The sequence below is a fragment of the Streptomyces sp. NPDC091292 genome (assembly GCF_044757265.1).
In the GTDB taxonomy this organism is placed as follows: domain Bacteria; phylum Actinomycetota; class Actinomycetes; order Streptomycetales; family Streptomycetaceae; genus Streptomyces.
Genome location: NZ_JBIVUQ010000001.1, coordinates 251,777 through 308,033, shown reverse-complemented (window position 1 = coordinate 308,033; position 56,257 = coordinate 251,777). Strand labels below are relative to the sequence as shown.

General features: G+C 70.6%; 46 protein-coding genes, 1 tRNA gene and 4 CRISPR repeat arrays (1 of these 51 only partly in view). Of the genes, 27 read left to right on the top strand and 20 right to left on the bottom strand.

All coding sequences use genetic code 11. The features are described from left to right. Window positions 1-320: direct repeats of the CRISPR family, unit length 28 nt; unit sequence GGACCATCCCCGCGCGGGCGGGGAGCAC (it extends 258 nt beyond the left edge of the window). A gap of 562 nt (window positions 321-882) precedes the next feature. Then, a CRISPR array of direct repeats spans window positions 883-1,340; the repeat unit is 29 nt; unit sequence GGGACCATCCCCGCACGCGCGGGGAGCAC. A 258-nt stretch (window positions 1,341-1,598) separates the two neighbouring features. The 4 genes from ACIQNU_RS01325 to ACIQNU_RS01310 form a co-directional block, all read right to left on the bottom strand. Next, window positions 1,599-3,992 carry an ATP-binding protein gene (locus ACIQNU_RS01325; protein ID WP_401359510.1) on the bottom strand — a complete coding sequence of 798 codons (2,394 nt, stop codon included), beginning with the start codon at window positions 3,990-3,992 and terminating at the stop codon, window positions 1,599-1,601. 86 nt (window positions 3,993-4,078) lie between these two features. Then, a CRISPR array of direct repeats spans window positions 4,079-4,474; the repeat unit is 29 nt; unit sequence GGGACCATCCCCGCACGCGCGGGGAGCAC. Between the two features lie 237 nt (window positions 4,475-4,711). After that, the gene (locus tag ACIQNU_RS01320) at window positions 4,712-6,415 is read right to left on the bottom strand and encodes a thiamine pyrophosphate-binding protein (RefSeq protein ID WP_401359508.1); all 1,704 of its coding nucleotides are present in this window, start codon (window positions 6,413-6,415) and stop codon (window positions 4,712-4,714) included. Continuing rightward, window positions 6,412-7,395 carry an agmatinase gene (gene speB, locus ACIQNU_RS01315; RefSeq protein WP_401359506.1) on the bottom strand — a complete coding sequence of 328 codons (984 nt, stop codon included), beginning with the start codon at window positions 7,393-7,395 and terminating at the stop codon, window positions 6,412-6,414. Before speB ends, ACIQNU_RS01320 begins: the two co-directional genes overlap by 4 nt. A gap of 71 nt (window positions 7,396-7,466) precedes the next feature. Next, window positions 7,467-8,954: a sodium:solute symporter gene (locus ACIQNU_RS01310; protein ID WP_401359503.1), complete on the bottom strand. Its 1,488-nt coding sequence runs from the start codon at window positions 8,952-8,954 to the stop codon at window positions 7,467-7,469. A gap of 166 nt (window positions 8,955-9,120) precedes the next feature. Here ACIQNU_RS01310 and ACIQNU_RS01305 point away from each other — a divergent pair, with 166 nt between their 5' ends. Next, window positions 9,121-10,632, top strand: coding sequence for a PucR family transcriptional regulator (locus tag ACIQNU_RS01305; protein WP_401359501.1), 1,512 nt, complete (start codon window positions 9,121-9,123; stop codon window positions 10,630-10,632). 154 nt (window positions 10,633-10,786) lie between these two features. Continuing rightward, a complete protein-coding gene (locus tag ACIQNU_RS01300) occupies window positions 10,787-11,770 on the top strand; it encodes a cation diffusion facilitator family transporter (RefSeq protein WP_401359499.1) in 984 nt (327 codons plus the stop codon). Here the strand turns inward: ACIQNU_RS01300 and ACIQNU_RS01295 are convergent. Further along, a complete protein-coding gene (locus ACIQNU_RS01295; protein WP_401359496.1) occupies window positions 11,754-12,590 on the bottom strand; it encodes a phosphatase in 837 nt (278 codons plus the stop codon). The two genes, ACIQNU_RS01300 and ACIQNU_RS01295, sit on opposite strands and share 17 nt — an antisense overlap. A 198-nt stretch (window positions 12,591-12,788) precedes the next feature. Here ACIQNU_RS01295 and ACIQNU_RS01290 point away from each other — a divergent pair, with 198 nt between their 5' ends. After that, window positions 12,789-12,983 carry a hypothetical protein gene (locus ACIQNU_RS01290; RefSeq protein WP_401362348.1) on the top strand — a complete coding sequence of 65 codons (195 nt, stop codon included), beginning with the start codon at window positions 12,789-12,791 and terminating at the stop codon, window positions 12,981-12,983. Between the two features lie 7 nt (window positions 12,984-12,990). On the opposite strand, the gene ACIQNU_RS01285 is transcribed toward ACIQNU_RS01290, so the two are convergent. Further along, a complete protein-coding gene (locus tag ACIQNU_RS01285) occupies window positions 12,991-14,148 on the bottom strand; it encodes an acyl-CoA dehydrogenase family protein (RefSeq protein WP_401359493.1) in 1,158 nt (385 codons plus the stop codon). A gap of 141 nt (window positions 14,149-14,289) precedes the next feature. Beyond that, the gene (locus ACIQNU_RS01280; protein WP_401359491.1) at window positions 14,290-14,880 is read right to left on the bottom strand and encodes a TetR/AcrR family transcriptional regulator; all 591 of its coding nucleotides are present in this window, start codon (window positions 14,878-14,880) and stop codon (window positions 14,290-14,292) included. 88 nt (window positions 14,881-14,968) lie between these two features. On the opposite strand from ACIQNU_RS01280, the gene ACIQNU_RS01275 reads away from it, so the two are divergent. The 9 genes from ACIQNU_RS01275 to ACIQNU_RS01235 all read left to right on the top strand — a co-directional run bounded on the left by ACIQNU_RS01275 (window position 14,969) and on the right by ACIQNU_RS01235 (window position 27,174). Beyond that, window positions 14,969-16,591 carry a carboxyl transferase domain-containing protein gene (locus ACIQNU_RS01275; protein ID WP_401362346.1) on the top strand — a complete coding sequence of 541 codons (1,623 nt, stop codon included), beginning with the start codon at window positions 14,969-14,971 and terminating at the stop codon, window positions 16,589-16,591. 25 nt (window positions 16,592-16,616) lie between these two features. Further along, window positions 16,617-18,656, top strand: a complete 2,040-nt coding sequence (locus ACIQNU_RS01270) for an acetyl/propionyl/methylcrotonyl-CoA carboxylase subunit alpha (protein WP_401359489.1) — start codon at window positions 16,617-16,619, stop codon at window positions 18,654-18,656. Next, window positions 18,653-19,645: a hydroxymethylglutaryl-CoA lyase gene (locus ACIQNU_RS01265; protein ID WP_401359487.1), complete on the top strand. Its 993-nt coding sequence runs from the start codon at window positions 18,653-18,655 to the stop codon at window positions 19,643-19,645. Before ACIQNU_RS01270 ends, ACIQNU_RS01265 begins: the two co-directional genes overlap by 4 nt. 8 nt (window positions 19,646-19,653) lie before the next feature. After that, window positions 19,654-20,814, top strand: a complete 1,161-nt coding sequence (locus ACIQNU_RS01260) for an acyl-CoA dehydrogenase family protein (protein WP_401362343.1) — start codon at window positions 19,654-19,656, stop codon at window positions 20,812-20,814. A 147-nt stretch (window positions 20,815-20,961) separates the two neighbouring features. Continuing rightward, window positions 20,962-21,855 carry a siderophore-interacting protein gene (locus ACIQNU_RS01255; protein ID WP_401359485.1) on the top strand — a complete coding sequence of 298 codons (894 nt, stop codon included), beginning with the start codon at window positions 20,962-20,964 and terminating at the stop codon, window positions 21,853-21,855. A 217-nt stretch (window positions 21,856-22,072) separates the two neighbouring features. Further along, window positions 22,073-23,518 (top strand): lysine decarboxylase DesA, encoded by a 1,446-nt coding sequence (desA, locus tag ACIQNU_RS01250; RefSeq protein WP_401359483.1) that lies wholly within the window; start codon window positions 22,073-22,075, stop codon window positions 23,516-23,518. Further along, window positions 23,502-24,788, top strand: a complete 1,287-nt coding sequence (locus ACIQNU_RS01245) for a lysine N(6)-hydroxylase/L-ornithine N(5)-oxygenase family protein (RefSeq protein WP_401359481.1) — start codon at window positions 23,502-23,504, stop codon at window positions 24,786-24,788. The genes desA and ACIQNU_RS01245 overlap by 17 nt, the downstream gene beginning before the upstream one ends. Next, entirely contained in the window at window positions 24,785-25,366 is a 582-nt protein-coding gene (locus tag ACIQNU_RS01240; protein WP_401359478.1) for a GNAT family N-acetyltransferase, read from the top strand. The genes ACIQNU_RS01245 and ACIQNU_RS01240 overlap by 4 nt, the downstream gene beginning before the upstream one ends. Beyond that, window positions 25,363-27,174: an IucA/IucC family protein gene (locus ACIQNU_RS01235; RefSeq protein ID WP_401359476.1), complete on the top strand. Its 1,812-nt coding sequence runs from the start codon at window positions 25,363-25,365 to the stop codon at window positions 27,172-27,174. Before ACIQNU_RS01240 ends, ACIQNU_RS01235 begins: the two co-directional genes overlap by 4 nt. A 70-nt stretch (window positions 27,175-27,244) precedes the next feature. Here ACIQNU_RS01235 and ACIQNU_RS01230 read toward each other — a convergent pair whose 3' ends face one another. Further along, a complete protein-coding gene (locus ACIQNU_RS01230) occupies window positions 27,245-28,870 on the bottom strand; it encodes a beta-N-acetylhexosaminidase (protein ID WP_401359474.1) in 1,626 nt (541 codons plus the stop codon). A 76-nt stretch (window positions 28,871-28,946) separates the two neighbouring features. On the opposite strand from ACIQNU_RS01230, the gene ACIQNU_RS01225 reads away from it, so the two are divergent. From ACIQNU_RS01225 to glmS, 3 genes are all read left to right on the top strand, one after another. Next, on the top strand, window positions 28,947-29,840 hold the full coding sequence (locus tag ACIQNU_RS01225; RefSeq protein ID WP_401359471.1) for a DUF4429 domain-containing protein: 894 nt from the start codon (window positions 28,947-28,949) through the stop codon (window positions 29,838-29,840). Window positions 29,841-29,958: 118 nt separating this feature from the next. Further along, window positions 29,959-30,216 carry a hypothetical protein gene (locus tag ACIQNU_RS01220; RefSeq protein ID WP_401359469.1) on the top strand — a complete coding sequence of 86 codons (258 nt, stop codon included), beginning with the start codon at window positions 29,959-29,961 and terminating at the stop codon, window positions 30,214-30,216. A gap of 29 nt (window positions 30,217-30,245) precedes the next feature. Next, entirely contained in the window at window positions 30,246-32,063 is a 1,818-nt protein-coding gene (gene glmS, locus ACIQNU_RS01215; RefSeq protein WP_401359466.1) for a glutamine--fructose-6-phosphate transaminase (isomerizing), read from the top strand. Between the two features lie 117 nt (window positions 32,064-32,180). Here glmS and ACIQNU_RS01210 read toward each other — a convergent pair whose 3' ends face one another. Beyond that, window positions 32,181-32,750 carry a GPR1/FUN34/YaaH family transporter gene (locus tag ACIQNU_RS01210; RefSeq protein WP_401359464.1) on the bottom strand — a complete coding sequence of 190 codons (570 nt, stop codon included), beginning with the start codon at window positions 32,748-32,750 and terminating at the stop codon, window positions 32,181-32,183. A 200-nt stretch (window positions 32,751-32,950) separates the two neighbouring features. After that, on the bottom strand, window positions 32,951-33,475 hold the full coding sequence (locus ACIQNU_RS01205; protein WP_401359462.1) for a universal stress protein: 525 nt from the start codon (window positions 33,473-33,475) through the stop codon (window positions 32,951-32,953). Window positions 33,476-34,218: 743 nt separating this feature from the next. Here ACIQNU_RS01205 and ACIQNU_RS01200 point away from each other — a divergent pair. The 3 genes from ACIQNU_RS01200 to ACIQNU_RS01190 all read left to right on the top strand — a co-directional run bounded on the left by ACIQNU_RS01200 (window position 34,219) and on the right by ACIQNU_RS01190 (window position 36,226). Further along, window positions 34,219-35,436 (top strand): helix-turn-helix domain-containing protein, encoded by a 1,218-nt coding sequence (locus ACIQNU_RS01200; protein WP_401359461.1) that lies wholly within the window; start codon window positions 34,219-34,221, stop codon window positions 35,434-35,436. 10 nt (window positions 35,437-35,446) lie between these two features. Next, complete coding sequence (gene orn / locus ACIQNU_RS01195) at window positions 35,447-36,049, top strand: oligoribonuclease (protein WP_401359458.1); 603 nt, start codon at window positions 35,447-35,449, stop codon at window positions 36,047-36,049. Between the two features lie 104 nt (window positions 36,050-36,153). Next, window positions 36,154-36,226: transfer RNA gene (locus ACIQNU_RS01190), tRNA-His, on the top strand. Between the two features lie 57 nt (window positions 36,227-36,283). Here the strand turns inward: ACIQNU_RS01190 and ACIQNU_RS01185 are convergent. From ACIQNU_RS01185 to ACIQNU_RS01175, 3 genes are read right to left on the bottom strand one after another with little or no spacing between them, the layout of a single operon-like run. Further along, on the bottom strand, window positions 36,284-37,384 hold the full coding sequence (locus ACIQNU_RS01185; RefSeq protein ID WP_401359455.1) for a methyltransferase domain-containing protein: 1,101 nt from the start codon (window positions 37,382-37,384) through the stop codon (window positions 36,284-36,286). Next, window positions 37,381-38,385: an MvdC/MvdD family ATP grasp protein gene (locus tag ACIQNU_RS01180; RefSeq protein ID WP_401359453.1), complete on the bottom strand. Its 1,005-nt coding sequence runs from the start codon at window positions 38,383-38,385 to the stop codon at window positions 37,381-37,383. Before ACIQNU_RS01180 ends, ACIQNU_RS01185 begins: the two co-directional genes overlap by 4 nt. Continuing rightward, window positions 38,385-38,675 (bottom strand): hypothetical protein, encoded by a 291-nt coding sequence (locus ACIQNU_RS01175; protein ID WP_401359450.1) that lies wholly within the window; start codon window positions 38,673-38,675, stop codon window positions 38,385-38,387. Before ACIQNU_RS01175 ends, ACIQNU_RS01180 begins: the two co-directional genes overlap by 1 nt. A gap of 142 nt (window positions 38,676-38,817) precedes the next feature. On the opposite strand from ACIQNU_RS01175, the gene ACIQNU_RS01170 reads away from it, so the two are divergent. Then, window positions 38,818-40,107 (top strand): helix-turn-helix domain-containing protein, encoded by a 1,290-nt coding sequence (locus ACIQNU_RS01170; RefSeq protein WP_401359448.1) that lies wholly within the window; start codon window positions 38,818-38,820, stop codon window positions 40,105-40,107. Here ACIQNU_RS01170 and ACIQNU_RS01165 read toward each other — a convergent pair. Next, window positions 40,093-40,725, bottom strand: coding sequence for an HAD-IA family hydrolase (locus ACIQNU_RS01165; RefSeq protein ID WP_401359446.1), 633 nt, complete (start codon window positions 40,723-40,725; stop codon window positions 40,093-40,095). The two genes, ACIQNU_RS01170 and ACIQNU_RS01165, sit on opposite strands and share 15 nt — an antisense overlap. 216 nt (window positions 40,726-40,941) lie before the next feature. Here ACIQNU_RS01165 and ACIQNU_RS01160 point away from each other — a divergent pair, with 216 nt between their 5' ends. Next, a complete protein-coding gene (locus tag ACIQNU_RS01160; RefSeq protein ID WP_401359444.1) occupies window positions 40,942-41,241 on the top strand; it encodes a hypothetical protein in 300 nt (99 codons plus the stop codon). 68 nt (window positions 41,242-41,309) lie between these two features. Here ACIQNU_RS01160 and ACIQNU_RS01155 read toward each other — a convergent pair whose 3' ends face one another. Then, a complete protein-coding gene (locus ACIQNU_RS01155; protein WP_401359442.1) occupies window positions 41,310-42,212 on the bottom strand; it encodes a LysR family transcriptional regulator in 903 nt (300 codons plus the stop codon). Window positions 42,213-42,526: 314 nt separating this feature from the next. Beyond that, window positions 42,527-42,860: a CRISPR direct-repeat array (repeat unit 25 nt; unit sequence TCCCCGCGCACGCGGGGGTGGTCCC). Window positions 42,861-43,067: 207 nt separating this feature from the next. On the opposite strand from ACIQNU_RS01155, the gene ACIQNU_RS01150 reads away from it, so the two are divergent. After that, window positions 43,068-43,346: a hypothetical protein gene (locus tag ACIQNU_RS01150; RefSeq protein ID WP_401359439.1), complete on the top strand. Its 279-nt coding sequence runs from the start codon at window positions 43,068-43,070 to the stop codon at window positions 43,344-43,346. Window position 43,347: 1 nt separating this feature from the next. On the opposite strand, the gene ACIQNU_RS01145 is transcribed toward ACIQNU_RS01150, so the two are convergent. Next, on the bottom strand, window positions 43,348-44,400 hold the full coding sequence (locus tag ACIQNU_RS01145) for a LacI family DNA-binding transcriptional regulator (protein WP_401359436.1): 1,053 nt from the start codon (window positions 44,398-44,400) through the stop codon (window positions 43,348-43,350). A 337-nt stretch (window positions 44,401-44,737) separates the two neighbouring features. On the opposite strand from ACIQNU_RS01145, the gene ACIQNU_RS01140 reads away from it, so the two are divergent. The 4 genes from ACIQNU_RS01140 (at window position 44,738) to ACIQNU_RS01125 (ending at window position 49,612) form a co-directional block, all read left to right on the top strand. Next, window positions 44,738-46,069, top strand: coding sequence for an ABC transporter substrate-binding protein (locus ACIQNU_RS01140; RefSeq protein ID WP_401359433.1), 1,332 nt, complete (start codon window positions 44,738-44,740; stop codon window positions 46,067-46,069). 5 nt (window positions 46,070-46,074) lie between these two features. Then, on the top strand, window positions 46,075-47,079 hold the full coding sequence (locus tag ACIQNU_RS01135) for a carbohydrate ABC transporter permease (protein WP_401359431.1): 1,005 nt from the start codon (window positions 46,075-46,077) through the stop codon (window positions 47,077-47,079). Next, window positions 47,076-48,047: a carbohydrate ABC transporter permease gene (locus ACIQNU_RS01130; RefSeq protein WP_401359428.1), complete on the top strand. Its 972-nt coding sequence runs from the start codon at window positions 47,076-47,078 to the stop codon at window positions 48,045-48,047. Before ACIQNU_RS01135 ends, ACIQNU_RS01130 begins: the two co-directional genes overlap by 4 nt. Before the next feature lie 74 nt (window positions 48,048-48,121). Further along, window positions 48,122-49,612, top strand: coding sequence for a glycoside hydrolase family 1 protein (locus ACIQNU_RS01125; protein WP_401359425.1), 1,491 nt, complete (start codon window positions 48,122-48,124; stop codon window positions 49,610-49,612). Window positions 49,613-49,778: 166 nt separating this feature from the next. Here the strand turns inward: ACIQNU_RS01125 and ACIQNU_RS01120 are convergent, their stop codons facing one another. Further along, a complete protein-coding gene (locus tag ACIQNU_RS01120; RefSeq protein WP_401359423.1) occupies window positions 49,779-51,182 on the bottom strand; it encodes a sensor histidine kinase in 1,404 nt (467 codons plus the stop codon). A gap of 25 nt (window positions 51,183-51,207) precedes the next feature. Then, entirely contained in the window at window positions 51,208-51,897 is a 690-nt protein-coding gene (locus ACIQNU_RS01115; RefSeq protein WP_401359420.1) for a response regulator transcription factor, read from the bottom strand. Window positions 51,898-51,959: 62 nt separating this feature from the next. On the opposite strand from ACIQNU_RS01115, the gene ACIQNU_RS01110 reads away from it, so the two are divergent. Next, the gene (locus ACIQNU_RS01110; RefSeq protein WP_401359418.1) at window positions 51,960-52,511 is read left to right on the top strand and encodes a hypothetical protein; all 552 of its coding nucleotides are present in this window, start codon (window positions 51,960-51,962) and stop codon (window positions 52,509-52,511) included. 32 nt (window positions 52,512-52,543) lie between these two features. Here the strand turns inward: ACIQNU_RS01110 and ACIQNU_RS01105 are convergent, their stop codons facing one another. Both ACIQNU_RS01105 and ACIQNU_RS01100 read right to left on the bottom strand, forming a co-directional pair. Further along, window positions 52,544-53,401, bottom strand: a complete 858-nt coding sequence (locus tag ACIQNU_RS01105) for a spermidine synthase (RefSeq protein WP_401359416.1) — start codon at window positions 53,399-53,401, stop codon at window positions 52,544-52,546. A gap of 226 nt (window positions 53,402-53,627) precedes the next feature. After that, entirely contained in the window at window positions 53,628-54,080 is a 453-nt protein-coding gene (locus ACIQNU_RS01100) for a hypothetical protein (RefSeq protein WP_401359413.1), read from the bottom strand. 329 nt (window positions 54,081-54,409) lie between these two features. Here ACIQNU_RS01100 and ACIQNU_RS01095 point away from each other — a divergent pair, with 329 nt between their 5' ends. Further along, complete coding sequence (locus ACIQNU_RS01095; RefSeq protein ID WP_401359411.1) at window positions 54,410-55,945, top strand: hypothetical protein; 1,536 nt, start codon at window positions 54,410-54,412, stop codon at window positions 55,943-55,945. Window positions 55,946-56,257: the final 312 nt, after the last annotated feature.

Sequence of the window (56,257 nt, the reverse complement as noted above, 5' to 3'; positions counted from 1 at the left end):
CGGGCGGGGAGCACCGCCTCCCAGTCGGCGTGATGACGACGAAGCCGGGACCATCCCCGCGCGGGCGGGGAGCACTATGGTTCGCGGTTTCAGATTCACAACGCGCCGGGACCATCCCCGCGCGGGCGGGGAGCACGATGTGGACGAAGCCAGCGTGTGCCACACGCCGGGACCATCCCCGCGCGGGCGGGGAGCACGCACTGGGTCCTGCACAAGCTGACCATCTCCGCGGGACCATCCCCGCGCGGGCGGGGAGCACGCGCTGGACTTGACCTTTGCGATCACCTTGCTGGGACCATCCCCGCGCGGGCGGGGAGCACAGGCCGTGAGCTGGGAGTTTGTCTCGGCGGGGGCCTGTTTTTACTTACTTTCACGGAATCCGACATAGGGGGCATCTGGTCCTCTTCGGTGAAGCGCTGCATCGAGGCTACAACTCCGGCTACTGCGGCACGGGTTACTCGCGCGCGGACGTACGCCGTGGCCTACAACGGCAAGAGAGGGCCAAGCGCGTCGAGGTCACCGCCAACCTCGCCACCGCACCGTGCCGCCCCCATCCGTGACTCAAAGAACCCAATCGGCCCGGACCTGAAAGCCCGATCGAGGCGTTCGCGCCGGAAGTCAAGACGAGAGCGTTCAACCCCAAGTGCCACCAAGCCCGCATCACCGCAGAGCACGTCAGGACACGAAGGGCCAGACGTACCAGCCGCGAATCTCGCCCACCGCCCCCGCAACCCTTCCTACGGTTCTGGCCAGATACCCCACACCCACAACCATCTGGCCACTCCCCGAGAGAGAGTCCCCCACCCCCAGCCTCAACCTCCGCAGCAAGACCGCCTCGTGTACGCGAAATCACCGGGCCGGCCAGCCCAGCACCTCACAGTCAAACCCAACCCCGCATTAGCGGGGAGCACACTGCGTCGATGACGGCTCGCTGGAGCTGGTCGAGACCATCCCCCGCACGCGCGGGGAGCACCTCCCCGGGGTGGTTGTCGGCCTGGCCGGCCTCGGGACCATCCCCGCACGCGCGAGGAGCACCGTGAGCCGCATCTGGACTGTTGCCGGCTGGCGGGACCATCCCCGCACGCGCGGGGAGCACCTGTAGAGGTGCGAGTCCTCGTAGGGCGCGAGGGGACCATCCCCGCACGCGCGGGGAGCACCGGCTGTCGGTGACCTTCAAGACCAGCCCGACGGGACCATCCCCGCACGCGCGGGGAGCACGAGTCTGCGGGTGGTGCGGGAGGAGGGAGGGTGGGACCATCCCCGCACGCGCGGGGAGCACCCGTAGACGGCGTCTTGTCCACCCTTCGTGCAGGGACCATCCCCGCACGCGCGGGGAGCACAGGGCGTGAGCTGGGGGTTTGTCTTGGTGGGGGGCTGCTTTTACTTACTTTCGTGGAATCCGGCATAGGGGGCATCTGGTCCTCTTCGGTGAAGCGCTCCAGCGAGGCTACAACTCCGGCTGCTGCGGCATCGGTTGCGGCCTGCGGCGACAGCGGCCCAGTACGGTCGCGGTCTTCGCCAGACTCACCACCGAGGCTCAAGACCCCAACCGACCCGGTCCTGAACTGGGTTGTTGCGACAACCACTGGAACCCACGGTCAGCTCGGTGACTCGGTCAGCGCCGTCTCGATGGACCTTCTCAGCGTGACCGTCTCGGGGTCATCGAACTCGGCCAGCAGCGGCAGAGCTTCCCGCCACGACGCGCGCGCCTGCTCGTCAGCGCCGGTTTCGCGCAGTGCAGTCGCGAGATGGTCCAGGGCCACCGCCGTTCTCCAGCGGTCCCCCAGGTCGCGGTGGGTGGCTGCGGCCTGGCGGTGAAAGGCCACGGCTTCCTCTCCCCGCCGCAGTACCTGATACGCGACCCCGGTGCCGTCCAGCGCCTCGGCCTCGCGACCACGGTCACCGATACGACGGTGGATGGTTGCTGAACGGTGGTAGGAGACCAGAGCTTCATCGACCTCACCGCGAGCGAGCTGAACTCTGCCGAGGCGGTTCAGAGCCACCCCTTCCATCAGCCGATTGTCGAGTTCAAGAGCGATGGCCAGCGACTCTTCGACCAGCGAGGCGGCCGGATCCAACTGCCCCAGTTCAAGGTGCACATCACACAGGCTGCCGAGAACGTTCGCTTCGCCGTTCCGATCACCTACGTCCTGGTACGCCGACCGCGCCCAACGGCCCAGCTCAATAGCCTCACTCAACTGGCCAAGCTGACGGCTCACTACGCAAAGGTTCGCTGTCGGAGCAATCAGTTCACCAGGTCCGATGTCGCGGCACAGATCCGCGCTCTGGTTGAAATGCGCGTACGCCTCATTGACCTGATGGCCGTCGAGAAACACGGTGCCCAGCAGATTCAATACCCACGCCTCACTCCGACGGTCACTGGCCTGCCGACGGATCTGCAAAGCGGCCTGGTAGTGGTCGGCGGCCTCGGTCGGCCGGTGGGACTGGCGGCAGAACATGCCCAGGACTTCGAGGAGCACCGCCTGCCCTTCCTGGTCTTCACAGCGGCGGGCGGCCTCAAGCCCCAGGCTGCCGGTGGTGAGCCAGTCCTCGAAGAAGTTGTAGCTCGCGTAGACGGAGCGCAGAACGGCCGGAAGTTGCCAGGCCATCCGGTCCAAACCCGCAGTGACCATGGCCCTTTGGGCAGCGAGCAAATTGTTCTGCTCGGCCCTGAACCAGTCCATCGCCTCAAGGAAGGTGGCGAATTCCTGCGGTCGCACACCATCCGCTGGAGAGCCGAGGACGATACGTGAATATCCATGTCGACGTTCGGCTGCGACGACCGCGTCGGCGGTGTGCAGATACCAGCTCAAGACCCGCCGCAACGTCGTACGTCGCTCGTCCGGTGGGTCCAGACGCTGGGCCTGGTCGATGGCGTAGGCGCGGAGGAGGTCGTGGAACTGGTAGCGGTCGGGGCCGATCTGTTCCAGCAGGTGGACGCCGACCAGGACATCCAGTTGGCGCCGGGCCTGGCCCACGGGAATCGCGGCGATCACGGCGGCGGCGTGCGTGGAGAAGTCCGGGCCCGGGTGCAGGCCCAGGAGCCGGAACAGGCGGGCGGCGTCGGCGGGCAGAGCCCGATACGACCAGGCGAACACCGTACGTACCGCGTCGGCTTCGTCATCGTCGTCGGAAGACAGGGCGTCCCACAAGGACGACTCGTCACGGAGGTCTTCGATCAGCATGCCCAGCGGTACGCGGGGGCGGGCAGCGGCGCGTTCTGCGGCCACGCGTAACGCCAACGGCAATCGGGCGCACAGACGGGCCAGTTCCGCTACCTCCTGGTCGTCGTCGGTCCGGTAGCCCCCGGTCGTCTCGTGCAGCAGGCGGACGGCCGCCGACTCCTCGAACACCTCCAGCGTCACCCGCCGCGCCCCATCCCGCGCGACAAGGCCGGACAGACGGCTACGGCTGGTGATCAACGTCAGACACCGCCCGGTACCAGGCAGCAACGGCCGCACCTGCCCGACACTCGCCGCATTGTCGAGTACGACGAGCATGTTCCGGTCGGCGAGGAGGGTGCGGTACAGGGCCGCGCGGGCTTCCACGTCCGTGGGGATCGCGGCGGCCGGCACGCCCAGGGCTACCAGGAAACGTTCCAGGGCCAGGGCGGCGGTGAGCGGTGCGCCGGGATCGTAGCCGCGCAGATTCACGTACAACTGCCCGTCCGGGAAGTGCTCCTTCGCGCGGTGGGCCCAGTGCACGGCGAGCGAGGTCTTGCCGACGCCCGCTGTCCCGGCGATCACCAGGACCGGCACCCGCCCCGCAACGTCCTCGCCCAGCGCCGCGTCAAGATGCTCAAGATCCACGGTCCGATTCACGAACCCCCGTACATTCCCCGGGAGTTGCTGCGGCACGGGCACCGGCGCCTGTCCGGTGTGAAAATGCACGCCTCCGCTGAAGTCCCGCCCCTGCACCACGGCATGCGCCGCCCCACCCGAAAACGACGACGCCGTCCCCTGCCCCGACCCGTCCCCCGCGCCACTACCCATCCCCGCCCGCTCCCCACTGTCAACGCTGAGTAACCAACCGTTGACAGTACCCAACCCAACCCCAACAAGGAACCACGCCCCAAGACGCCCCCTCCCACGCGTGCGCGGGGAGCACCGCTACTGGCAACGCCCCACCGTGGCAGTCCTGGGACCATCCCGGCACGCGCGGGGAGCACTCCGGACCGCAGGCTGAGATGCACCTCGCGACGGGACCATCCCCGCACGCGCGGGGAGCACTGCAACGTGACCGAGGACGACATCCAGGACTGGGGGACCATCCCCGCACGCGCGGGGAGCACGATGAGGCCGGGACTGGGGGTCCGGCTGCCCGAGGACCATCCCCGCACGCGCGGGGAGCACCTGACAGCGGGCGCAGATCACAGCGCGCTCTCGGGACCATCCCCGCACGCGCGGGGAGCACACCGGCGTGCAACGTGAAGAGTAGGTGCGGCAGGGACCATCCCCGCAGGCGCGGGGAGCACAGTTCGCGAGCTGGGGGTTTGTGTTGCCAGGAGGCTGTTTTTACTTGCTTGATTAGATTCCGGCATAGGCGACATCTGGACTTCGCCGAGGTGGCGTTCCGTTGAGGCTACAACTCCGGCTCGTACGACGGGTCTTGGACTGCGGCCCACGAGGTACCCCTCTCCGCACTTCTGGCCAGATCCCCCACACCCACACCCCATCTGGCCATTTCCCAAAACAGAGTCCCCCGGCCGCTCCTACAAGTGCGTCGCGCCGAACATTCGTACCGTCACCGGCAGCACCACCACCGACGGGCCCCGCTCCCCCAGCGCCTTGGCCAGGTCCTCGCCCAGGGTCTCCGGGGACGTCCGCACCGACGGGACGCCGAACGACTCCGCCAGGGCGACGAAATCGGGACGCGCCAACTCCGTGGCCGTCGCGGAGCCGAAAGCGTCCGTCATGTACTCGCGCAGGATGCCGTAACCGCCGTCGTCCACGATCAGCCACGTCACATCGAGGTCGTACTGCCGGGCCGTCGCCAGTTCCGCCAGGGAGTACATCGCGCCGCCGTCGCCGGAGACCGCGAGTACCGGGCGGGACGGGTCCGCGACCGCCGCGCCGAGTGCGGCCGGGAAGCCGTAACCCAGGCCGCCGGCGCCCTGCGCGGAGTGCATCGTGTTGGGGTGCCGGGGGTCGAAGGCCGACCACGCCCAGTACGCCAGGATCGTCATGTCCCAGAAGGACGGGGAACGGGCGGGCAGCGCCTCTCGGATCGTGGACAACAGCCCCCGTTCCAGCGTCAGGTCCTGGCTCTCGATCCGCGCCGCCACCTTCGCCAGCAGTTCACCCACCCGCACCGGAGCCGACTCGTCCGGCCGCTCCCGTACCGTCTCCACCAGCGCCGACAGACCCAGCCGGGCGTCCGCGTGAATGCCGAGAGCCGGGTGGTTGGACTCCAGTTTTCCGAGGTCTGCCTCGATCTGGATCAACCGGCCGCGCGGCGCGAACGTGTGGTAATTCGAGGAGAGTTCGCCCAGGCCCGAGCCGACCACCAGCAGTACATCCGCGTCCTCCAGGAAGTCCGTCGTATGACGGTCCTCCAACCAGGACTGGAGCGAGAGCGGGTGCGTCCACGGGAACGCTCCCTTGCCGCCGAACGTTGTCACCACAGGTGCGTTCAGCTTCTCCGCGAGCGCGCGCAGCTTGCCGGTCGCGTCAGCCCGTACCACTCCCCCACCCGCGATGATCGCCGGCCGCGCCGCCGTGCTCAGCAACTCGGCCGCCAGAGCAGTCAGTTCGGGGCGCGGATACACCTCGTGCGGCGTCGCGTCCAGCGAGGTCACCACCGGTAGCGACACCTCCGCCAGCAGGACATCCTGCGGGATCTCCACCCACACCGGCCCGTGCGGCGCGGTCAGCGCCGACTGCCACGCCGCCGCCACCGCCGACGGAATCTGCGACGCGGCACGCACCGTGTGCACCGACTTCACCACGTCGCGGAACGACGCCTGCTGGTCGCGGAGTTCGTGGAGATAGCCGTGGCGTCCGCCGCCGAGCCCGGCCGTCGGGATCTGGCTGGAGATCGCCAGCACGGGCGCCGAGGCCGCCGCCGCCTCCTGGAGCGCGGCGAGCGAGGTCAGCGCGCCCGGCCCGGTCGACAGGAGCAGCGGGGCCGCCTCGCCCGTGATACGTCCGTACGCGTCGGCCGCGAAACCCGCGTTGTTCTCCACGCGCAGACCCACGTACCGCAGGTCCGAGCGGCGCAGCGCGTCGAACATGCCGAGCGCGTGCTGCCCGGGGAGCCCGAACACCGTGGTGGCGCCGAGGCTCTGGAGGGTTTCGACCACGAGGTCGCCGCCCGTGCGGCCGGGGGGCGGGTTCAGGGCGGCGGCCGTCTGCGCGGGCGTCGGCAGCAGCTCGGGCCCATGCCCATGTCCATGCCCGTGGTGGTCGTGCGTCACTTCGCCGTCCCCTCGCCCTTCCGCCCCGCCGCGATCTGCCGCGCCATGATCGTGGTCAGCTCGTACGCCGTGTGCGACGCCGCTACCGCCGTGATCTCGGCATGGTCGTACGCGGGCGCCACCTCGACCACATCCGCCGACACCAGGTGGCAGCCCGCCAAACCCCGCAGAATCTCCAGGAGTTCGCGGGACGTCATGCCGCCCGCCTCGGGCGTCCCGGTGCCGGGGGCGTGCGCCGGGTCGAGGCAGTCGATGTCGATCGAGATGTACAGCGGCCGGTCGCCGATGCGCTGCCGGAGCTGGTCGGCGATCTCGTCGGCGCCCCGGCGGTACACGTCCGCCGACGTGACGATCCCGAAGCCCATCTTCTCGTCGTCGCTGAGGTCCTGCTTGCCGTACAGCGGACCGCGCGTACCGACGTGCGACAGCGCCGACGTGTCGAGAATGCCCTCCTCGACCGCGCGCCGGAACGGCGTCCCGTGCGTGTACTCGGCGCCGAAGTACGTGTCCCAGGTGTCGAGATGGGCGTCGAAGTGGAGCAGCGCCACCGGGCCGTGCTTCTTCGCGACCGAGCGGAGCAGCGGCAGCGCGATCGTGTGGTCGCCGCCCAGTGTCATCAGCCGCGCCCCGGTGCCGAGCAGATCGTCCGCCGCCGCCTCGATCGTGTCGACGGCCTCGTTGATGTTGAACGGGTTCGCCGCGATGTCCCCGGCGTCCGCGACCTGCGCCAGCGCGAACGGGGACGCGTCCTGCGCCGGGTTGTAGGGGCGCAGCAGCCGGGACGCCTCGCGGATCGCGTTGCCGCCGAAGCGGGCGCCCGGCCGGTACGAGACGCCGGTGTCGAACGGCACGCCCACCACGGCGACATCGGTGGTACCGACCTCGTCGAGGCGGGGCAGCCGGGCGAACGTGGCGGGCCCGGCGTACCGGGGTACGCGCGAGGAATCGACGGGCCCGCGCGGCGTCTCGTTGCTGCTCATCTGATGTGCCTTCTTTCCTGCGCTTCTTCGCGCTACTTCGCGCTTTTCGACTGTATCCAGGGGTTACGCCCTCACCGGGGGGCGGGTACGGCCTCGGGTTCCGCGCTTTCCGGGGCGCCTCGTCCCGCGAGCCGTTCCCGCCAGGCGGCGAGTACCGCCGCGTCGGTGGGCGGGGTCGCCAACGAGACGACGACATAGACGGCGAGCGAGGACAGGAGACCGTAGTAGACGGGCTCGTTGGCGAGGATGCCGTAGTGCCACATCAGGCCGATGACGGCGAGGCCGCCGACGACGACCGACGCGAGCGCGCCGGGCGCGGTACCCCGCTTCCACAGCAGGCCGCCGAGGATCGGTACGAGGAGTCCGCCGACGAGCAGGTTGTACGCGACGGTCAGCGCCTCGACCACGTTGTTGAGGGCGATGGAGATGGCGATGGCGCCCACGCCCATGATCAGGATGAAGACGCGGTTGCCCTTCACCTCGTCGTGCGGCTCGTCGGACGTCCCGGCACCGCCGCGCCCGCCACCGACCAGGCCGCGCAGCCGCGACCAGATGTCGTTGTTGGCGACGGTCGCACAGGCGATCAGCGCGCCGGACGACGTGGACATCACGGCCGCGAGCGCCGCCGCGAGCACCAACCCCCGTACGCCGACGGGGAGTTCGTCCTTGACGATGGTCGCGAAGGCGTCATCGGCATTGGCGAGGTTGGGGTAGAGCACCTTGGCGGCCGTACCGATGACGGCGCCGGCCAGCGCGTACACCAGGCAGTAGGTGCCCGCGACCGTGCCGCCCCAGCGGGCCGTCTTGTCGCTGCGCGCGGTGAACACGCGCTGCCAGATGTCCTGACCGATGAGCATGCCGAACGTATAGATCAGGACATACGTGAAGATCGTCTCGCCGCCGATGCCCAGCGGGTCGAAGTACTCGGTGGGCAGCTTCGCCTTCATCTCGCTGAAGCCGCCCGCCTTGACGACGGCGATGGGCAGCAGGAGCAGCAGCACACCGATCGTCTTGACGACGAACTGCACCATGTCGGTCAGCGTGATCGACCACATGCCGCCGAGCGTCGAGTAGGCCACGACGATGGAGCCGCCGAGGATGATCGCCAGGGTGCGGTTCATGTCGAAGAGGACGTCGAAGATCGTGGCGTACGCGATGGTCGAGGTGACGGCGAGCATCAGCGTGTACGCCCACATCACCAGCCCGGAGATCACACCGGCCCGGCCGCCGTAGCGCAGGTCGAGCATCTCGGAGACCGTGTACACCTTCAGGCGCGCGATGCGGGCCGAGAAGAACACGGACAGGGCGAGCAGGCCGAGGCCGATGGTGAAGACCATCCAGGCGCCGGAGAGGCCGTACTTGTAGCCGAGGCCGACGCCGCCGATGGTGGACGCGCCGCCGAGGACGATGGCGGCCATGGTGCCGGAGTACATGGCAGGGCCGAGCCTACGGCCTGCGACCAGGAACTCGCTCTTGGACTTGGCGCGGCGCATGCCCCACCAGCCCATCGCCAGCATGCCGGCCAGATAGATGACGATCACTGTGTAATCGACGGCCATGGGGCCCTCCTTCGCGCACCTCGGTGGCGTGTCGTGTGGGGGAGGTCGGGGACGATCGGGGGCTTCACGGGGACATCCGCCCGTACCCGTGGCACCGCCGGGGACGACGATAGGTGGCCGGAAAGCGACGCTGAAGTGTACGTTTCATCCATTCGTACCGAACGGAATGGAGGGATCGTCCACCGTGTCAGACCCCACCGCCCCGCCGCCCACACCCCCGGTTCCCCCGCCCACACCGCCGGTGCCGCTGGCCGCGCTGCTGGCCCGGGACGATCTCGGGCTGCGCCAGATCGCGGGGCCGCCGGCCGGGACGGTGACGATCCTGTGGGCGCACACCTCGGAGATGTCCGACCCGTACCCGTACCTCCTCGGCGGTGAGCTGCTGCTGACGGCCGGGGTGCACGCCTCGGAGGCGGCGGGCACCGGGCCCTACTACGACGACTACGTGGCCCGGGTCGTCGAGGCGGGCGGCGCCGCACTCGGCTTCGGGGTCGCGCCCGTGCACGACACGGTCCCGAGGGCGCTGGTCGCGGCGTGCGAGCGGTACGGGCTGCCGCTGGTCGAGGTGCCGCCGCGCACCACGTTCAGCGCGGTGACGCGGGCCGTGTGGGCGATCATGGCGCAGATCCGGCACGCGGAGCTGCGCCGCACCACGGAGGCCCAGCAGGGTCTGGCGTCGGCCGCCGCCCGGCCCGACCCGGTCCCGGCCGTCCTGCGGCAGCTCGCGCAGCGCGTCGGCGGCTGGACGGCCCTGCTCGGCCCGGACGGCACGGCGGTGCGGTCGGCGGGCGTGGAGCCGGGTACGGCGGTACGGGGCGCGGTCGCCGATCTCGTACGGGTGGTGACCCGGGCCGGGTCCGGGGCGCCCACATCGGCGACGGACACCGTCGGGGGCGCGCCGGTCGCGGTGTACGCGCTCGGGGGCGGGCAGGGGTTCGCGCTCGGGGTGGCGGGCGGGCGCCGGGAGCCCGGGGACCACACGGTCACGGGCGTCGCGGTGGTTCTTCTCTCTCTCCTCACCGGGGAGCACCAGGGCGCGGCGCAGGCCGGCCGCTCGGCGGCGCTCCTTCGACTCCTCCTGGGGGCCGAGCCGCACCAGGTGGTGCCGCTGCTCGGCGCGGACACGTGGACGGTCGTGCACGGGCACCGGGGTGCGGGGCCCGCCGACGCGGTGGCCGCCACGGCCCTGGGCGCCGCGCTCGGCTCCTCGCTGGTGGACGCGGGGCCCGACGCGGTACGGGTCCTGGTACCCGCCGACCGCGACCTCACCGCCCAGCCCGGCTGGACCCTCGGCGCGAGCGCGCCCGCGGCGGCGCCGGATCTCGCGACCGCCGACGCGCAGGCCGCGCGGGCCCTGGTCCGGGCCCTCGCCACCCGCGAACCACTGACCCGGCACCACCCCGCCGACGAGGGCCTGGCGTCCCTGATCCCACCGGCGGAGGCAGAGGCACACGCGAGAGCCCTCCTGTCCCCCCTGACGAACAACCCGGCCCTGCTTTCAACTCTCCACACCTGGCTCTCGCTCCACGGCAGTTGGGACCGCACGGCCGTCGCCCTGGGCATCCACCGCAACACGGTCCGACAGCGCATCGCCCGCTGCGCCACCCTCCTGACCCAGAACCTGGACGACCCGGACACCAGAATGGAACTCTGGTTCGCCCTCCGCCGAACCTTGTAGGAACCCCACCCCCACCCCATACCCCCGCATATTTCTTCCCGCCGCAACGGTGATCCGCCACCACGGCGAGGGTCCGGCGGCATCTACGACCACCCCCAGGGTCCGGCGGCATCCACAACCCCACCCGCCCCCATATCCGGCATACTCCGCGAACATGGACATTTCCGCTGAGCCGACATCCCCGCCGACCCCCGGAGGGGAAAGCGTGGGGACCGTCGTCGTCGCCGCTGTCGCCAATCTCGGGATCGCCGTCGCCAAGGCCGTCGCCGGGGTCATCAGCGGGTCCAGCGCGATGCTCTCCGAGGCCGCGCACTCGGTCGCCGACACGGTCACCGAACTGCTCCTGCTCACCGCCCTGAAGCGCAGCGCGAAACCCGCCGACGAGGAACACCCCCTCGGCTACGGCCCGGAGCGCTACATCTGGGCGATGCTCGCCGCCGTCGCCACCTTCGTCGGCGGCGCCGTGTTCTCCCTCTACGACGGCGTCCACACCCTCGCCACCGGCGAGAAACTGGGCGACCCGCTCGTCTCGTACATCGTGCTGGCCGTCGCGTTCGTCCTGGAGGGCTACTCCCTGCGCACCGGCACCAGACAGGTCCGCGGCGAGGCGGCCCGCTTCGGCGCGAACTTCCGTACCTATCTGCGGCACACCCCGGACACGGCCGTGAAGGCGGTCGTCCTGGAGGACTCGGCGGCCCTGATCGGGCTGCTGCTCGCGGCGGGCGGCCTGCTCGGCGGACAGCTCACCGGTTCGGGCGTATGGGACGGCGTCGCGTCCCTCTGCATCGGCGTCCTGCTGCTGTGCGTGGCGTGGGTCCTCGGCCGGTCCAACGCCCAACTGCTCATCGGCCGCCCCCTGCCGCGCCAGATCCGCCAGGAGATCCGCGCCGAACTCCTCGACGTACCGCACATCGAGGCCGTACTGGAGCTGACCACGCTGCTCCAGGGTCCGACGGAAGCCCTGGTGGCGGCCAAGGTCGACTTCCGGGACGTGTCGACGGCCGCGCAGATCGAGTGGGCGTGCGAACAGGCCGAGCGCCGGCTCAGGGAACGCTTCCCGGCGATCAGCCGCGTCTACCTCGACCCCACACCGGGCTTCGCGCAGCGCAGGGCGGAGGGACTCAACCCGTGGCCGTGACCGACCCTTCCACACTCATGGTCTCGCCGTCGCCCAACAGGCCCGCCGCGTCCAGCAGATACGCCGTCATCGGGTCGTAGTACCGAGGGCTCGTGACATGGTCGTCCAGCGGAACCGTCACCTGAAGGGTCCCCTCCGCCTCGCCGAGGAACAGCGCCGGGTCGTTGCAGTCCGCGTACCCGACGGAGTCGATCCCGCGCTGCCCGGCGCACCCGGCCCAGCCGTGGTCCGCGACGACCAGGTCCGGCAGCGGACGCCCCTCACGCGCGAGGCCGTCGAGGATCGCGGCCATCGGCGCCGGAGAGTGCGTGTGCCACAGCGTGGCGCCGCGCTCCAGCATGGCGACATCGGCGAACTGGAAGACGACGCCCTCGTCGGCGAGCAGACCGTCCGGGATCACCACGATCTCGCAGCCCGCCGCCCGCAGCGCCGCCGCCGTCGCGCGGTGCACATCGAGGAGACCGCCCGGGTGCCCGGTCGCGAAGAGAACCCGCTCCCGCCCGGCCGCCGCCTTCCGCAGCCGCCCCGCCATCCGCTCCAGCCCGTCGACCGTCAGCTCGGGGTCGATGGTGTCCTGCCCGAAGCGGTACTCCGGGTCGTCGTTGACACCACAGCGCTCGGCCATCACGGCGAGCACGTCCTGCTCGTCGTTCCATCTGTCGCCGAGTTCCAGACCGAGCCAGTAGTGACGGTCGCCGTTCGCGAGTTTGCGGTAGTGGGAGAGGTTGTTCTCGCGAGGAGTGGCCACATCCCCCGCGATACGCGTACGGACGAGATGGTCGACAAGGGCGGCGCGGCTGGGTGTCCCGGATATCGGCATGGGTCCCATTGTGCCGTCGGCCCCCGGCCACGGAGGCTCCGTCCCGAACGCTGGGACGCGCGTCACGCCCCCGCCACCCACCGCCCGCCCTCACCGCGAGTGGAGACTTCTTCACCCACCATGCTGCGCCCACCTGCGCATATCCCGTGCTCGGTACGGAAAAGTCCCCAAAGGTACTTCAATGAAACGATGGAAGCCATGAAGTTCCTACTCGAAGTAGATCTGAACGACATGGTCCCCGAGGAGCGCGCCCGCGAGCTGGGGCGCGCCCTGAGGTACTGGGCCGGGAATCTGCACCACTACGACCTGAAGCCCGGCGACGGCTCCCCGGTCTACGACTCGGCGTACCGCGAGATCGGCCGCTGGAGCGTCGGCGGCGCCGACCCGGCGTGACGGCGGGCTACAGCCCCATGTCCTTGGCGATGATCATCTTCATGACCTCGCTGGTCCCGCCGTAGATCCGGTTGACGCGGTTGTCGGCGTAGAGGCGGGCGATCGGGTACTCGTTCATATAGCCGTAGCCGCCGTGCAACTGGAGGCACTTGTCGATGACGCGGTGGGCGACCTCGGTGCAGAACAGCTTGGCGCTCGCGGCCTCGGCGGCGGTCAGCTCGCCCCGGTCGTGGGCTTCGAGGGCGCGGTCGGCGACCGCTTCGGCGGCGTCGACCTCGGCCTTGCAGGCGGCCAGTTCGAACTTGGTGTTCTGGAAGGACGCGACGGTCTTGCCGAAGACGGTGCGCTCCTCGACGTACTGCTGCGCGAAGCGGACGGCGGCGGCTGCCTGCGCGTAGGCGCCGACGGCGATGCCGAGGCGCTCCTGCGGGAGGTTCTGGCCGAGGTAGGAGAAGCCCTTGTTCTCCTCGCCGAGCAGGTCGTCCACGGGGACCTTGACGTCCGTGAACGCCAGCTCCGCGGTGTCGGAGGTCTTCAGGCCCAGTTTGTCGAGCTTGCGGCCGACCGCGTACCCCTCGGACTTGGTGTCGACCACGAAGAGGGAGATGCCGTGGCGGCGGTCCTCGGGCGTGGGCGGGGCGGTGCGGGCGCAGACGATGACACGGTCGGCGTGGACGCCGCCGGTGATGAAGGTCTTGGCGCCGTTGAGTACGTAGTGCGTGCCGTCGTCGGAGAGCTTGGCGGTGGTCTTCATGCCGGCGAGGTCGGAGCCGGTGCCGGGCTCGGTCATCGCGATGGCGTACATGGAGCGGCCGGTGACGAAGTCGGGCAGCCAGCGCTTTTTCTGCTCGTCGGTGGCGTACGCCTTGAGGTACGGCAGGCAGAGGGCGACATGGACGCCGGAGCCGCCGAAGGACACGCCCGCGCGGGCGGTCTCCTCGGAGATGACGGCCTGGAACTTGAAGGACTCCTCGCCCGCGCCGCCGTACTCCTCGGGCACCTCTATGCCGAAGATGCCCAGCTCGCCGAGCTGGTAGTAGAAGTCGCGGGGCGCCTGTCCCGCCGCGTACCACTCGTCGTAGACGGGGACGACCTCGGCCTCGATGAAGGCCCGGATGGTCTCCCGGAACGCCTCGTGGTCCTCGTTGTAAACAGTTCGGCGCACGGGGTTCTCCTTCTGCGACGCGACGGCAGGGACTAAGCGCTTGCTCAGCGTCAGGTTACCCGTGAGTCACCGTAACCGTCCAGGGAGAGGTGCGTCACTGGATGAACGCCTGGACCGGCCCTTTCGTGCCCGCCGCGTCCCTCAGGCTCCGGCCGCGTCGAAGGCCCCTCGGGCCAGCCGGTGCAGCAGCTCGGCCATCGCCGTGCGGCCGGGCAGGGAGCCGGGGCGGCTGAGGTGCGGGGTCGAGTTCAGCAGCCCGAATACGGCGTGCACGGTGGCGCGGGCCTCCGGTTCGGAGAGGTGGCCGTACTGCTCGCGGACGGCGACCACCCACAGTTCGACGTACTGGCGCTGTAGCTGGCGCACGAGTTTGCGGTCACTGTCCCGGAGGCGGTCCAGCTCGCGGTCGTGCAGGGTGATGAGGGGCCGGTCGTCCAGCGCGAAGTCGATATGGCCCTCGATGAGCGAGTCGAGCAGTGCGTCAGGGCGCCCGTCGGACTCCTGGACGCGCCGCTTGCCCCCGGTGAGGAGCTGCCCGCTGATCCCGACGAGCAGTTCGGCGAGCATCGCGTCCTTGCCGGCGAAGTGCCGGTACAGGCCGGGTCCGCTGATGCCGACCGCGGCCCCTATCTCGTCCACGCCCACACCGTGGAAGCCCCGCTCGGCGAAGAGCCGCGCGGCCTCCTTGAGGATCTGCTCGCGGCGGGTCGTCGCATCGGTTCTCGTGACCATGGCAGCAATTCTAGACAGGGCGGTTAGCGGTCGTTAACCTGGAGGACATACGTTAACGCTCATTAACCATGGGGGCTCGATGCGAGAGGTGCAAGAGGCACCGGTGCTGGGGACGGCGGCCGATCCCGCGTCCGAGGCGTTTCGGGCCAACGAGGCGGGGCACCGCGCCCTGGGCGAAGAGCTGCGGGCGCGCCTCGCGCGCGTGCGGCTCGGCGGTGGGGAGCGGGCCCGCGCCCGGCACACCGCGCGCGGGAAGCTGCTGCCGCGCGACCGCGTGGACACCCTCCTGGACCCGGGCTCCCCCTTCCTCGAACTGGCACCGCTGGCCGCCGAGGGGCTGTACGGCGGGGACGCCCCGGCGGCCGGGGTGATCGCCGGGATCGGCCGGGTCTCGGGGCGCGAGTGCGTGGTGGTGGCGAACGACGCGACGGTCAAGGGCGGCACGTACTACCCGATGACCGTGAAGAAGCACCTGCGCGCGCAGGAGGTTGCCCTGGAGAACCGGCTGCCTTGCGTGTATCTCGTCGACTCGGGCGGCGCCTTCCTTCCGATGCAGGACGAGGTGTTCCCGGACCGGGACCACTTCGGGCGGATCTTCTACAACCAGGCCCGGATGTCCGGCGCCGGCATCCCGCAGATCGCGGCCGTCCTCGGGTCGTGCACGGCGGGTGGCGCGTATGTCCCGGCGATGAGCGACGAGGCGGTGATCGTGCGCGGCCAGGGCACGATCTTCCTCGGCGGCCCGCCCCTGGTGAAGGCGGCGACCGGCGAGGTCGTCACGGCCGAGGAGCTGGGCGGCGGCGAGGTCCACTCCCGGGTCTCCGGGGTCACGGACCACCTCGCGGAGGACGACGCGCACGCGCTGCGGATCGTCCGCACCATCGTGTCGACCCTCCCCGCGCGCGGTGAGCTGCCCTGGGCGGTCCGCGCGGTTCAGGAGCCGAAGGCGGATCCGTACGGGCTGTACGGGGTGGTGCCGGTCGACTCGCGGACGCCCTATGACGTGCGGGAGGTCATCGCGCGCGTGGTGGACGGTTCCCGGTTCGCCGAGTTCAAGGCCGAGTTCGGGCAGACGCTGGTCACCGGCTTCGCGTGGATCCACGGGCATCCGGTGGGGATCGTCGCGAACAACGGCATCCTGTTCTCCGAGTCGGCCCAGAAGGGCGCCCACTTCATCGAGCTGTGCGACCAGCGCGGTATCCCGCTGGTGTTCCTCCAGAACATCTCGGGCTTCATGGTCGGCAGGGACTACGAGGCGGGGGGCATCGCCAAGCACGGCGCCAAGATGGTGACGGCGGTCGCCTGCGCGCGCGTGCCGAAGCTGACGGTGGTGGTCGGCGGGTCGTACGGCGCGGGGAACTACTCCATGTGCGGCCGGGCGTACTCACCGCGCTTCCTGTGGATGTGGCCGAACGCCAAGATCTCCGTGATGGGCGGCGAGCAGGCCGCGTCCGTCCTCGCGACCGTCAAGCGCGACCAGGCGGACGCCCGGGGCGAGGACTGGCCCGCCGAGGACGAGGAAGCCTTCAAGGCCCCGATCCGCGCGCAGTACGAGACCCAGGGCAACGCCTACTACGCGACGGCGCGGCTGTGGGACGACGGCGTGATCGACCCCCTGGAGACCCGCCAGGTCCTCGGCCTGGCCCTGACCGCATGTGCCAACGCCCCGCTGCCGGCCCGCGGCGACGGCTTCGGCGTCTTCCGGATGTGAGGGTGACGTGAGCGTGAGGGTGGGAATGGACGACACACAGCGGCAGGACGGGACGGCCGTCGCGGGCGCGGGCGCGGGCGGGGGTGCGCTCTTCGACACGGTCCTCGTGGCCAACCGGGGCGAGATCGCCGTACGGGTCATGCGGACGCTGCGCGCGCTGGGCATCCGGTCGGTGGCCGTCTTCAGCGACGCCGACGCGGACGCGCGCCATGTGCGCGAGGCGGACACGGCGGTGCGGATCGGGCCCGCGCCCGCAGCCGAGAGCTATCTGTCGATGGACCGGCTGCTGGCGGCGGCCCGCGCCACGGGCGCGCAGGCGACCCACCCGGGGTACGGATTCCTCGCGGAGAACGCCGCCTTCGCGCGCGCGTGCGCCGACGCCGGGCTCGTCTTCATCGGCCCGACCGCCGACGCGATCTCCCTGATGGGCGACAAGATCCGCGCCAAGGAGACGGTCCGCGCCGCCGGTGTCCCGGTGGTGCCCGGCTCGTCGGGCAGCGGCCTGACGGACGGCCAACTGGTCGACGCGGCGCGCGAGATCGGTATGCCGGTCCTGCTGAAGCCGTCGGCGGGCGGCGGCGGCAAGGGCATGCGGCTGGTCCGGGACGAGGCGCTGCTCGGCGACGAGATCGCGGCGGCCCGGCGCGAGGCCCGCGCCTCCTTCGGCGACGACACCCTGCTCGTGGAGCGATGGATCGACCGCCCCCGGCACATCGAGATCCAGGTACTCGCGGACACCCACGGGCAGGTGATCCACCTCGGGGAGCGCGAGTGCTCCCTCCAGCGGCGCCACCAGAAGGTGATCGAGGAGGCGCCCAGCGTCCTGCTCGACGCGGCCACGCGCGCGGCGATGGGCGAGGCGGCCGTCCAGGCGGCCCGCTCCTGCGGGTACGTGGGCGCGGGCACCGTCGAGTTCATCGTGCCGGGCGGCGACCCGTCCGCGTACTACTTCATGGAGATGAACACCCGGCTCCAGGTGGAGCACCCGGTGACCGAGCTGGTGACCGGACTCGACCTGGTCGAGTGGCAGTTGCGGGTGGCCGCGGGCGAGCGGCTGCCGTACGCGCAGGAGGACGTCCGGCTCACCGGGCACGCGGTGGAGGCCCGTATCTGCGCCGAAACCGTGTCCTTCCGCGAGGGCGCGCGCGGGTTCCTGCCGTCCGGCGGCACCGTCCTCGCGCTGGACGAGCCGCAGGGCGACGGGGTGCGCACGGACTCGGGGCTGAGCGTGGGCACCGAGGTAGGCAGCCTGTACGACCCGATGCTGTCGAAGGTCGTCGCGTACGGCCCGGACCGGGCCACCGCCCTGCGCAGGCTGCGCGCCGCGCTCGCCCGGACGGTCACCCTGGGCGTCCCGACCAACGCGGGCTTCCTGCGCCGCCTGCTCGCCCACCCGGACGTCGTCGCGGGCGCGCTGGACACCGGCCTCGTCGAGCGGGAGGCCGAGGGGCTGGTCCCGGACACGGTCCCCGACGAGGTGTACGAGGCGGCGGCGGCCGTACGCCTCGCGGGGCTGCGACCCGCGCGCGGAGACGGCGCCTGGACGGACCCCTTCGACGTGCCGAGCGGATGGCGGCTCGGCGGGACGCCCGCACCGCTCGCGTTCCCGCTGCGGATCCCGGGCCACGACCCGGTCACGTACCGCGCGCGCGGCGAGGCCACCGTCACCGCCGACTCCGTCTCGGTCACCCTCGACGGCGTCCGGCACACCTTCCGCCGCGCGGGCGACTGGCTGGGCCGCGACGGCGACGCGTGGCAGGTGCGGGACCACGACCCGGTGGCCGCGTCACTGACGGGCGCCGCGCACGCGGGCGCCGACTCGCTGACGGCACCGATGCCGGGGACGGTGACAGTGGTGAAGGTCGCGGTGGGCGACCAGGTCACGGCGGGTCAGAGCCTTCTCGTGGTCGAGGCGATGAAGATGGAGCACGTCGTGTCGGCGCCGCACGCGGGGACGGTCACGGAGCTGGACGTGAGCCCCGGGGCGACGGTCGCCATGGACCAGGTACTCGCGGTGGTCGAACCCGCCGAGACGCCCGTGCCCGAGGAGGCGACGACGGCATGACTGCTGACCTGCCCCCCGGCCTGCCCATGGAGGTCCCCACCCAGGACCTCCCCCCGCGCGTCCGCATCCACGAGGTGGGCGCGCGGGACGGGCTGCAGAACGAGAAGGCGACCGTCCCGACCGAGGTGAAGGCGGAGTTCATCCACCGCCTCGCGGACGCGGGCCTCACCACCATCGAGGCGACCAGCTTCGTCCGCCCGGAGTGGGTGCCCCAACTCGCCGACGCGGAAGCCCTCTTCCCGCTGGTCCGCGATCTGCGCGACGAGCGGGACGTGGCGCTGCCCGTCCTCGTGCCCAACGCGCGCGGGCTGGAGCGCGCCCTCGCCCTGGGCGCCCGCCGGGTCGCCGTCTTCGCGAGCGCCACGGAGTCCTTCGCCAAGGCCAACCTCAACCGCACGGTGGACGAGTCCCTGGCGATGTTCGAGCCGGTGGTCGCGCGCGCGAAGAGCGGCGACGCGGGCAAGGTGCACGTCCGGGGCTATCTGTCGATGTGCTTCGGCGACCCCTGGGAGGGCCCGGTCCCCATCGCGCGCGTAGTCCATGTCTGCAAGGCGCTGATCGACATGGGCTGCGACGAACTGAGCCTGGGCGACACGATCGGCGTCGCCACACCGGGCCATGTCCAGGCGCTGCTGTCGGAGCTGAACGAGGAGGGCGTCCACACCGACCGGATCGGCGTCCACTTCCACGACACGTACGGGCAGGCACTCGCCAACACCCTGGCCGCCCTGCAACACGGCGTGACCACGGTCGACGCCTCCGCCGGCGGCCTCGGCGGCTGCCCCTTCGCCAAGTCCGCGACCGGAAACCTCGCCACCGAAGACCTCGTGTGGATGCTGAACGGCCTCGGTATCGAGACCGGCGTCGACCTCGGCCGGCTCACCGCCACCAGCGTGTGGATGGCCACCCATCTGGGACGGCCCAGCCCGTCCCGCACCGTCCGGGCCCTCACCGGGGCGACCACGGACCCGTCCCCCAAGGAGTCCTGACCATGTCGATCGACCACCGGCTCTCCCCGGAGCACGAAGAACTGCGGCGCACCGTCGAGGAGTTCGCGCACGACGTCGTCGCGCCGAAGATCGGCGACTTCTACGAGCGGCACGAGTTCCCGTACGAGATCGTGCGGGAGATGGGCCGCATGGGGCTGTTCGGGCTGCCGTTCCCGGAGGAGTACGGCGGGATGGGCGGCGACTATCTGGCGCTCGGTATCGCCCTGGAGGAGCTGGCGCGCGTCGACTCGTCCGTGGCGATCACCCTGGAGGCCGGGGTTTCGCTGGGCGCGATGCCGATCCACCTCTACGGAACCGATGAGCAGAAGCGGGAGTGGCTGCCCCGGCTGTGCGCGGGCGAGATCCTGGGCGCGTTCGGCCTGACGGAACCGGACGGCGGCTCCGACGCGGGCGCCACCCGGACGACGGCCCGCTTGGACGAGGCGACGGGCGAGTGGGTGATCAACGGCACCAAGTGCTTCATCACCAACTCCGGTACGGACATCACCGGGCTGGTGACGGTGACGGCTGTGACGGGCCGCAAGGACGACGGGCGCCCCCGGATCTCCTCGATCATCGTCCCGTCCGGCACTCCGGGGTTCACGGTGGCGGCGCCGTACTCGAAGGTCGGGTGGAACGCGTCGGACACCCGCGAGCTGTCCTTCGCGGACGTGCGCGTACCGGCGGCGAACCTGCTCGGCGACGAGGGGCGCGGGTACGCGCAGTTCCTCCGCATCCTGGACGAGGGCCGCATCGCGATCTCGGCGCTGGCGACCGGGCTCGCGCAGGGCTGCGTGGACGAATCCGTGAAGTACGCGCGCGAACGGCACGCATTCGGCCGGAACATCGGGTCGTACCAGGCGATCCAGTTCAAGATCGCGGACATGGAGATGAAGGCGCACACGGCCCGGCTCGCGTGGCGTGACGCGGCGTCCCGGCTGGTGACGGGCGAGCCGTTCAAGAAGGAGGCGGCGCTCGCGAAGCTGTACTCGTCGACGGTGGCGGTGGACAACGCGCGCGAGGCCACGCAGATCCACGGCGGCTACGGCTTCATGAACGAGTATCCGGTGGCCCGGATGTGGCGGGACTCGAAGATCCTGGAGATCGGCGAGGGCACGAGCGAGGTCCAGCGGATGCTGATCGCCCGCGAATTGGGGTTGGTGGGCTGACGGTCGTGGGCTGATGGAGCCGTGGGCTACGGGGGTTCCTCGATCCGGCGAGTGAGGTTAGGCTAACCTTCCTTTGTCGCGTTTCGGCTGTCGCGTTCCGACGGGACCCCCAGGCCGAGCCCCCCACGACTCTCCAGGAGTCCGCCCATGACGACCACCACCGCCGTCGCCGCCCCGTTCCGCTTCTTCTCCCTCCAGGTCGTACGGGTGAGGCGGCTCGGCCCTTCGATGGTCCGGGTCACCTTCGGGGGACGGGAGTTGGACGGCTTCGACTCCGGCGGGCGCGACCAGAGCGTCTCGCTCTTCCTGCCGCACCCGGGCCAGGACGAGCCGGTCGTCCCCCTCGAAGCGGGCGACGGCTGGTGGCACGCCTGGCGTGAACTCCCCGCCGAGGTAAGGGCGGTGATGCGGTCGTACACCGTCCGCGAGCAGCGCCGGGGCGCCGGGGGCGGAGTTGGGAGCGCGGGCGAGATCGACATCGACTTCGCGCTCCACGGCGTGGACTCGGCCACCGCCCCCGCGGGCCCCGCCTCCCGCTGGGCCGCCACCGCCGAGCCCGGCGCCCGCGTCCTCGTCCTCGGCCCCGCCATCGCCGACAACACCGCCGTACGGTTCCGCCCGCCGGTCGACGACCCCGATCTCGTCGTCCTGTGGGCGGACGAGACGGCGCTGCCCGCCGCCGCGGCGATCCTGGAGTGGCTGCCGGCGGGCACCCGCGCCCGCGTCTGGCTGGAGGTCGCGCACTCCGGCGACCGCCAGAACCTGGCGACCCGCGCCGACGCCGAGATCACCTGGCTGGTACGGGACGAGGGCGCCCCCAGCGGTACGGAGGCGGTACGGGCCGCCCGACTCCCGGCCGCCGAACGGCCGTACGCCTGGATCGCCGGGGAGTCCGGGTGCGTGAAGGAGTTGCGCCGGCATCTCGTACGGGAGCGCGGATTCGACCGGCGACACGTGACGTTCGTCGGGTACTGGCGGCGCGGACTCTCGGAGGAGCAGGTGCGGGCGGCGGCCGAGTCGGAGACACCCGCCGAGGACTGAAGGGACCCCGGCCACCGTTTCCCCCGCCCCAAACCCCACCCCCACCCCCGCCCAAGTGGCATGGCACACAGTGACCGCATGCCACCTCAGACGTAACTTAGGTTAGGCTAACCTAAGTCAAGTCGATCAGGGCTTGGCGAAGCCGCGTCCCCTTCCTTCACCGCACCCCCGCGCCTTCCCGGCACCCCCTTTCCTTCCCCCGCACGGAGGACCCCCCATGCGCTCGCACCTGCTCAATGACACGACCGCGGACCGGTATCGCCGGTCCGTGACCGAAGGAATCGAGCGGGTGGCGGCCCAACTCGCCACCACCACAAGGCCGTTCACCGGCGTCACGGTCGACGACCTGACCCCGCGCCTGGCCGCCGTAGACCTGGACAGCCCCCTCCTCGACACGACCGCCGCCCTGGACGAACTCGAAGAGGTCTACCTCCGCGACGCCGTCTACTTCCACCACCCCCGCTACCTCGCCCACCTCAACTGCCCGGTCGTCATCCCGGCCGTGCTCGGCGAAGCCGTACTCTCCGCCGTCAACTCCTCCCTCGACACCTGGGACCAGTCGGCGGGCGGCACCCTCATCGAGCGCAAGCTCGTCGACTGGACCACCGAGCGCATCGGCCTGGGACCCGTCGCCGACGGCGTGTTCACCAGCGGCGGCACCCAGTCCAACCTTCAGGCGCTGCTCCTGGCCCGCGAGGAGGCCAAGGTCGACAGCCTCGCGAAACTGCGGATCTTCGCCTCCGATGCCAGCCACTTCAGCGTCAAGAAGTCGGCGAAACTGCTCGGCCTGAACCCCGACGCCGTGGTTTCCATACCCTGCGACCACGACAAGCGGATGCAAACCCTCGCCCTGGCACGCGAGTTGGCGCGCTGCGCCCGGGACGGTCTGGTCCCGATGGCCGTCGTCGCCACCGCCGGCACCACCGACTTCGGCTCCATCGACCCGCTCCCCGAGATCGCCGAACTCTGCGCCCAGTACGGCACGTGGCTGCACGTGGACGCCGCGTACGGCTGCGGGCTGCTGGTGTCCCGCAAGAACCGGCACCTGCTCGACGGCATCGAGCGCGCCGACTCGGTCACCGTCGACTACCACAAGTCCTTCTTCCAGCCGGTGAGTTCGAGTGCACTCCTGGTACGCGACGCCTCGACGCTGCGGCACGCGACCTACCACGCCGAGTACCTCAACCCGCGCCGCATGGTGCAGGAGCGCATCCCCAACCAGGTCGACAAGTCCCTCCAGACCACCCGCCGTTTCGACGCGCTCAAGCTGTGGATGACGCTGCGCGTGATGGGCGCCGACGGCATCGGGGAACTCTTCGACGAGGTCTGCGACCTGGCCGCCGACGGCTGGAAGCTGCTGGCCGCCGACCCGCGCTACGACGTCGTGGTCGAGCCGACCCTCTCCACGCTCGTCTTCCGCTACATCCCGGCCGCCGTCACCGACCCGGCCGACATCGACCGCGCCAACCTCTACGCCCGCAAGGCCCTGTTCGCCTCCGGTGACGCGGTCGTCGCGGGCACCAAGGTGGGCGCCCGGCACTTCCTGAAGTTCACCCTCCTCAACCCCGGGACGACCACCGCCGACATCGCGGCCGTCCTCGATCTGATCGCCGGCCACGCCGAGCAGTACCTGGGAGAAGAAGACCTTGACCGCGCCAGCTGACCCCACATCCCCCGTGGACGCCGACTTCATAGGCATCGGCCTCGGCCCCTTCAACCTCGGCCTCGCCTGCCTCACCGAACCGATCACCGAGCTGAACGGTGTCTTCCTGGAGTCCAAGCCGGACTTCGCATGGCACGCGGGCATGTTCCTGGAGGGCGCCCACCTCCAGACCCCGTTCCTCTCCGACCTGGTCACCCTCGCCGACCCGACCTCCCCGTACTCCTTCCTCGCGTACCTCAAGGAGTCCGGACGGCTGTACTCGTTCTACATCCGCGAGAACTTCTATCCGCTGCGCACCGAGTACAACGACTACTGCCGCTGGGCCGCGTCGAAACTCTCCAGCATCCGCTTCCGCACCACGGTCACGGAGGTGGTGTACGACGCGTCCGACGGCCGGTACTCCGTGCGCACCGAAGGCGGGACCACGTACCGCTCGGAGCGGCTGGTCCTCGGGACCGGTACGCCGCCGTACGTGCCCGAGGCGTGCGAGGGTCTGGGCGGGGACTTCGTGCACAACTCCCGCTATGTGCAGGCCAAGCCGGACCTCCAGCGCAAGGAGTCGATCACGCTGGTCGGCAGCGGCCAGTCCGCCGCCGAGATCTACTACGACCTGCTGAGCGAGATCGACGTCCACGGCTACCGGCTCAACTGGGTCACCCGCTCCCCGCGCTTCTTCCCGCTGGAGTACACCAAACTCACGCTGGAGATGACCTCGCCGGAGTACATCGACTACTTCCACACGCTCCCCGAGGAGACCCGCTACCGCCTGGAGTCCCAGCAGAAGGGCCTCTTCAAGGGCATCGACGGCGACCTGATCAACGCCATCTTCGACCTGCTCTACCAGAAGAACCTCAGCGGCCCGATGCCGACCCGCCTCCTCACCAACTCGGCCCTGCGGACGGCGACTTACGAGGACGGTGCCTACACCCTCGGGCTGCGCCAGGAGGAACAGGGCAAGGACTTCGAGATCCGCACCGAGGGCCTGATCCTCGCCACCGGCTACCGCTACCGCACCCCGGACTTCCTCGCCCCGGTCCACGACCGCATCCGCCGGGACGCCCAGGGCCGGTTCGACGTCAACCGCACCTACGCCATCGACACGACGGGCCGCGGCATCTACCTCCAGAACGCGGGCACCCACACCCACTCGATCACCTCGCCCGACCTGGGCATGGGCGCGTACCGCAACAGCGTCCTGATCCGAGAGCTGCTGGGCACCGAGTACTACCCGATCGAAAAGACCATCGCGTTCCAGGAGTTCGCCGTATGAGCACCATCCCCACACCCCCTGGCGTGACCGCGGACAGCTTCGCCATCCGCCCCCTCGACCCCGTGACCGACGCCTCGCTGCTGCACACCTGGGTCACCCACCCCAAGTCCGCGTTCTGGATGATGCAGGACGCGCGGCTCCAGGATGTCGAGCGGGCCTACATGGCGCTCGCCGCCGACGCCTACCAGGAGGCGTTCATCGGTCTGTACGGGGGTGAGCCGGCGTTCCTGGTCGAGCGGTACGACCCCGCGTACCGCGAGCTGGTGGGGCTGTACGAGCCGGCGCCCGGCGATGTCGGGATGCACTTCCTGGTCGCGCCGACGGACACGCCTCTGCACGGGTTCACGCGGGCCGTGATCACGGCGGTGATGGCGTTCCTGTTCGAGGACCCGGCGGTCCGGCGGGTGGTCGTGGAGCCCGACGTCCGCAACACGGCCGTGCACGCGCTGAACGCCGCCGTCGGCTTCGTACCGGAGCGGGAGGTGGAGAAGCCGGAGAAGCGGGCGCTGCTGAGCTTCTGCACCCGGGAGCAGTTCGAGACGGCCGTGCCCAAGGCGGCCCGGGGGGTGACGGTATGACCACGTCACCAGCCGAATCCGTGGCCCATCTCACCCCCGACCGCTGGGCGGCGGCCACCCGGCACCTGCTCGCCAAAGCGCTCTCCGAATTCGCGCACGAGCGGCTCATCACGCCGGCCCGTACGGGGGCCGACGGCCGCTACCGGGTGACCGGCGACGACGGCTCGGTCACGTACCGGTTCGCCGCGCGGCGCCTCGCCCTCGACCACTGGCACGTCGACCCGGCGTCGATCACCCGTCACCGAACCGGGGACAATACGGCCGAGGACGACGAACTGCCCCTCTCCGCCCTCGACTTCTTCATCGAGCTGCGCGGCGCGCTCGGGCTGAGCGACGAGATCCTGCCGGTCTATCTGGAGGAGATCTCGTCCACCCTCTCCGGCACCTGCTTCAAACTCGGCAAGCCGGACGTGTCCGCAGCCGACCTCGCGGGCGCGGACTTCCAGGCCGTCGAGACGGGCATGACCGAGGGCCACCCCTGTTTCGTCGCCAACAACGGGCGGCTCGGCTTCGGCGTGCACGAGTTCCTGGCGTACGCGCCGGAGGCCGCGCGGCCGGTGCGGCTGCTGTGGCTCGCCGCGCGCCGCGACCGGGCGGCGTTCACGGCGGGCGCGGGGATCGAGTACGGGTCGTTCCTGCGGGCGGAGCTGGGTGAGGAGACGCTGTCCCGGTTCGACGGGCTGCTGCGCGAACGGGACCTGGATCCGGCGGACTTCCTGCTGATGCCGGTCCACCCCTGGCAGTGGTGGAACAAGCTCTCCGTCACCTTCGCGGCCGAGGTCGCCCAGGACCGGCTCGTGGTGCTCGGCGAAGGCGAGGACGACTATCTGGCCCAGCAGTCGATCCGTACCTTCTTCAACACGAGCGACCCGGCCAGGCACTACGTCAAGACGGCACTGTCCGTCCTCAACATGGGCTTCATGCGGGGCCTGTCCGCCGCGTACATGGCGGCGACCCCGGCGATCAACGACTGGCTGGCGGGGCTGATCGAGCGGGACGAGGTGCTGCGCTCCACCGGCCTGACGATCATCCGGGAGCGGGCCGCCGTCGGGTACCGGCATCTGGAGTACGAGGCCGCGACCGACCGGTATTCGCCGTACCGCAAAATGCTCGCCGCGCTGTGGCGGGAGAGCCCGGTACCGGCGTTGCGGGACGGCGAGCGGCTCGCCACGATGGCTTCGCTCCTGCACATCGACCGGGACGGCAAGTCGCTGGCCGCCGCGCTGATCAACGGTTCCGGTCTGGCCCCGGTGGAGTGGCTGCGCCGCTATCTGCGCGCCTATCTCACCCCGCTGCTGCACAGCTTCTACGCCTACGACCTGGTGTTCATGCCGCACGGCGAGAACGTGATCCTGGTCCTGGACGAGGCCGGCGCGGTGAGCCGGGCGGTGTTCAAGGACATCGCCGAGGAGATCGCGGTGATGGACCCGGACGCGGTGCTGCCGCCCGCCGTGGAGCGCATCCGGGTGGAGGTCCCCGAGGACAAGAAACTCCTGTCGATCTTCACGGACGTCTTCGACTGCTTCTTCCGGTTCCTGTCCGCGCACCTCACCACGGAGGGCGTGGTGGACGAGGACACGTTCTGGCGGACCGTCGCCCAGTGCGTCACGGAGTACCAGGACGCGCGGCCTGAACTCGCCGACAGATTCAAGCAGTACGACCTTTTCGCGCCGGAGTTCGAGCTGTCCTGCCTCAACCGGCTGCAACTGCGGGACAACCGGCAGATGGTCGACCTCGCCGATCCGTCGGGGGCGCTCCAGTTCGCGGGCACGCTGACCAACCCGCTCGCCCGGTTCGCGGGCCAGTAGACCGGCGGGTGCCCCGGCACACGGTCCCGTGCCGGGGCACCCGTCCTCCTCAATTCCCCTTCAGATCCTGCTAGTTGGTCGGCCAGGGCACCTGCGGTGAGCGGTAGTAGCCGATGCCGAGCGCGTCCCAGCGCGGAGCCTGCGACGCGAGCCGGACCTTGTAGGTGTCCCAGTCGTGCGTGGCGGCGGGTGACCAGCCCAGTTCGGCGATGCCGGGCAGCTTCGGGAACGCCATCACCTCAAGGTTCGCCGAGGTCGACAGCGTCTCCGTCCACAGCGGCGCCTCGACGCCGAGGATCGAGTCGGCGGGCGCGCCCGCGAGGTAGGTGCCCGGGTCCCAGTCGTAGGACCGCTGCACCTCGACCAGACCGGCCCAGGACAGGCCGAGCGGGAAGTCCCGGGTGTACTTCATGTCGAGGTAGCTGCGGTCGGCCGGGGAGATCACCAGTTTCGTGCCGTTCTTCGCGGCGTCGACGACCTGCTTGCGCTCGGCGGCGCCGGTCGCGTCGTAGCCCCAGTACTGGGCGATCGCCCCCTTGACGGGTGTCGCGCCGGTCAGCTGGTGCCAGCCCATGACGGACTTGCCGTACTTCGTGACGAGCGGCTGCACCTTGTTCATGAAGGTCACGTAGTCGGCGTGGCTGGTGGAGTGCGCCTCGTCGCCGCCGATGTGGATGGTGGAGCCGGGGGTGAGCGCGGCGAGTTCACGCAGGACGTCGTCCACGAACTCGTACGTGAGCGGCTTCGGGACGCACAGGGAGCTGAAGCCGACGGCGGTGCCCGTGTAGAGCGGGGGTGCGACGCCGTCGCAGTTGAGATCGGCGTACGAGGCGAGGGCCGCGTTGGTGTGGCCCGGCAGGTCGATCTCGGGGACGACCTCCAGATAGCGGGACGACGCGTACCGGACGATCTCCTTGTACTGGTCCTTGGTGTAGTAGCCGCCCGCGCCCCCGCCGACCTGGGTGGAGCCGCCGTAGGTGGCCAGGCGCGGCCACGAGTCGATCGCGATACGCCAGCCCTGGTCGTCGGAGAGGTGCAGATGCAGCTTGTTGACCTTGTAGAGGGAGAGTTGGTCGATGTAGCGCTTGACCTGGTCGACGGTGAAGAAGTGCCGGGACACATCGAGCATGGCGCCCCGGTAGGCGTAGCGCGGGCTGTCCTCGACGGTGCCGCCCGCGATCAGCCAGGGCCCGGACTGGCGAGTGTCCTTCTCGACGGCGGCGGGCAGGAGCTGGCGGAGCGTCTGGACGCCGTGGAACAGCCCGGCGGGCCGCCGCGCGGTGATGGTGACACCCCGGGAACCGCTGTCGAGGCGGTAGCCCTCGTCCCCGAGGCCCTTCGCGTCACCGGTCTCCTTGCCGGTCAGCTTCAGCCGGATCGTGTTGCCGCCGCCGTGCGCGGTGACGGGGAGCCGGTACCCGGTGGACGGCCGCAGCACGTCCGCGAGGTAGTCCCCGATCCGCCGTACGTCGCGCGAGCCGCCGTCCACGCGGATCGTGGTGCCGGGGTTGATGCGGTACGCGGATCCGCCGGCGTCGACGGACGCGGGCGCCGGGATCACCTGGCTGAGCGGGGTCGGGGGCGGGGGCGGTCCGGGTGCGGGCCGGGCCGGGGCGGCGCCGACGCAGGAGATGCCGACGGCGGCGGTGAGCAGCAGCGAGCCGAACAGCCGGGTCGTTCTGTGATGGGGGTTCACCAACGGTCCCTTCGACGAGGTTCGCGGTGCATGGTGTAGACCACTCTCCCCGTGATGCGGATGTCAGAATCCCCGTATGGCGGAAATCATCCAGCGGGACGGGACGTGGACGTTCGACGGCGAGGCGCTTCGGCTGGTGCCGGGGCGGGACAAGGGTGTCGGTCTGCTGCGCAGAACGCTGGGCGAACTGACCGTCCCGCTGCGGGCGTTGGCGGGGGTCTCCTTCGAGCAGGGCCGGAAGTCGGGGCGGCTGAGGCTGCGGCTGCGGGACGGCGCCGATCCGCTGCTCCAGGTCTCGGGGGGCCGGCTGACGGACTCCGGTGACCCGTATCAGCTGACGGTCGACGCGGACCGGTACGGGGTCGCCGAGTATCTGGTGGACGAGGTCCGCAACGCGCTGGTCCTGGACGAGGTGGACCCGGGCCCCACGGACGGCTATCTGCTGTCCGGCCCTTCGGTGCCGCTGTCGGTGTCGGCGGGGGACGCCACCGCGAGCTTCGACGGCGAGACGGTACGCCTGGAGTGGAACTGGAAGACCGAGGAGGCGAAGTCGGCGGCCGGGACGCGGTCGATCGCCCTGGAGGAGATCACGGGCGTCGAGTGGCAGCCGTCCGCCGGGCTGGAGAACGGGTACCTCCGCTTCACCGTGCGGGGGGCCACGGGGAAGGCGGCCCCACCGAAGTACGACCCGCACGCGGTGGATCTCTGGGGCTTCAAGAAGGACCCGCTGATGGCGCTGGTCGCGGCGGCGGTCCAGTACCGGCTTCCGCACCCGTCGGCGCCCGCCGCCCCGGCGGAGCTGCCCGCACCGCCGACCGAGAAGTCCGCCGCCCCCTCCCCCACCCCCGCCACGGATGACCCCGACGCCCTGCTGCGCCGCCTCCGCGAACTGGGTGAACTTCACCAGTCGGGCATCCTCACGGACGAGGAGTTCACGGCGGCCAAGCAGGCCGTATTGAAGAGGCTGTGACTCGAAACTGAAGAGGCTGTGACCCGCACCACGTAACCCGACCGGGCCCACCGACCCTCCGTGCCCGATATCGGGCAGGATTCTTGCGAAACCACGGTCCGTGGCCCAGGATCGTCGGGTGCACGACGACCTTGTTGATCACCTGACCCGCAGCACGCCGCTCAGCCGTGGCGAAGCCCTCCGGGTGATCCAGGACGTCCTGGCGTACTTCGACGAGACCACCGAGGAGTACGTCCGCCGCCGGCACCGGGAACTCCAGGGCCGGGGCCTGGTCAACGCGGACATCTTCGAACAGATCGCGGCGGACCTGGCGTACCGCACGGTCGCCCCGCCTCAGCCCTCACTGAGGCAACTGCGCCGCATCATCTACGGCTGACGGTCGCCCGAACAACGTAAGGAACCTATATGTGCGGAATTGTCGGATACATCGGGCGGCGTGATGTGGCACCGCTGCTCCTTGAGGGGCTCCAGCGCCTGGAGTACCGGGGCTACGACTCGGCGGGCATCGTCGTCACAGGGCCGAAGGCGGCCGGGCTGAAGATGGTCAAGGCCAAGGGCCGGGTCCGCGACCTGGAGGCCAAGGTCCCGAAGCGGTTCGCGGGCACCACCGGGATCGCGCACACCCGCTGGGCCACCCACGGCGCCCCGTCCGACGAGAACGCACACCCCCACCTGGACGCCGACGGCAAGGTCGCCGTCGTCCACAACGGCATCATCGACAACGCCTCCGACCTGCGCGCCAAGCTCACCGCCGACGGCGTCACCTTCCTCTCCGAGACCGACACCGAGGTCCTGACCCACCTCATCGCCCGCTCCACGGAAGAGACCCTGGAGGACAAGGTCCGCGCGGCCCTGCGCCTGGTCGAGGGCACCTACGGCATCGCCGTCGTGCACGCCGACTTCCCGGACCGCATCGTCGTCGCCCGCAACGGCTCCCCGGTCGTCCTCGGCATCGGCGAGAAGGAGATGTTCGTCGCATCGGACGTCGCCGCGCTGGTCACCCACACCCGCCAGGTCGTCACCCTGGACGACGGCGAGATGGCCACGCTCAAGGCGGACGACTTCCGTACGTACACCACCGAGGGCACCCGCACGACCGCGTCCCCGACGACCGTGGAGTGGGCGGCCGAGTCGTACGACATGGGCGGCCACGACACGTACATGCACAAGGAGATCCACGAGCAGCCCGAGGCCGTGGACCGGGTGCTGCGCGGACGGATCGACGACCGCTTCTCGACCGTCCACCTCGGCGGCCTCAACCTGGACGCCCGTGAGGCGCGCGCGGTACGCCGGGTGAAGATCCTCGGCTGCGGCACCTCGTACCACGCGGGTCTGATCGGCGCCCAGCTCATCGAGGAGCTGGCCCGCATCCCCGCCGACGCCGAACCCGCGTCGGAGTTCCGCTACCGCAACCCGGTGGTCGACCCGGACACCCTGTACGTGGCGGTCTCGCAGTCCGGCGAGACGTACGACGTGCTGGCGGCCGTACAGGAGCTGAAGCGCAAGGGCGGGCGGGTGTTCGGCGTGGTGAACGTCGTCGGCTCGGCGATCGCCCGGGAGGCCGACGCGGGTGTGTACGTGCACGCGGGCCCCGAGGTCTGTGTCGTGTCGACCAAGTGCTTCACGAACACCACGGTCGCCTTCGCCCTGCTCGCCCTGCACCTGGGCCGCATCCGGGACCTGTCCGTGGCGGACGGCAAGCGGATCATCGAGGGCCTGCGCCGGCTGCCCGCGCAGATCACCGAGGTCCTGGAGCAGGAGGCCGATATCAAGAAGCTGGCGGAGCTGTACGCGGACGCCCGCTCGATGATGTTCATCGGCCGGGTACGCGGCTACCCGGTGGCCCGTGAGGCGTCCCTGAAGCTCAAGGAGGTCTCGTACATCCACGCCGAGGCCTACCCCGCCTCGGAGTTGAAGCACGGGCCGCTCGCGCTGATCGAGCCGGCGCTGCCGACGGTCGCGATCGTCCCGGACGACGATCTGCTGGAGAAGAACCGCGCCGCCCTGGAGGAGATCAAGGCGCGCAGCGGCCCGATCCTCGCGGTCGCGCACCAGGAGCAGGAGAAGGCCGACCACACGATCGTCGTCCCGAAGAACGAGGACGAGCTGGACCCGATCCTGATGGGGATTCCGCTGCAACTCCTCGCGTACCACACGGCGTTGGCGCTGGGCCGCGACATCGACAAGCCGCGCAACCTGGCGAAGTCGGTGACGGTGGAGTAATCGCGTACCGGTTGGGCGGGGCCTGACGTGAGTGATCCCTGTGCGGAAGATGTCTCGCGACGCGCACAGGGACCACTCCTCGGGCGCCGGGGTCGCCCATCACCCCGGCGCGGCTGCTCAGCCGGTGGCCGTCACTCCTCGGCCGGCAGCGCGTCCGGGCAGGGCCGTCGGCCAGTGGGCCAGGGCCGCCGTGGCTCCGTACCACGCGGCGAGTCCGCCGACCGCGGCGAACCAGCCACCTGTCTTGGCGAGTCCGGCCGAGTCGCCGAACTGGCCTATGGCGAGCAGGACCAGGGCGATGAACATCAGCGCGTAGGTCGCGCGCAGGAGCGGTGAGCCGCCCGTGGCGCCCAGGGTGAGGCTGAGGGCGACGAGGGCGAACAGGAGCAGAAAGAGTCCGGCAGCGTTGGCCGAGACCTGGGAGTCGGCGGAGACGCCCCAGGTGAACCAGAAGGCGCCGAGGCCGGCGAAGGCCGTGCCGGTGAACGAGTCGCGCTCACGGAACGCGAGCAGTCCGGCGATGAACAGCGCGAGACCGCCGACATAGGTGGCGACCGAGACGGCGTCCGCCGCCGTCACGCCGTCGATGACTTGGGTGTGGCCGACACCGAAGGCCAACAGGGTGAGGCCGAGGGCGAGATGGCCGAGGGTCGATGTGGTGCTTCCCGCAGAGACGTCGTTGTCCACGGCGGGCTCCCTTCACATGCAGTCGTGCCGCGTGGGGTTGGGGCTTCCGAAGGCCGCCGGCTTGCGGCCCGCGACCGATATATGCCCTTCACAAGGGCACAACCCACCCCTACGCGCCGGTAGATTTATCGACTGCCACGACATGACCGCCGCATCTCACCTGGGGGAACCGGGAGTTACGGGATGACTTACGGGATGACTTACGGGATGACGATGACGGGGCGCTGGGCGCGGCGCGCGAGACGGCCGGCGACGGAGCCGAAGATGCGTCCGACGATGCCGTGCGTGGAGCCGACGACGATCGCGTCCGCTTCGTACTCCCGCCCCACTTCTTCGAGTTCGTGGCAGATGTCGCCGCCGCGCTCGACGAGGATCCAGGGGACCTCGGCGAGGTAGTCGGCGCAGGCCAGTTCGAGCCCCAGGACCTCGGTGCGGTGGTCCGGGACGTCGACGAAGACGGGGGGTTCGCAGCCGGCCCACACGGTGGTGGGCAGTCGGTTGGCGACGTGGACGATGATCAGCCCGGAGCCCGAGCGGTGGGCCATGCCGATCGCGTACGCGAGGGCGCGCTCACTGGACATCGATCCGTCGAAGCCGACGACGACGCCGTGCTGGAAGGCTGGATCGCAGGGGTGGCGTGATTCTTCCGCCGCCAGCGGATCGGACGCCGGATCGGCGACCTGACGCTTGCGGTCCGCGGGTTCGAAGGATTCGTGACCGGCCATGGGTGTCTCGGCGAAGGGAGTCCTCTATGAGAGGGGCGACTGTCCGGGATTGAGGCTGTCAAGGAGTCGGGGCTGTGTCCGGGAATCATCTTCCCAACCCCATACCCCCAAGGGTACGGCGACACTCCTCTCCTGCCCAGAGCCGTCGAGTTCACTCAGCGTTCCCCGGAGCATGCATGAGGCCCCACCCGTGACGCAATGGTGTCTGCCACGTACAGCCGCTTTGCCGGGGTATGCGTCGCCCGCGCCGGGCGGAGGGAGGTTCCGCGTCCCCGTGCGCCCGCGCATCGGGTTCACCGGAACGGGGGTGGCGGCGCGGTCCGCCGCACCCCCCGGGCCGCGCGCCGGTGCACTGACTGATTCCCGCGCACGCCCCCGTTGGTTTTCAGCCAACTTGGCCAAGGTGACATCGCTTTGGTCCAAAGCCGCTCCACCCCCCGTTCCACCTGGGATGAAAGGACCGAGAGCCCCTTCCGCACCCTACGCGGACCGGCCACGCGCGAAATGCGCACTTCCCTGCGCGGCCCCGGAGTGCAACGCTTCGTGATCGAATGCTTCACGCCAAGTTGTCATGTCGACAATATGTGGGGTGCTCAAGTGGTCACGCCGGCACCACGGGACACAGTAGATTCGATCATGACTGAGGTACGGCGGGGGACTCTTGCAGGACCAAGGGGAAATGTGCTGGAGCGACATGCCCGACACGTTAGGGGCGCCGCGACCACCGAGGGGGGCTTAGCCGCATGAGCCACGACTCCACTGCCGCGCCCGAGGCAGGTGTCCGGAAACTCTCCGGGCGCCGCCGCAGAGAGATAGTCGCGGTGCTGCTGTTCAGCGGCGGCCCCATCTTCGAGAGTTCGATCCCGTTGTCGGTGTTCGGTATCGACCGCCAGGACGCCGGGGTCCCGCGCTATCGCCTTCTGGTGAGCGCGGGCGAGGACGGTCCGCTACGGACCACCGGCGGGCTCGAACTCACCGCGCCACACGGCCTGGAGGCGATCTCCCGGGCCGGCACCGTGGTGGTACCGGCCTGGCGGTCGATCACCGCGCCGCCTCCGGAGGAGGCACTCGACGCCATCCGCCGCGCCCACGAGGAGGGCGCCCGGATCGTCGGCCTGTGCACCGGTGCGTTCGTCCTGGCCGCCGCGGGCCTGCTCGACGGCCGCCCCGCGACGACCCACTGGATGTACGCGCCGACACTGGCGAAGCGGTATCCGTCCGTCCATGTCGATCCGCGCGAGCTGTTCGTCGACGACGGAGACGTCCTGACCTCGGCCGGCACGGCGGCGGGCATCGACCTGTGCCTGCACATCGTGCGCACCGACCACGGCAACGAGGCCGCGGGGGCGCTCGCCCGCAGGCTCGTCGTACCGCCCCGGCGCACCGGCGGCCAGGAGCGCTACCTCGACCGGTCGCTGCCGGAGGAGATCGGCGCCGACCCGCTGGCCGAGGTCGTCGCCTGGGCCCTGGAGCATCTGCACGAGCAGTTCGACGTGGAGACGCTCGCGGCGCGCGCGTACATGAGCCGTCGTACGTTCGACCGCCGGTTCCGCTCCCTCACGGGCAGCGCACCGCTCCAGTGGCTGATCACCCAGCGGGTCCTCCAGGCGCAACGGCTCCTGGAGACGTCCGACTACTCGGTGGACGAGGTGGCGGGCCGCTGCGGCTTCCGCTCGCCGGTCGCGCTGCGCGGCCACTTCCGGCGCCAGCTCGGGTCGTCGCCCGCCGCGTACCGGGCCGCCTACCGGGCGCGCAGGCCGCAGAGCGAGAAGATCATCGACGCGGGAGTGCTCGGCGGCCCGGACAGTCCGGTCCCCGCGCAGAGCCGGCGTACGGCGGCGGCCGACTCGCACGGCCGGTCACCGGCGGTACACGCGGAGCCCGGCAGACACGCCGCCGACATGTACGCGGCGGGGCTGGCGGGACGCCCGAGTCTGCCCGGCCAGCGGAGCGCGCCGTAGGGTAAGGCACATGAACGATCGCATGGTGTGGATCGACTGCGAGATGACCGGTCTCTCGCTGGCGAACGACGCGCTCATCGAGGTGGCCGCACTGGTCACCGACTCGGAGCTGAACGTACTCGGCGAGGGGGTGGACATCGTCGTCCGCCCCCCGGACGAGGCGCTGGAGACCATGCCCGATGTGGTGCGGCAGATGCACACCGCCTCGGGCCTCCTGGAGGAGCTGGCGGGCGGTACGACGCTGGCCGACGCGGAGGCACAGGTCCTGGCGTACGTACGTGAGCACGTCAAGGAACAGGGGAAGGCGCCGCTCTGCGGGAACTCCGTGGGAACGGACCGGGGCTTCCTCTCCCGGGACATGCCGGCCCTGGAGACCTTCCTCCACTACCGCATCGTGGATGTCTCCTCGATCAAGGAGCTGGCCCGCCGCTGGTATCCGCGGGCCTACTTCAACAGCCCCGAGAAGAACGGCAACCACCGCGCGCTCGCCGACATCCGGGAGTCGATCGCCGAGCTGCGGTACTACCGTGAGGCGATCTTCGTACCGCAGCCGGGGCCCGACTCGGAGACGGCGCGGAAGATCGCGGCGAAGCACGTCCTGCCGGTGGAGTAACCCGGTCCGCGCCCGTCGAAAAAGACGGGCGCGACCACCCCCCGGGACCCTGTACACTTTTTCTCGGCCGGTCGGTGATCCCCACGGAGAAACCACCGGTCATGGTGGGTGTAGCTCAGCTGGTAGAGCACCTGGTTGTGGTCCAGGATGCCGCGGGTTCAAGTCCCGTCACTCACCCTGATTGATCAAGGCCCGACCTGCGAAAGCAGGCCGGGCCTTCGTCATAGTCGCCCCTCAGGGGGCATCGAGGTCCCAGGCGGGGCCCTCGGGGCTGTCGAGCCACACCTGCTGCCCGTCGGGACGGATGCTGATGCCGTAGCGGTCGGGGGTCGGGCGACCTGCGGCCTGGTAGGTGCGGTACGTCTCTTCGAGGCCCACCCAGACGACGCCGGCCTCGGTGACGGTGCTATCGGGGTGGAGGTGGGCGATGGAGCCGTCCGGGTGCCAGACGCGGGCGCCGGTGATGCGGCGGTCGCTGTCAAGGTCGTACTGCCAGGTCAGGTCGGGGGCGGTGATGCTGACCAAGAAGCGGAAGTGGTTGTCGGCGATGGCGTGCGCGGGGAGGGCGGAGGGGCGGCCGGGGCCGGCGGGCAGGGGTGGGCGGAAGGCGGGGGCGCCGTCGGCGGGCGTGTGGCGCAGGGGCATGAAGAAGGCGCCGCCGGGGAGGAAGCGGCCGGTGGCGGTGCCCGGTCCGGTGGGACGGATGCGGGCGAGGGCGTTGCCGAGCGGGGCGAGGAGGAAGCCGTCGTCGGCGAGCTGCTGGAGCAGCGCGAGCGGGACGGTGGAAAGGCCGCAGGTGACGATGGTGCGGTCGTAGGGGGCGCGGCCGGCGTGGCCGAGGCAGCCGTCGCCGGTGACGACGAGCGGCGAGTATCCGGCGGTGGCCAGTCGCTGGCGGGCAGGGGCGGTGATGTCGGGGCTGATGTCGATGGTGGTGACGTAGTCGTCGCCAAGGCGGTGTCCGAGCAGGGCGGCGTTGTAGCCGGTGCCGGTGCCGATCTCCAGCACCCTCACCCCGTCCTCCACGGTAAGGGCTCGGAGCATGGTTGCCATGAGGGAGGGCTGTGAGCTGGAGGAGGTCACCGCGCCGCCGGTGCGGTGGGTGACCAGGCTGCGATTCGCGTGCACGGCAGTGAACCACTGCTCGTATGTGGCCGGGTCGTCGCCGGAGATCCGCTCCCCGGACGGGTCGTAGAAGTACGGGACGAAGACGTGCCGGGGGACTTCCTCGAAGGCCCGCCGCCAGCGGGGGTCGGAGAGGTCGCCGGAGTCGGCCAGGGCCTGGGCGAGGGCACCGCGAGCCCGAGCGGCACGCCCGGAAAGGTCGTCGGTCATGTGCGGGGGGCGCCTTTCTGGAGGAGGTCGGCGATGGCATGGGTGATCGGTTCGCGGGTGGGTTCGATCCAGGCCCATTGCCCTCCGGGGTTGACGTCGACCAGATAGGGCGTGCCGTGGGTGGTGACGATGAAGTCGAGGGCGGCGAAGACCAGCCCAAGGCGGTGCATCATCCCGCGCACCGCGTACGCCAGGTGGCCGGGTAACTCGATTCGGGTGTGGGTGAAAGCGTCGGACCCCTGACGCCAGTCCGGCCCGCTGTGCCCGGCTGGGGCATGGATGGCGGCGGCGAAGATCCGGTCGTCGACTACGGTGACGCGGACCTCGTATGCCCGGTCGGTGATCTCCCGCTGGAACAGGTGCGCGGTCAGAGCAATCCGGGGATCAGCCCAATACTCCTCGGGGACGCGGCGCGTGTAGAGCTGCCCCCGGGTGCCGTTCTCGCTATACACGATGCCGCCGAGGACCTTGGTCACGATCTGTCCGCCGCTGCGGCGGGCGAAAGGCGGTACGGCGGCGGGATCGTTGGTGATCAGGGTCTCGGGTACCTGGAGCCCGCTGGCGACGGCGGCGGCGAGATGGACGGGCTTGGTGCAGTCCACGTTCGCCTGCGGCCGGTTCACCCACAGCACGCCCGGCAGCGCCCCGAGGAGGGTGATCGCACGCTTGGCCTGGCCGGTGGCGAACTGGCGCTCGGGCCCGCTCATCGAGGCCGGCAGGTCGTGGGCGGTGGGCTTGCGCCACCACACTGCCCGCAGCTCCGAGAAGTCGATCCCCGAGCCGTCGTCCTGCAGGGAGCCGGTCCACCGACCGTCCGGTCCGAGTTCGGTACGCAGGGTGGTGCGAGTGGGGAAGTCGGCAAGGTCCGTCCGCCAGAACGGCACCCGGCGCTTGTTGAGTTCCCTCAGGACGAAGTCGGCGGTGGGGTCCAGGACATGAGTCACTACGAGCACACGCGGCGGGATGCCGCCGCGTGTGCCCTGACCTTCAGGTTTGGTCATCAGTCGTCGTACTCGTCGTCGTTCTGGTCGAAATCGACGGCGATGGCGTCCTGGCCGTCCGAATCGGTGTTGCAGGACGTCGTACTCATGGCCGGGTGGGCACCGGCCGGGAGGCCGTCGACGAGGGAGAGCTGGGTAACGGGGTCCACGCTCAGCACTGCGCGGTGCTCAGCAACCAGCAGTGGGCTGGTCAGGCTGTCCAGACCGAACGGCCTGGTCCCGGCCGGTCCGGCGGGCTCGGTGCGGACACGGTGCGAGAGGGCCGGGATGCGTTCCAGCAGTTCTGACATGGAGGTGTGCCTTTCTGTTGGGGGTGGCGGGAAGGAGCGAACAGCCACGCTCTGCGCCGAGACGAGCACACACCGGCAGCAGCCAAGGAACAATGACGCAGACCGATCCAGCACCGATCCCAAGCAGGAGAGGCTGCCCCTGATGCCCGATCAACTCCGTGACGGCATGAGGGAGGCACGCAGGGCATCCGGCCTGGCGTGGGCAAGGTTCGCCCGCGAAGCAGGATTCGGTGAGGCGTACCTGCGCAACGTGGAGAACGGAAACAGGTCGGTGACCGAGGGCGCCGCCGCCTACGACAGAGTGCTGCGAACCGGCGGCACCTTCGTGGAGGTGCTGCACGACACCGACTCGACCGCTGCCCGGAATGTGCCGTGGGAGTCGCCCGGGAGCCTGACGGTGCTCGCCGGACTACTGAACAGGAGCGGCGTGGACCGCAGACGGTTCCTGTCGGCCGGGGCCGCACTCTCCGTCTCGGCCGGCAACTGGTCCAAGGCCCTGGACCCGGTCCGCTCGACCAGGACGCTCGCGCCCCTCCCCGGAGGACCGGCACTGTTGGCCCACGTCGACGAACGCCTCGATCACATAAGGCATCTTGATGACGAACTCGGCAGTGGCGAGGTGTACCAACTGGCCCGCACCGAGCTGTCCCTGATCGTCACGCTGATCAAGTCGCGACGCTACGACGGTCCGACCGTCGATCGCTTGCATGCGATGGCATCCGAAGCGGCCCGGCAGGTCGCATGGACGGCTTTCGACCAGGACCGGCCCGGCGTCGCCCAGAGCTTCTTCGAGGGTTCCCTCCGCGCCTCCGCCGACGCCGGCGATCCGGTCAGCGGCGCCTACGCACTGTCGTTCGCCGCGATCCAGTGCTACTCCACCCCCGGGCAGGCGGGCAGAGCGGTATCGCTCTTGGAGACAGCACAACATCAGGTGAGGCGGAAGGCGACCCCGCGCATGCACGCCACGCTGGCGGCCCGCACCGCCCGCGCGCTGTCGAAGGCCGGGGCGAAGAAGGACTGCGCCCGCCAACTCGAAATCGCCCGTGCGGCTCTGGACAAGGGGCCGCACGACGACGACCCGAGGATCCTGTACTGGGTGGACTACGGCGAGATCGAGATGATCGCCGGATCGTCCGCCTTGCAGCTCGGAGACCCGGCCGAGGCAGTACGCCGCTTCGAGGCCGCCATGAAAGCGTCGTACCCCGGCGACGAGCAGTACCCGCGCAGCCACGCGATCTATCTGGCTCGGGCCGCCGAGGCGCATCTCGCCATGCGCGACCTGGACGCCGCGGTCGCCACCGCCCGCCACGCGGCCACCTGCCTCGGCTCCGTGGACTCCGCGCGCTCGGCCTCCGAGCTGAAGGGCCTTCGGGAGAAGCTGGCGGCACACACCTCGCACGCGGCCGTAGGCGAGTTTCTACAGGTCGGATAGGTCGAGCAGTCCGCGAAGACGGCGAGCCACCACCTCTTCGTCCAGCGCCAGTAGCGGCGTGAGTCCGAGCCCGTGGGCAGCGGCAAGATTCTCTTCACTGTCGTCAACGAAGAGGCACCGCTCGGGCGGCACGTCGAGCTTGTCGAGTGCCAGCCGGAAGATCGCAGCATCGGGCTTGCGTACTCCGTGCTCGGCGGAGAGCACTACCGCGTCAAAAGTGCCGTGCAGGTCGAACCCCGCGTAGGGGTCGTAGGGCTCCCGCCCGAGACTGTTGGACACCACCGCGGTTCTGACCCCGGCGGCCCGCGCCTCCCGCGCCACTTTGAGCACTTGGTGGGCCGGGAAGGCATCGTGGAGATAGCGGGCCATGAGGTTGTCGGGCGCGACGCCCATCAGGTCAGCGAATCCGACGTTCCAGTCGGTCTGGGTGATCTCGCCAAGTTCTAGCCGCCGGAAGAGTTCCTGCCCTCGGCGGTCGGCCCAGGCGCGGAGGAATGTTCCCCGCGCGAGTTTCTCCCGGTCCTCGAAGTACGAGATCACCTCGACCATATTGAAGGTCAAGACCCCAAAGAAGTCGAAAATCAGTCCCCTGTACTTGGGCTCTGCGGATGTCGGCATCGTCAAAGCCTACGATCCGTGGGGCAGTTGCAGGGTCGTCCGTAGCCACGTCCTGCTGGGTACCACGCCAGTGCGAAGCTGAGGCGCACGTCCGCCGGCCCGCCCGTACGGAGGGATGCCGCGCGTCCCGCGTTGCCCATCAGGGCGGACGTCGTTTGCCAGTCGCAGGACTGGGGCGATGTGTCCCGGTCTCTCCGATGAAGGCAGGTATGAGCTATGGCAAGTCGTCTCCTCACAGGTCTTGGCGCCCTGGCCGCTGCGGCATTTCTCGCAGTGGCTTCGCCCGCCTCGGCCTTCGCGGCAGAAGGGCACCTCGTCGTCAACGGTGAGGCTTACCTGAACCCGGCGGCGGGCTGCTACAACGCGCCCAACGGTCCGGGTGAACTGGAGATCACCAACTCCACCGACAAGGCGGTAACCGTATTCGCGGGCCCGGATTGCACTGGCGGATCCGTGGTCACCATCGCTCCCGGCGCCGAAGAGACCGCGGTCGGGCACAGCGTCAACGTTGCCTGAGCGGTCTTCGAGCGACGGCGCTTCGCTCAGCCCCCACCGACCTTCGGGCCGGTGGGGGCCTTTTCGGTTCACGCAGCATCGCGCAGGGCCTTCGCCACCCGTTCCGCCGCCTCGGTGAGCGGGCCCGGCGGGTGGGCCAGGAGGAGGCGGCGTTGTTCCTGGGGGCCGCCCCGGACCGGGCGGATCCGTACGCCCGGGGGTGCGGCGGGGGCCAGGGTCGCCGGGATCGTCGTCAGGCCGCAGCCCGCCGCGACCAGGTGGAGCTTGGCGAGCCAGTCGCGGGCCGTGTGGGCGATGTCGGGGCGTTCGTCGAGGCCGGGCCAGACACCCATCAGGCGCTCCTCGCCGGAGGCCGGGCCGGCGATCCAGCGCTGACCGCGCAGATCGGCCACGTCGACGTACTCACCCCGGGCCAGCGGGTGGGCGGTGGGGACCGCCAGGCAGAGACCGCGCTCGCTGAGCGTCCGTACCACCAGCGGCGGCGACTCCGTGTCCGGCGGCCGGAAGGGCGGCGCCGAACCGAGCAGCGCCAGATCGAGACTGCCGGCCCGCAGCGCCCGTACCAACGACGGGGTGCCACCCTCGCGGGTGAGGACCGTCAGGGCCGGATCGGTACGGCGGAGGGCGGCGAGGGCCGTGGGCAGCAGGACAGCACCGGCGCTGGGGAACCAGCCGAGGCGGACCGTGCCCGCGTCGGCGGGCAGACCGGACAGCTCGCGCGCGGTCGCGTCGATCTGGTCCAGTACGAGGGTCGCCCGGCGCAGGACTACACGGCCCGCAGCCGTCAGCCGCACACCCTCCCGGCGCCGCTCCACCAGCTCCCCTCCGGCGACCCGCTCGATCGACGCCATCTGCCGGGACACGGCGGACTGGGTGTAGCCGAGGGAGGTGGCGGCTGCGGTAAAGGTCCCCTGCTCGGCCACGGCCCGGAAGACGCGGAGCGCGGTGAGGGAGACGTCGGTGAAGTCCATGAGGTCTACGCATACCAGGTCGGCATTGCTTCCGCTGACCGCATGGACGCGCGGCGCGGACAGGCCCACCCTCGGGACCCTTCTCCGGCAAATGGCCATATCCCTGCGGATGTGGTTCATCTGGCCAAACAGGAGGAGAGGGTACGGAGGGTGGGCGCCGAAATCACGATCAACCCGCCGCGCACCAGCCCCAGTTGTAGCCTTGCCAGAACACCGCGCCGACCCACGCCACATGAACCATGTCCGCTATGCCGGAATCCACGAGAGTAAGCAAAAACAGCCCCCCGGCCTAACAAAACCCCAGTTCACGACCTGTGCTCCCCGCGCACGCGGGGGTGGTCCCGACGTCCTGGAACTCCAGAACCGAGTGCGCACGTGCTCCCCGCGCACGCGGGGGTGGTCCCGGCCACAGGCCGAAGGGGTTTTCGCGGATGAAGTGGTCCCCGCGCACGCGGGGGTGGTCCCGGACAGCTCTGATGCCCAAACTCAGCCCCGCCGTGGTCCCCGCGCACGCGGGGGTGGTCCCAGCGACCGCGATGAGGCAGGTCGCATCATCCCGTGGTCCCCGCGCACGCGGGGGTGGTCCCAAGGACTTGAGCGCCAGGAAAGCATCCCGGTTGTGGTCCCCGCGCACGGCCGGCCCCGCCCAGGCCCCCGCTTCTGGGCTTCAGCCCCAAGTCGTCGGTAGTCTGCCGGTCCATGGGCTCTGAGATTCCCGCCGGATTGCGCGCTATTGATGGACATCCCGGGGTCGCGCTTGCCGCTGACGTGTGGTCGGTGTTGGAAGGGATCGGGATTCCCGTCGCTCTTGTCGCCGACGAAGGGGGTGGGCAGGCGCCTCGCTTCGGGGTGACCATGTCCGTCGATGAGGACAACGTCATGATCACGTGGGCCGTTCCGCGTGAGGAACCCGTGGTCGAGTTGCCCGCTCAGTTCGCTTGGGGTTCCTCCGAGATCTCCCTCGGACCGGTCGACTATGACGACGCCTGGTTCGCCCTTGCCCAGGCCGTCACCACCCTCATCACCACCCTCGCCGGGATCCTCGTCACCCGTGGGTATGCCGTCAGTGGTGTTTCGGTGCCCGACGACCCGTATCCCCCGAGCCTCGTCATCGTCGCCGGTGACGACACCTGACCTACGACGACGACCGTTCCACCAGCTCCGTCGGGAGCACCACCTGTCGCCGCTCCCCCGCCACCGCCCCCGGCCGCCGGTTCGCGATCTCCTCCTGGAGGAGTTCGATCATCGCCCGGCCCATCTCCTCGATCGGCTGCCGGACACTCGTCAGCGGCGGATCCATGTGGCGGGCTATCGCCGAGTCGTCGAAGCCGACCAGGGCCACGTCCTCCGGCGTGCGGCGGCCCTGGGCCCGCAGCGTCTGGCGGGCGCCCGCCGCCATCACGTCCGAGCCGGCGAACACGGCGTCCAAGTCGGGGTGCAGGGATAGGAGTTGCTCCATCGCACGTAGGCCTCCCTCCTCCGTGAAGTCCCCCGGCACGATCATGGTCTCGTCCACCTCGCGCCCCGCCCGCCGCAACGCGTCGCGGTAGCCGTCGACGCGGCGCTGGGCACCGTACACATCCATGCGCCCCGCGATCGTCGCGATGGACGTGTACCCCCGCGCGATCAGATGTTCCACGGCCGACCGGGCGCCGCCGAAGTTGTCCGAGTCCACCGACGGCAACGTCTCGTCGGCCGACCGGCGACCGCTGATCACCGTGGGGGTCTCCAACTGGGTCAGCAGATCGGGCAGCGGATCGTCCGCGTGGACGGAGACCAGGAGCACGCCGTCCACCCGGTGCGCCGCGAGGTACTGCGCGAGGCGCCGCCGCTCCCGGTCGCTCCCCGCGAAGATCAGCAGCAGTTGCATCTCGGTCTCCGACAGCTCCGCGCCGACCCCGCGCAGCATGTCGGAGAAGTACGGCTCCGCGAAGAAACGCGTCTCCGGTTCGGGGACGACGAGCGCGATGGCGTCGGTACGGTTCGCGGCCAGGGCGCGGGCCGCCGTGTTCGGTACGTACCCCAGCTCCGCCACCGCCGCCTCGACCGCGAGCCGGGTCGCCTCGCTCACCCGCGGTGAACCGTTGATCACCCGGGACACCGTGCCGCGGCCCACGCCGGCGCGGGCGGCGACCTCTTCCAGGGTCGGCCGCCCGCCGCCCCGGCCCCGCGCTCCATGCCCCGCCATCGCCGTCGCCCGCCTCCCATCAGCCGTCAACCGTCAACCGTCACCGTCAACCGATCTGGAATGTAACAGCCGTCCCAGGAGCACCCGGCCCGGGATCAACCGCCGCCCCCACCGCCCGTACCTAACAGGCCGATAACTGAACGCAACTCTCCGCGCCCCGTCCCTTGACACCCCCGCGCCGACCCGCGACCCTTCAACACATCACTTGTGGGAGCGCTCCCACAGTATCTGACACATACACATCCCGCACGTTCCCCGCCCGAGCCGCAGCGAGAACCAACGGGCCCAACAGAGCAGTTGGCCGGGGGGTCGGCACGTCAGGCAACAGGAGGACGCAATGCGTACGAGTACCCGCGGGTCCCGGCTGGCCGCTTTCACGGTCGTGGCCGCGCTCACCACGGGGCTGCTCGCCGGATGCGCCGACGACTCGAAGGACGGCTCGTCGAACGCATCGGACGGTGGCGGCAACGCCAAGGGCAAGATCACGCTCACGGTCGGCACCTTCGGTGTCTTCGGATACAAGCAGGCCGGACTCTACGACGAGTACACGAAGCTGCACCCGGACATCACCATCAAGGAGAACGTCACCGAGCGGAACGACGTCTACTACCCGAAGCTGCTCACCCGCCTCCAGGCCGGCAGCGGTACGGACGACATCCAGGCCATCGAAGTCGCCAACATCACCGAGGTCGTCCAGACGCAGGGCGCCAAGTTCGAGGACCTCGGCAAGGCGGACGGCGTCGACAAGTCGAAGTACCTGCCGTGGAAGTGGGATCAGGCGACGACGGCGGACGGCAAGACGATCGGCCTCGGCACCGACATCGGCCCGATGGCGCTGTGCTACCGCAAGGACCTCTTCGAGAAGGCCGGACTGCCCACCGACCGCGAGGAGTTGGCGAAGGCGTGGTCCGGCGACTGGAACAAGTACGTCGCCCTCGGTGAGCAGTACATGAAGAAGGCACCGAGCGGGACGAAGTTCGTGGACTCGGCGTCCAGCGTGTACAACGCGGTGTTCGCCGGAGCGACCGAGCGCTACTACGACAAGAGCGGCGAGCCGTCGTACGAGCAGAGCGCGGGCCGCAAACTGGCCTGGGACACCGCGATGAAGGTCGCCACGAGCGACATGTCGGCGAAGCTCAAGCAGTTCGAGAAGCCGTGGGACCAGGGGTACGCGAACGGCAAGTTCGCGACCGTCTCCTGCCCCGCGTGGATGCTCGGCTACATCCAGGAGAAGTCCGGCGACAGCGGCAAGGGCAAGTGGGACGTGGCCGCGCCGCCGACGGCCGGCAACTGGGGCGGCGCCTTCATCGGCGTACCGTCGGCCGGCAAGAACAAGGCGGAGGCGATCAAGCTCGCCGCCTGGCTGACCGCGCCCGAGCAGCAGGCGAAGGTCTTCGCGAAGCAGGCCAGCTTCCCGTCGACCCCGGCGGCGTACGCGAATCTGAAGGTGGCGCCCGCGACGGACGAGTACTTCGACAAGGCACCGATCGCGAGCATTTTCGGTGACGCGGCGAAGAACATCCCGTCGGCGGTCTACGGTCTGAAGGACCAGCAGATCGGTACCGCCATCGCCGACATCGGCATCCTCCAGGTCGAGCAGCAGGGCAAGACGCCGGCCCAGGGCTGGGACGCCGCCGTCAAGGAGATCAAGGACGTACTGGGGCAGTGACGTCGATGTCCGATACCTCCACCGAGAACACCGAGACCGCGTCCCCCGTCAAGGGGGGCGCGGCCCCGGCCGCGTCCGGCGGCCCGCGCAGGCCGCCGTCCCCCTGGCGCAGCCGCCTCTACCGCTGGGACATGAAGGCGAGTCCGTACGCGTACATCGCGCCGTTCTTCCTCTTCTTCGGGGCCTTCGGGCTCTTCCCGCTGCTGTACACGGGCTGGTCGTCGCTCCACAGGGTGCAGCTCGCCGATCTGGACAGCCGTACGTGGGTCGGCCTGGACAACTACACCAACCTCCTCCAGAGCGATTTCTTCTGGAACGCGCTGAAGAACACGTTCACCATCGGGGTCATCTCGACGGTGCCGCAGCTCCTGATGGCGCTGGGGCTCGCGCATCTGCTCAACTACAAGCTGCGCGGCTCGACGTTCTGGCGGGTCGCGATGCTCGCGCCGTACGCCACGTCGGTGGCCGCCGCGACCCTGGTGTTCACGCTGCTGTTCGCGTGGGACGGCGGCATGGTCAACTGGCTGCTCGACTTCGTGGGCATCGACCCCGTCAACTGGCGTGAGTCCCAGTGGGGTTCGCAGTTCGCGGTGTCCTCGATCGTGATATGGCGCTGGACCGGCTACAACACCCTGATCTACCTCGCCGCGATGCAGGCCGTCCCGCACGACCTGTACGAGTCGGCGGCGCTGGACGGCGCCTCGCGCTGGCAGCAGTTCCGGCATGTGACGATCCCGATGCTGCGGCCGACGATCCTGTTCACGGTCGTCGTCTCGACCATCGGCGCGACCCAGCTCTTCGGTGAGCCGCTGCTGTTCGGCGGCGCGTCCGGCTCCAAGGGCGGCGCCGACCACCAGTTCCAGACGCTCGGTCTCTACATGTACGACCAGGGCTGGATGATCGGCAACCTCGGCAAGGCGTCCGCCATCGCCTGGTCGATGTTCGTGATCCTGCTGCTCATCGCCGCGGTCAACATGCTGATCGCCCGACGACTGAGGAAGAACGGATGACCGCGACGAGCCCCTCCTCCGGTCCGGCGGCGGGCGACGCCACCCCGGCCGGAGACACCCTGACCGCCGAGCGCCCGACCGCCGCCCCCGCGCCGGAGCCGCCCGGCAGGCGCGGCAGGAGCCGCCGCCCCCTCTCCCAGCGCGCGGGCGGCCAACTGCACGCCGGACCGATCACGTACGCCGTGCTGGCCCTGTTCGTGCTGGTGTCGCTGGCCCCGCTGGTGTGGACGACGATCGCCGCGTCCCGTACGGACACCCGGCTCGCGAAGACCCCGCCGCCGCTGTGGTTCGGCGGCAATCTCTTCACCAACCTGGAGACGGCGTGGACCCAGGCCGGTCTCGGCAAGGCGATGTTCAACACGACCATCGTCGCCGGGTCCATCACCCTCGGTACCGTGCTGTTCTCGACGCTCGCCGGATTCGCCTTCGCCAAGCTGAAGTTCCGGTTCAGCGGCGCGCTGCTGATGCTGACGATCGGCACGATGATGATTCCGCCGCAGCTCGGTGTCGTACCGCTGTATCTGTGGATGGCGGACCTCCAGTGGTCCAATCAGCTCCAGGCGGTGATCCTGCCGACGTTCGTGACGGCGTTCGGTGTGTTCTTCATGCGGCAGTACCTGGTGCAGGCGCTGCCCGGTGAACTCATCGAGGCGGCGCGGGTGGACGGCGCGAGCAGTCTGCGGATCGTGTGGCACGTGGTGTTCCCCGCGGCCCGTCCGGCGATGGCCGTGCTCGGGCTGCTGACCTTCGTGTTCGCCTGGAACGACTTCCTCTGGCCGATCATCGCCCTGAACCAGCAGAACCCGACCGTGCAGGTCGCCCTCAACCAGCTCGGTACGGGATACATCCCCGACCAGGCCGTGATCATGGCGGGCGCGCTGCTCGGCACGCTGCCGCTGCTGATCGCGTTCCTCCTGTTCGGCAAGCAGATCGTCGGCGGCATCATGCAGGGCGCCGTCAAGGGCTGAGCCGGCCGCGCCGTCCCCCCACCACCAACTCCCCCTTTCCGTAAGCCCTTTCGCCCGTTCATGGGAGCGCTTCCATGCCTGAGTCCGTGACCGAATCCGCCACCGATTCCGCTGTGCAGTCCCGGCCCGAACCCGGTTCCGGCTCCGTGCCGTTCCCGCCCGGCTTCGTCTGGGGCGCCGCCACCTCCGCGTACCAGATCGAGGGCGCGGTACGGGAGGACGGCCGCACCCCGTCCATCTGGGACACCTTCAGCCATACGCCGGGAAAGGTGGCGGGCGGCGACACGGGCGATGTGGCCGTGGACCACTACCACCGCTACCGGGACGACGTCGCCCTCATGGCGGACCTCGGGCTCACCTCGTACCGCTTCTCGGTGTCCTGGCCCCGGGTGCAGCCGACCGGGCGCGGGCCCGCCGTGCAGCGCGGGCTCGACTTCTACCGGCGGCTCGTGGACGAGCTGCTCGCGCGGGGCGTGAAGCCCGCCGTGACGCTCTACCACTGGGACCTGCCGCAGGACCTGGAGGACGCGGGCGGCTGGCCGGCGCGCGAGACGGCGTATCGATTCGCCGAGTACGCGCAGATCGTCGGGGACGCCCTGGGTGACCGGGTCGAGCAGTGGATCACTCTCAACGAGCCCTGGTGCAGCGCCTTCCTGGGCTACGGCTCCGGGGTGCACGCCCCCGGCCGCACCGACCCGGTGGCCGCGCTGCGCGCCGCCCACCACCTCAACCTCGGCCACGGCCTGGCGACTTCGGCCCTGCGCGGGGTCCTGCCGTCCCGCGCGTCGGTCGCGGTCAGCCTCAACTCCTGCCCGGTCAGGACCATTTCGGAGGACCCGGCCGACCTGGACGCCGTACGCCGTATCGACCATCTCGCCAACGGCGTCTTCCACGGCCCGATGCTGCACGGCGCCTACCCGGAGGGCCTGTTCGCGGACACCGCCCGGCTGACCGACTGGGCGTACGTCCAGGACGGCGACCTTGAGGTGATCCACCAGCCGCTGGACGCGCTCGGCCTGAACTACTACACGCCGACCCTGGTCGCCGCCGCCCGCCCCGACGACGGGTCGCCGGGCTCGCGCGCCGACGGGCACGGCGCGAGCGACCACTCGCCGTGGCCCGCCGCCGGGGACGTGACGTTCCTTCAGACCCCGGGCGAGCGGACCGAGATGGGCTGGACGATCGACCCGTCGGGGCTGCGCGACCTGATCCTGCGCTACAGCCGCGAGGCCCCGGGCCTGCCGCTGTACATCACCGAGAACGGCGCGGCCTACGACGACCGGCCCGACGCCGAGGGCCGCGTCCACGACCCGGAGCGCATCGCGTACCTCCACGCCCACCTCACGGCCGTCCACGACGCGATCGACGCGGGCGCCGACGTCCGGGGTTACTACCTGTGGTCCCTGCTGGACAACTTCGAGTGGGCGTACGGCTACGAGAAGCGGTTCGGCGCGGTGTACGTGGACTACGCGACCCAGACCCGCACGCCGAAGTCGAGTGCGCGCTGGTACGCACGGGCGGCACGCACGGGGGGCCTGCCGCCCGTGCCCGGGACCGGGCGGTAGCCGGAGTCCGGGTTCCGGGGGCGGAAGCGCCCCGGCCGCGTGGGGGAAGTTCGGCCGGGGCGCGTCCTCGGGGGGTGGTGGCTCACGGCAGCACGCTAGGCCCGGACCACGCGGTCACGGGGGCTCTTAGGGATGCGTTAAGGGTGGGATGGGGGCCGATTAAAGGTCACCCGGAGGTGCCGGACGGCGTCGGGGCGGGCGGACGGGACATGCGGCGCCGCATGCCCCGGTGGCCCCGGCGCCCCGCTTCCCGCCCGGCCGCGAGCTGGATCCAGATCCGGACCTCCGTACCGCCGAGCACCGAGTGCCCGATCCGTACGTCGCCGCCGGTGGATTCGGCGAGGCGGCGGACGATGTCGAGGCCGAGCCCGGTCGATCCGTCGGCGCCCGATCCCCGTCCCCGTGCCATCGCCGCGGCCGGGTCCGCGATGCCGGGTCCGGCGTCGGAGACCAGCACGATCACGGCGTCGTCCCCGTTGTGCACGTCGACCGCGAACGCGGTGCCCTCGGCGGTATGCCGGAACACATTGCCGAGCAACGCGTCGAGCGCGGCGACGAGTTCGGGCCGCGCCACCGGAATCCGTACCGGCCGGTCGACCCCGGCGACCCGCACCTTGCGCCCCTCGTCCTCGGCCAGCGCCGACCAGAACCCCATCCGCTCCCGGATCACCTCGGCGGCGTCGCACCCGGCGCCCGGCCCGGCGGCAGCCGTCCGCGGTTTGGCGTCGCGGGCGGTACGGATGATGGTGTCGACCTCGCGTTCGAGCTGGGCGACGGCGGCGCGGGTCTGGTCGGCGGCGGGCCCGTCCCCGAGCGAGGCGGCGTTGAGCCGGAGCACGGTGAGTGGAGTGCGCAGCCGGTGCGAGAGATCGGCCGCCAACTCCCGCTCATTGGCGAGGAGTTGGACGACCTGGTCGGCCATGGAGTTGAAGGCGACGGCGGCGAGACGCAGCTCCTTGGGGCCTTCCTCCGGCACCCGCGCGCCGAGTTTGCCCTCGCCGAGGTCGCGTGCGGCGCCGACGAGCCGCTGCGCGGGCTGGACCATCCGTCCGCCGAGCCGGTCGGCGACCGCGACGGACCCGATGACCAGCGCGATCCCGACGCCGGCGAGGACGAGCCAGGCGGTGGTGACACCGCCCGCGGCCTCCGCGTCGGGCACGAACACCTCCACGACGGCGATCTCACCCGAGCTGAGCGCGGTCGGCTGGAGCAGCGCCGAACCGCCCTCCACCTCGGAGATGGAGGCGCGGCCGATCCGGCGGGTGGTGGCGACGTCCTCGTCGGTGGCGCGCTGACGCCCGATGTCGAGGGGGTCGGCGCCGCCGGACGCAGGGATGTGCAGCGCCATGCGTCCGTCGGAGCCGGACTGCGTGGACAGGACGGCGCCGGTGAGCTGGTCCCGGTCGGTCGTGATGGACAGGGCGGGACCGATCGCGGCGGCCTGCCGTTCGGCGTCGGAGATGGCACGGTCGCGCGCCATCTCCTTGACGACCAGACCGAGCGGCACCGCGAAGGCGACCACGACCATGGTGGTCACCGCGAGACACACCTTGACGAGCGCCCATCTCATCGCCGTGCCTCCCCTTGCGGGCCGGTCACCGCGGCGGCTCCAGCTTCACTCCGACCCCGCGCAGCGTGTGCAGATAGCGGGGCCGCGCCGCCGTCTCGCCCAACTTCCGCCGCAGCCAGGACAGATGGACGTCGATGGTCTGGTCGTCGCCGTACGACTGCTGCCACACCTCGGCGAGCAGCTCCCTGCGCGGTACGACGACACCGGGGCGCCCGGCGAGGAAGGTGAGCAGGTCGAACTCGCGGCGGGTCAGGTCGAGCGTCACCCCGTCGAGTGCGGCCTGCCGGCGCAGCGGGTCGATGGAGAGCCCGCCGACCTGGATGACCCGGCTGGGCGGCGCCTCACCGGAGCCGGCCCGTGAGCGCCGGAGCACGGCGGCCATCCGCGCGGACAGATGCTCGACGGAGAATGGTTTCGTCAGGTAGTCGTCGGCGCCGTCGTTGAGCAGCCGGACCACCTCGGTCTCGTCGTCGCGGGCCGTGGCGACGATCACCGGTACGTCGGTGATGCCGCGCAGCATCTTCAGCGCCTCGGACCCGTCGAGATCGGGCAGCCCCAGATCCAGGATGACCAAGTCGAAGGGGAAATGGGCGACTTCGCGTAGCGCCTCCAGGGCGGTGCCGACGCTCCGTACGGTGTGGGACGCCTCGGTGAGATGCCGGATGAGGGCCGAGCGTACGAACTGGTCGTCCTCGACGACGAGCACACGTGCCATGGGCGGCACCGTACGCCATAGGGGGGACACAAGTGGGACGGGTGGTGCAGGATGGCCCGACGATGCGCAGAGGACTCGTACACGTACTCGCCTGGTCGCTCGCCACGGGCGCGGCGGTCACGCTGTCGTGGTGGGGTGTCCACACGGTGCTGGCGGGCACCGCCTACGACCCGCCGCGCGCCCTGCCGATCACGGGCGCGCTCGGTCAGGGTTCGGAGCCGCTGTCGTCCTCGACGCGGCGGGCCGACGACCCGCCCTCACCGTCCGCGTCCCCGTCGGGCGCGAAGCCGAGCCCGGACGGCCGACCGTCGAAGAAGGCCCCGAGCGGCAAACCGTCGGCGTCCGCGCGTACGACTCCACCGGCCCCGGCCCCGAAGACGCCAGCGCCTTCGGGTCGTGTGAAGAGCTATACGACGGAAGGCGGGCGGGCCGCGTTCGAGCTGGGCGACTCGGCGGCGACGCTGGTGTCGGCGACCCCGGCGGCGGGCTGGTCGATGCAGGTGTGGACGGAACCGACGTGGATCCGGGTGGAGTTCTCGTCCGGCGCGGACCGGGTGTCGGTGTTCTGCACCTGGCACGACCACGCACCGCTGGTCGAGATCAACACGTACTGAGCGATCAGTACTTACTGGGGGCCCGGCGGGTGTCAGCGGAAGACGGACGACGGCGGGCGCGGTGAGGCGATGGCGCCGGCGTCCATGACGGCCGCCGCTCCCCCGGCGAACCCGACCAGCGCGGGCCCGTGTTCGACGCGTCCGGGGTGCGGGTCGGACGCGGCCCTGCGGGTGAGTTCGGCGAGCGGCAGCGGACGGCCGGACGCGATGAGTACGGCGTTGCCGAACCGTTTGCCCCGCAGGACGGCCGGGTCGGCGACGAGGGCCAGCTCCGGGAACACGGCCGCAGCGGTGGCGATCTGGCCGCGCAGATGGGCGAGCGGCGGGCCGTCGGCGAGGTTGGCCGCGTAGCACCCGCCGGGCGCGAGGACCCGGCGGACCTCGGTCAGGAACTCGGTGCTGGTGAGGTGGGCGGGGGTGCGGGCGCCGCTGAACACGTCGGCGATCAGCAGGTCGGCCCAGCCGTCGGCCAGTTTGGCGAGCGCGGCTCGGGCGTCGGCGGTCCGTACCTTGATCCGGGCGCCCGGGTCCAACGGCAGCTCACGGCGGACGAGTTCGACGAGGGCGGCGTCCCGTTCGGCTATCTGCTGGGTCGAACGGGGGCGGGTCGCGGCGGTGTAGCGGGCGAGGGTGAAGCCGCCTCCGCCGAGGTGCACGGCCCGGACGGGGGTACGGGGCGGGGCGACGAGATCGACCAGGTGTCCGAGGCGGCGCTGGTACTCGAAGTCGAGATAGGTGGGGTCGTCCAGGTCGACGTGGGACTGCGGGGCACCGTCCACGAGGAGCGTCCAGGCGCGGGGCCGGTCCCGATCGGGAATCAGCTCGGCAAGCCCCCCGTCGACCTCCTCGACCAGGGCCACCGCAGTCCGCTTACTCCGTGCGCGTGCCATCAGCCCATTATCGACAGGGGGAGGGGTGGGCGCCGCTCGGGGGCGCCGGGGCGTTCTTCAAGGGGCGCGGGGGGTTGGGCGCGGCAGCGCCCTCCGGGGGCGCGGGGGGCGTGGACGCGGCACGCGCCCTCCAAGGGGCACGGGAGATTGGGCGCGGCAGCGCCCTCCAAGGGGCGCGGGGAACTGCGCGACCAGCCACGACGGCGCAGCAGCCGCCCGAACCGCCTCAGCGACAGCCGTCAGCAGCCTCGATCAGCCGTGCAGCCTGCCCAAGCGCGGCACGCAACAAAGCCGGATCAGTCACCGGATCAACCTCACCCGGAGGCAACAGCCACCCGGTCCCATCAACCGGCGGAGCCGGAACCTCACCCACCACGCTCACGTCTCCGCGCCCGAACGTCTGGGTGCAGGCACTGCCCGGGAGATCCCAGCGGGCGGCCGTACCGGGCGGGACGAGGAAGCCGAGGGTGTCGCAGCCGCCGTCGTGCAGGACGGGGCCCACGGAGTCGCCGGCGGCGCGGCGCAGGATGTCGACGGCCTCAAGGCCCTGCCGAGCCGGCACGGTGACCAGGTCGCACGGGTCCACCGGGGCGGTGCCCTGCGGCGGCGTACCGTGCTCATCGGTCGGTCGGTGCGGTGCCGTCGGCGACGGCTTCCAAGCAGCAGCGCTGGTCTTCATGCCTGCCTCCAACACGGAACCCCTCCTCGGTCGAGTCGGTCGCGTCGCTCGCATGTCGCACGGGTCGGGACACACGGCTCCCTGTCCGCATGGTTCAACGCGCGACCCCGTCAACAGCAACGGCGGCGCACCGCCGCAAAGGATGGCAGTTCATGGCAGATCGTGGGTGAGATATCCGGTTTGTAGCCAAACACTGTGTGGTGGCACTGTCACAGCGGGTACGTTCGTGCCCCGCCGGAACGGGCAGGGGACACGGCGCGGCGGACCCGAGGGTCCGCGTCCTCGACGCCCCGCGAAGTCCGGTCACCATGCGCACGAGAGGCCCGGCCATGGCGTCGTCACCGATGGCATCGTCATCCCCGTCCCAGGAACCCCCGCCCCGGGAGTCACCGGAGTCCCCCACGCCCCCTGTCGCTCCGGTGGCGCCCAACCTCGCGTTCCGGCAGGCGCGCGGCCGGCGCTCCCCGGGGGAGTTCGCGGCGGCGGTGCGGCGGGCGGCGCGGGAGATCGGGGAGCGGGTGAGTTGCGACGCCCGGTACATCGGGCGGGTCGAGGCGGGGGAGATCCGCTGTCCCAACTACGCGTACGAGCGGGTGTTCCTGCACATGTTCCCCGGTCGCACGCTGGCGGACCTGGGCTTCGCGCCGCGCTCGGCGGTACGCGGCCGGGCCGCCCGTACGACACCGCCCCCGGAGCCGGAACCGTCCCACCGGCCTCTGGCGTCCCAGGAGTTCCCACAGCACCATGGAACACAGGGATCGCAAGCACCCCTTGAGTCCCTGAAGTCCCACCAGACCACCCCGTCCCACGAGTTCGACCCGTCCCCTGAGGTCGTTGAGATCGAGCAGTACGAGAGACACGAGGAGAGCGACGTGCGGCGTCGCGCATTCATGACCGGCGGAACGGCCACCGTGGCGACCGCCTCGCTGACCCCCTTCGCCGCGGCCCCGGCCGCCGCCCAGGCCGGTGAGGCGGAGGCGAGCGCCGTCGAGGAGGCCGTACGCCGGATCCGGCTGCTGGACGACCGGCACGGCGCGGACGGTCTGTACCGGCGGGCCGCGGCGCCGCTGCGCACCGCGTTCGCCCTGCTCGACGCGGGCACGTCGCGGCAGGCCACGGCCGACCGGCTGCAGGCGGGCGCCGGTGAACTGGCGATCTCCGTCGGCTGGTTGGCGCACGACTCGGGCCGGTTCGACGACGCCCGGTCGCATTACGCGGAGGCGTTGGCGACGGCCCGGATGTCCGGGGACGCGGCGCTGGAGGCGCACGCGTTCTGCAACACCGCCTTCCTCGCGCGCGACGCGGGGCGTCCCCGGGAGGCGGTGCGGGCGGCGCAGGCGGCGCAGCGCGCGGCGCGGCAGCTCGGTTCGCCGCGGCTGCTGTCCCTGCTGGCGCTGCGCGAGGCGGGCGGCTGGGCGGGGCTCGGCGACCGGTCGGGCTGCGACCGGTCGCTCGTGCGCGCGCAGTCCCTGTTCGACTCCGGTCCGTCGGACGCCGACCCGGAGTGGATGACGTTCTACGGCGAGGCCGAGCTGGAGGGTCTGGAGGCGCAGTGCTGGTCGGCGCTCGGCGACTGGCCGCGGGCGGCCCGGCACGCCCGCCGTGCCGCCGCGCTCCAGGACCGGCACTTCACCCGGAACATCGCCCTGTACACCGCCGAACTGGCCGACGACCTGGCCCGCGCGGGCCGGCCGGACGAGGCGGCGGCGGCCGGTACGCAGGTGATCGGGCTGCTCGACGAGGTGCAGTCGTCGCGCATCCAGTCGATGCTGGCGACGACGGCCCGCGTCCTGCTCCCCCACCGCCGAGCAAACGGAGTCGCAGCCTTCCTGGACCGCCACGGGGCGCTGCCGCGCGGGGTCTGAGCGGTCCCGGGCGCCGACGCGCGGTCCGACCGCTACGGCAGCGGGGCTGACGGGTCGGGGGTTGCGAGCGGATCGGCACCGCCGGACTGCACCGTCGGGGCTGAGCAGCGCTGCGGCGGAAAGGATTGACCCTGGCGGGTCGGGCAGGTCCGGGAGGCTGCGAGCGGTTCGGCACCGCCGGGCAGCACCGACCGGGCTCAGCACCGCTGCGGCGGAAAGAGTGACCCTGGCGGGTCGAAGCCAAGCAAAAACGACCCTGCCGGGTCAGGGGGGGTGCGAGCGGTTCGGCACCGCCGGACCGCGCCCTCGGGG

Excerpts from the sequence above, each read along its gene's own strand:
- ACIQNU_RS01295 (WP_401359496.1), bottom strand. The coding sequence starts at position 12,590 with ATGCCGATATCCGGGACACCCAGCCGCGCCGCCCTTGTCGACCATCTC.
- ACIQNU_RS01205 (WP_401359462.1), bottom strand. The coding sequence starts at position 33,475 with ATGGCCGGTCACGAATCCTTCGAACCCGCGGACCGCAAGCGTCAGGTC.
- ACIQNU_RS01165 (WP_401359446.1), bottom strand. The coding sequence starts at position 40,725 with ATGCCGACATCCGCAGAGCCCAAGTACAGGGGACTGATTTTCGACTTC.
- ACIQNU_RS01115 (WP_401359420.1), bottom strand. The coding sequence starts at position 51,897 with ATGGCACGTGTGCTCGTCGTCGAGGACGACCAGTTCGTACGCTCGGCC.
- desA (WP_401359483.1), top strand. The coding sequence starts at position 22,073 with ATGCGCTCGCACCTGCTCAATGACACGACCGCGGACCGGTATCGCCGG.
- ACIQNU_RS01305 (WP_401359501.1), top strand. The coding sequence starts at position 9,121 with ATGGAGGGATCGTCCACCGTGTCAGACCCCACCGCCCCGCCGCCCACA.
- glmS (WP_401359466.1), top strand. The coding sequence starts at position 30,246 with ATGTGCGGAATTGTCGGATACATCGGGCGGCGTGATGTGGCACCGCTG.
- ACIQNU_RS01125 (WP_401359425.1), top strand. The coding sequence starts at position 48,122 with ATGCCTGAGTCCGTGACCGAATCCGCCACCGATTCCGCTGTGCAGTCC.
- orn (WP_401359458.1), top strand. The coding sequence starts at position 35,447 with ATGAACGATCGCATGGTGTGGATCGACTGCGAGATGACCGGTCTCTCG.
- ACIQNU_RS01130 (WP_401359428.1), top strand. The coding sequence starts at position 47,076 with ATGACCGCGACGAGCCCCTCCTCCGGTCCGGCGGCGGGCGACGCCACC.
- ACIQNU_RS01290 (WP_401362348.1), top strand. The coding sequence starts at position 12,789 with ATGAAGTTCCTACTCGAAGTAGATCTGAACGACATGGTCCCCGAGGAG.
- ACIQNU_RS01095 (WP_401359411.1), top strand. The coding sequence starts at position 54,410 with ATGGCGTCGTCACCGATGGCATCGTCATCCCCGTCCCAGGAACCCCCG.
- ACIQNU_RS01265 (WP_401359487.1), top strand. The coding sequence starts at position 18,653 with ATGACTGCTGACCTGCCCCCCGGCCTGCCCATGGAGGTCCCCACCCAG.
- ACIQNU_RS01280 (WP_401359491.1), bottom strand. The coding sequence starts at position 14,880 with ATGGTCACGAGAACCGATGCGACGACCCGCCGCGAGCAGATCCTCAAG.
- ACIQNU_RS01170 (WP_401359448.1), top strand. The coding sequence starts at position 38,818 with ATGCCCGATCAACTCCGTGACGGCATGAGGGAGGCACGCAGGGCATCC.
- ACIQNU_RS01225 (WP_401359471.1), top strand. The coding sequence starts at position 28,947 with ATGGCGGAAATCATCCAGCGGGACGGGACGTGGACGTTCGACGGCGAG.
- ACIQNU_RS01150 (WP_401359439.1), top strand. The coding sequence starts at position 43,068 with ATGTCCGTCGATGAGGACAACGTCATGATCACGTGGGCCGTTCCGCGT.
- ACIQNU_RS01175 (WP_401359450.1), bottom strand. The coding sequence starts at position 38,675 with ATGTCAGAACTGCTGGAACGCATCCCGGCCCTCTCGCACCGTGTCCGC.
- speB (WP_401359506.1), bottom strand. The coding sequence starts at position 7,395 with ATGAGCAGCAACGAGACGCCGCGCGGGCCCGTCGATTCCTCGCGCGTA.
- ACIQNU_RS01105 (WP_401359416.1), bottom strand. The coding sequence starts at position 53,401 with ATGGCACGCGCACGGAGTAAGCGGACTGCGGTGGCCCTGGTCGAGGAG.
- ACIQNU_RS01180 (WP_401359453.1), bottom strand. The coding sequence starts at position 38,385 with ATGACCAAACCTGAAGGTCAGGGCACACGCGGCGGCATCCCGCCGCGT.
- ACIQNU_RS01135 (WP_401359431.1), top strand. The coding sequence starts at position 46,075 with ATGTCCGATACCTCCACCGAGAACACCGAGACCGCGTCCCCCGTCAAG.
- ACIQNU_RS01145 (WP_401359436.1), bottom strand. The coding sequence starts at position 44,400 with ATGGCGGGGCATGGAGCGCGGGGCCGGGGCGGCGGGCGGCCGACCCTG.
- ACIQNU_RS01310 (WP_401359503.1), bottom strand. The coding sequence starts at position 8,954 with ATGGCCGTCGATTACACAGTGATCGTCATCTATCTGGCCGGCATGCTG.
- ACIQNU_RS01100 (WP_401359413.1), bottom strand. The coding sequence starts at position 54,080 with ATGAAGACCAGCGCTGCTGCTTGGAAGCCGTCGCCGACGGCACCGCAC.
- ACIQNU_RS01140 (WP_401359433.1), top strand. The coding sequence starts at position 44,738 with ATGCGTACGAGTACCCGCGGGTCCCGGCTGGCCGCTTTCACGGTCGTG.
- ACIQNU_RS01155 (WP_401359442.1), bottom strand. The coding sequence starts at position 42,212 with ATGGACTTCACCGACGTCTCCCTCACCGCGCTCCGCGTCTTCCGGGCC.
- ACIQNU_RS01325 (WP_401359510.1), bottom strand. The coding sequence starts at position 3,992 with ATGGGTAGTGGCGCGGGGGACGGGTCGGGGCAGGGGACGGCGTCGTCG.
- ACIQNU_RS01110 (WP_401359418.1), top strand. The coding sequence starts at position 51,960 with ATGCGCAGAGGACTCGTACACGTACTCGCCTGGTCGCTCGCCACGGGC.
- ACIQNU_RS01120 (WP_401359423.1), bottom strand. The coding sequence starts at position 51,182 with ATGAGATGGGCGCTCGTCAAGGTGTGTCTCGCGGTGACCACCATGGTC.
- ACIQNU_RS01300 (WP_401359499.1), top strand. The coding sequence starts at position 10,787 with ATGGACATTTCCGCTGAGCCGACATCCCCGCCGACCCCCGGAGGGGAA.
- ACIQNU_RS01200 (WP_401359461.1), top strand. The coding sequence starts at position 34,219 with ATGAGCCACGACTCCACTGCCGCGCCCGAGGCAGGTGTCCGGAAACTC.
- ACIQNU_RS01240 (WP_401359478.1), top strand. The coding sequence starts at position 24,785 with ATGAGCACCATCCCCACACCCCCTGGCGTGACCGCGGACAGCTTCGCC.
- ACIQNU_RS01160 (WP_401359444.1), top strand. The coding sequence starts at position 40,942 with ATGGCAAGTCGTCTCCTCACAGGTCTTGGCGCCCTGGCCGCTGCGGCA.
- ACIQNU_RS01185 (WP_401359455.1), bottom strand. The coding sequence starts at position 37,384 with ATGACCGACGACCTTTCCGGGCGTGCCGCTCGGGCTCGCGGTGCCCTC.
- ACIQNU_RS01255 (WP_401359485.1), top strand. The coding sequence starts at position 20,962 with ATGACGACCACCACCGCCGTCGCCGCCCCGTTCCGCTTCTTCTCCCTC.
- ACIQNU_RS01235 (WP_401359476.1), top strand. The coding sequence starts at position 25,363 with ATGACCACGTCACCAGCCGAATCCGTGGCCCATCTCACCCCCGACCGC.
- ACIQNU_RS01270 (WP_401359489.1), top strand. The coding sequence starts at position 16,617 with ATGGACGACACACAGCGGCAGGACGGGACGGCCGTCGCGGGCGCGGGC.